This window comes from Kocuria sp. PD6, assembly GCF_031844145.1.
Classification (GTDB): Bacteria; Actinomycetota; Actinomycetes; order Actinomycetales; family Micrococcaceae; genus Kocuria; species Kocuria marina.
Window position 1 is genome coordinate 1 of sequence record NZ_JAUZUS010000010.1, and the last position, 57,087, is coordinate 57,087.

Here is a 57,087-nt window from a genome sequence, read left to right on the forward strand (position 1 = left end):
GGCAAAGGTGCCCGTCGGCAGCAATGATCGGCTGGCTGAGCTCTACGGCACCACGCTGAAGGGCAACGACATCAATTTCCGCATTTTCAGCCCGAATGCCCAGAAAGAACTCAACGCCGTGATGCCTCCCCAGCTCAATGGCGCATGGGGCGCATTGTGTTCACATGCCGCCACCCAGGAACAGCTCATGGAGACTGGCGTCAACGCGAACGGCCACAATTGGCGGCCCTTCCAGTACGCGGTGACTGAGAGCGGTGCGCCCCCACTCAGCGGCGATGCGAAGTCCAAAGAATATGAGGCGGCCTCGCTGGCGGAACTTTCTCACGGGGGATCCTGCGCCGTCATCCAGTCACCGGACACATCTGCTGCCACCAAAACCAGCGTCGCCTCCGTGGGCCACTACCTGGGCAACTCGACTCTGGAAGCCACGGTGTACGTGAGGTAGCCTCCCGGCTCCGGATCGGACGCCCCCTGGGGAACTGTGGGGGGGGTAGAGCCCGCCTTCGGGCTGACTGCGGCTCAGTCGATGCCGTGCGTTTGACGGATACCCCAGCCGTGCGCGCCGGACACACGAACGGGCGGCCACCAGAACCCCGGTGACCACCCGCCGTCGTACGCGGTAAAGCTCAGGAATCGCGGATCAGGCGCCGACCTCCTCGATGGCCTTGGCGAAGATCCGTAGGCCCTCGCGCAGCAGGTCGAAGTCGATCACGAGCGGCGGCAGCAGACGCACGTTGTTGCCGAACGTGCCACACGTGAGGATGACGACGCCCTGCTCGAGGCACTTGGCCGCGATCTGCTTGGCGGCGTCCGCGTTGGGTTCCTTGGAGCCGGGCTTCACGAACTCGAGCGCCATCATGGCGCCGCGCCCACGCAGCTCGCCCACGATGGGGGAGGACTCTGCCCGGGAGCCGAGCTCATCCTTGATGATCTTCTCGATCTCGAGGGCACGGTCCGCGAGGTTCCAGTCCTCGATGGTCTCGATCGCGCCGAGAGCGGCCGCGCACGCGACGGGGTTACCGCCGTAGGTGCCGCCCAGGCCGCCACCGTGCACCACGTTCACGAGCTCCGCGCGGCCCACCACGCCGGACAGCGGCATACCGCCGGCGATGCCCTTGGCGAAGGTCACGAGGTCCGGCTCGACACCCTCGTACTCGGAGGAGAACCACTTGCCCGTGCGGGCCACGCCGGCCTGGACCTCGTCTGCGACGAAGACCGCGCCGTTGTCCTTGCACCACTGCGACAGGGCGGGCAGGAAGCCCGGGGCCGGGACGATGAACCCGCCCTCACCCTGGATGGGCTCGATCACGATCGCGGCCACGTTCTCCGCACCCACCTGCTTCTCCACGAGGGACAGGGCGTGCTTGGCGGCGTCCTCGCCCGTCATGCCCTCCGGATCGCGGAAGGGGTAGGACATGGGAACGCGGTACACCTCGTTGGCGAACGGCCCGAATCCCTGCTTGTACGGCATGACCTTGGAGGTCATGGCCAGGGTCAGGTTGGTGCGGCCGTGGTAGGCGTGGTCGAAGACCACGACCGCGTTGCGCTTGGTGTGCATGCGCGCGATCTTCACGGCGTTCTCCACGGCCTCCGAACCGGAGTTGAACAGCGCGGCGCGCTTGTCGAAGGCCCCAGGGGTCAGGGACGCGATCTTCTCGGCGACCTCCACGTACCCCTCGTAGGGGGTCACCATGAAGCACGTATGGGTGAACTTGCCCACGGCCTCGCGCACCTTCTCCACAACCTTGGGCGCGGTGGCGCCAACGGAGGTCACGGCGATGCCGGAGCCCAGGTCGATGAGCTGGTTGCCGTCCGCGTCCTTGATGATGCCGCCGTCGAGCTCGTCCGCGTAGACGGGCACGGAGGAGGCGACGCCGGCCGCGACCGCCTTCTCCCGCCGCGCCGCGAGTTCCTGCGACTTGGGGCCCGGGAGGGCGGTCTTCAGATCGCGCTTCTGCTCGAGCCGGTATTCGATGTCAGCCATGTTCGGTTGCCCTTTCACTACAGCGGCACGGGGACGCGAAAACTCGATAATCGGATCTGCCCCGGAAAGCCCCGGTGATCCGGGGCTCCAGCCGGGGCGGGTCCGTGTGCGGCCGGTGCCGGGAGTTCGGACCCTCGTGGGGCCCTCCTCCCGTCAGACGGGCGCGGGCGTGCTCAGGCCCAGGGCGAGGGCATGCCCATGTACTGCACGGTGGTGTACTCCTCGATGCCCTCGGCGCCGCCCTCGCGGCCCAGGCCCGATTCCTTGACGCCGCCGAACGGCGCCGCGGCGTTGGAGATCACTCCCACGTTCATGCCCAGTAGGCCGTACTCGATGCGGTCGCCGATGCGCAGGGCACGCGAGATGTCCTCGGTGAACACGTAGGACGCCAGGCCGTACTCGGTGGCGTTGGCCAGGCGGACGGCGTCGTCCTCGTCCTTGAACGTGATCACGGGGGCCACGGGGCCGAAGATCTCCTCCTTGAACACGCGGCACTGCTCGGTCACACCGGTCAGCAGGGTGGGCTCGAAGAAGTACCCCGGCCCGTCCACGGCCTTGCCGCCCACGACGGCCTCGGCGCCGTTGTCGAGCGCGTCCTGGACGAATTCGGCGACGCTGTCGCGGGCCTTCTTCTCGACCAGGGGACCCACGGTGGTGTCCTCCTCGAGACCGTTGCCGGGCTTGAGGGCGTCGAGCTTCTCCGCGAACTTCTTGGAGAACTCGTCCGCGACGGACTCGTGCACCAGGAAGCGGTTGGCTGCGGTGCACGCCTCACCCATGTTGCGCATCTTGGCGGCCATGGCGCCATCCACGGCCTTGTCCAGGTCCGCGTCCTCGAACACGATGAACGGGCCGTTGCCGCCCAGTTCCATGGAGGTACGCAGCACGCGGTCTGCAGCGGTCTTCATGAGCTGCTTGCCCACCGGGGTGGAGCCCGTGAAGGAGATCTTGCGCAGCCGGGGATCCTCCATGATGGGCCCGGAGACGTTGGACGCGGACGCGGAGGACACCACGTTGAGCACACCCGCGGGGATGCCGGCCTCGATCATGAGCTTCGCGAAGAACTGTGAGGTCAGCGGGGTCAGGCGCGCGGGCTTGAGGATCATGGTGCACCCGGCGGCCACCGCGGGGGCCACCTTGCGGGTGGCCATGGCCAGCGGAAAGTTCCACGGGGTGATCAGCAGACACGGGCCCACGGGCTTGTGGGACACGATCATCTTGAGGTTGCCCTCGGGGGTGTCCACGTAGCGGCCGTAGTGACGCACGGCTTCCTCGGAGAACCAACGCAGGAACTCGCCGCCGTAGACGACCTCACCCTGGGACTCCTTGAACGGCTTGCCCATCTCCAGGGTCATCAGCAGTGCGAGATCGTCCTTGTGCTCCTGGACGAGGTCGAACGTCCTGCGTAGGATCTCGGAACGCTCGCGAGCGCTCGTGCGGGCCCAGGACTCCTGGGCGTTCGCGGCGGCGTCCATGGCCGCGCGCGAGTCCTCCTCGGTCGCGGAGGCCAGCGTGGCCAGCACCTCGCCGGTCGCGGGATTCTCGACGTCGAACGTCCCGCCGTCGGAGGCATCTCGCCACTCGCCGTTGATCAGGAGGCCCTTGGGTGTGGCCTCGAGGACTTCTGAAACCCGGTCTTTGATGCTCATCTGGTTCCTTTCTGGGAACTCCACTCGGCGTGGTCCGGTGCAGTCTCGAACTCGTGGGACATAGCTCCCTTCCTCCATGGTATGCCCGGCCGCAACGGTGCGATCAGCGGCTGCGGGTTCGTGACTCGCTCACTGCCACGAGCCGCTCCTCGGCGTCCGCGCCGGGGGCGATCCCGCGCGGGATGCGCAGCATGAAGATCAGCCCCAGGACCCACCACAGCGCGAAGATCACGTAGGGGGCGGTGCCCAACCCCGCGGGCATCCCGGGCAGGTACAGCACAGCGAGTCCCAGGCAAAGCACTACGGACAGCACACCGATCACCACACCGCCGTGGTGCTTCCCGCCGATCCGGTAGGGCCGCTCCATCTCCGGTTCGCGGCGTCGCAGGATCACGAACACGATCGACACCAGCAGGTACGCCACCACGATCGAGGGCGAGCCGGAGTCCACGAGCCAGCCGAGCATCTCGGTGCCGAAGAACGGGGCGATGAAGGACAGCGCCCCCACGAACAGCAGGGCATTGGAGGGGGTCCCGTACTTGGGGTGCAGCTTGGCGAACCAGCGGGGCAGCATCCGGGAGTTGCCCAGGGCCCAGAGCAGACGTGAGGCACCCATGAGCAGGGAGTTCCAGGACGTGAGGATCCCGGCCAGGCCACCGGCAAGCAGCACGTTGGCCATGGCGCCCGAGGTGAAGAGGTTGCCGAACGCGTCCGCCACGGCGATGTCCGCGTTCGCGAGGTCATGTGCGGACATCGCCGAGGACGTGGTGAGGATGACCATCACGTACCACGCGGTCGCTATCAGCACGGAGATGACGATCGTGCCGCCCAGTTTCTTGGGCGGCAGGTGCATCTCCTCGGAGACCTGCGGGATCACGTCGAAGCCCACGAACAGGAACGGGACCACCACGAGCACCAGGGAGAACCCGGAGACACCGTTGTGGAAGAAGGGCTCCATGTTCTGTTCCGAGCCGCGCGTGAACGCGCCGAAGACCATCATGAGTCCCACGATCGCCAGGAAGATGATCACGAAGACCTGCACCGTGGACGCCTGCTTCACACCGCGTAGGTTGATCCACGTGATCACCACGGCGCTGAGCGCACCCACGAGCGCCCACGTGAGGTTCACCTCGAATCCGGCGATCGTCCACAGCGGGACGTGGCTGAGGTTCGGGAAGATGTACTCCACGGTGCGAGGTACGGCCACGGCCTCGAACGCCACGATCGTGATGTACCCGACCGTGATCGCCCACGAGCCGATGAATGCCCACCTGGCACCCATGCCCCGCAGCAGGTAGTTGTGCTCACCGCCCGCGGCGGGCATCGCGGCCACGAGTTCGCCGTACACCAGGCCCACCACGGCCATGATCGCCCCGCCGGCCACCATAGCGAGCACCGCGCCCATGGTCCCGGCGTCGTTCAGCCAGCCTCCCGTGAGGACCACCCAGCCGAAGCCGATCATGGCCCCCACGCCCAGGGCGATGGCGTCCAGCCGCCCCAGGACCTTCTTGAACCCTGCGCCGTGCTCCGGGAGATGGCGTTCGTGTGTCATGCATGCCGTCCTGGGATGTCGAGGATGTAGAGGTTGTTGCGCTCCATTGTCCGCGCGGACGGCGCCCCCGGGGCTTGTGTGCGAGTTCGTGTCATCGACAGCGGGCGGAGGACGACGGCGCTGGGCCCCCTTGGCCGCGGAAGCAGCGGCGTCGTGGGCATCAGGTCCCGGCAGAGAGGGGAATGACGGCGCGGGGTGGGGGGTAGGTGTCATGAAGTCTCGCCCTCGGTGAACGCTATGTCGTGAGAGTGTGGCGGGGCATACGCTCACAGCATGGCTTACGCAACAATCAACCCTGCAACGGGTGAGACCCTCAAGAAGTTCGACACCGCCACGGATCAGGAGATCAAGGACGCCGTCCAGCGTTCCGCCAAGGAGTACTCCTCCTGGCGCAATGTCCCGGTGGCCGAGCGCGCTCAGCTGATGCACAAGATGGCGGAGCTGTACCGCGAGCGTCAGGACGAGCTCGCCGCGATCCTCACGGAGGAGATGGGCAAGCCGGCCGCGCAGGCCGCGGGCGAGGTCCAGATCGTCGCCGCGATCTACGACTACTACGCGGACAACGCGGAGGAGTTCATGAAGGGCCGCAGCCTGACACCCTCCACCGGGGGAGAGGCCCGTGTGGTCCTGGACTCCACGGGTGTCCTGCTGGGCATCATGCCGTGGAACTTCCCGTACTACCAGGTGGCCCGTTTCGCGGCCCCCAACGTGATGCTGGGCAACACCATCCTGCTCAAGCACGCCGGTAACGTCCCGCAGTCCGCGCTGGTGCAGGAAGAGCTGTTCCACGAGGCGGGCTTCCCCGAGGACGTCTACATCAACGTGTTCGCGTCCAGCGACCAGATCGCGGAGATCATCATCCCGGACCCCGCCGTCCAGGGTGTGTCCCTCACGGGCTCCGAGCGTGCGGGTGCCTCCGTGGCCGCGACCGCCGGCAAGAACCTCAAGAAGGTTGTGCTGGAGTTGGGCGGTTCGGACCCCTTCATCGTGCTCGACGATAAGAACGTGGAACGCACCGTTAAGCAGGCCGTGAATGGGCGCATGAACAACAACGGCCAGGCGTGCACCAACGCCAAGCGGTTCATCGTGCTCGAGGACGCGTACGAGACCTTCGTGGAGAACTTCGCGCAGGCCGTGCAGGGGATCACCCCGAGCGATCCCACGGACGAGAAGACCTTCCTGGGCCCGCTGTGCACCGTGTCCGCGCGTGACGAGATCATGGAGCAGGTCCAGGACGCCGTGGACAAGGGTGCCACGGTGCTGGCCGGCGGCAAGAAGCTGGACAAGCCCGGTGCTTGGATGGAGGCCACGCTGCTCGCGGACGTGACCCCCGAGATGCGCGCCTACGCCGAGGAGATCTTCGGCCCGGTAGCTGTGGTCTACAAGGTCAAGGACGTGGACGAGGCCATCGAGCTGGCCAACTCCTCCTCGTTCGGTCTGGGCGGTTCCGTGTTCGGCGCCGACGAGGCCGAGGCCCTGGAGGTCGCCAAGCGTGTGGACTCCGGCATGGTGTTCGTCAACGAGGTCACCGGCACCGCTCCGGACCTGCCCTTCGGCGGCGTCAAGCGCTCCGGTGTGGGCCGTGAGCTCGGCCCGTTCGGCATCGAGGAGTTCGCCAACAAGAAGCTGCTGCATACCCCCAAGAAGTAATTCCCGCACGGCCGGGTTCCACATCCGGGACCCGGCCCTGTACGACGACGCCGCCCCCGCACCGAGAAGGTGCGGGGGCGACGTCGTACCGGGAGAAGGCGGACCCTAGTGCCGCAGGTCCTTGGCCTTGGTCTCGGGCAGGATGGAGGCGACCACGGTGGAGACCACCAGCAGCAGGCACACGTGCAGCGAGAACATGCCCGCCGAGTACTGCGTGCTGATCCAGTTCTGAAGGTACGGGGCGGGGCCGCCGAAGATGGCCACGGCTACCGCGTACGGGAAGGCCACGCCCACGGTGCGTACGCTCGTGGCGGGCAGGAACAGGGAGAGGAACATCTGGCCCACCATGGCGTTGAGCGGGAAGAACAGCAGCAGCGGCACCAGATTGCCGATGATCAGCGACGGACGCCGGCCCCAGATGTCGGAGAGCTTGCCCCACAACGGCAGGGAATGATCAGGACCACGTTGGCCAACAGGCTCGCCTGCAGGGCGGTGGCCTGGGGGTTGAAGATCTCACGCGCGCAGTAGATGGAGAACGTTGCGTAGATGCTTCAGTCGTACCACTCGAGTGCGTTGCCGATACCGGTGTGGATGAGTGTTTTCCTGGAGGAGACCGCCGGGCCGCCGAGGTTGGTCTCGGTGGCTATCTCAGAGGAAGCAGCGGGAGTAGACATGTCGTGCATCCTGAGAGGTGAGGGCGGGTCAGATCAGCCCTGTCAAGTCGTCACCGCGGGTAACAGCCATGCAGCGTGCTAGCCGCTCTGCATGATGTGATACAAATAGCCAACTGTATGACATAAATTTCTACAATTTTGGGTCGCTTGAATCGATCTTATTTCAACTCGGGTGTCCGAACGTCTCGGTTACGACTTGGCACCGGACGGTCCTCGCACTCATCATGGGGCGTTGGGAGCCGCGGTCGGGCCCGGGAGTACGTCCGTCCCACGGGTCGCATGCCGCCATCCTGGGACGGCTGAGCGGCACCGCCCGCGCCGCCACCCCGGCGCCACCCGTGCCACGAGCCCAGGAAACAGAGGACCCATGCTGAGCAACGGCCACATCAAGAGCGAGCTCTCCCCCCAGGATCAGGAACTGATCAGTTTGCTGCAGTGGGCGCCGCGCATCACGTGGGGGGAGGCGGCCGAGATCCTGGGCGCGCACGCCACCACGCTCGCCGGCCGGTGGGAGAAGCTGGAACGTTCGGGCATCGCGTGGATCACGGCGCAGGTCAACCTCTCGGACACCCGCAACCAGCTCAGCTTCATCGAGATCTCGTGCGATCCGGGAGGCTGGGCTCACGTGGTGGACACCTTCACCGCGATGCCCGAGGTAATCTCCGTGGAGGCGTTCGCGCCGTCCCCGGACCTGGGGTTGACCGTGCTCAGTCACGACCTGGAATCGCTGTCCCGTTTCGTGGAGGAACAGATCTCGCAGGTGCCGGGCGTGGCCAAGGTGCAGCTCATGCTCTCGTCACGCCTGCACCGAGCGGGCGACAAGTGGCGACTGGACCAGCTCAGCGACGAGCAGCGCGCCGCGGCCCAGGCGTGGACCTCCGCCGAACAGGCCGCCCTGCCCACCTCAACCACCGCGCTCGGGGAGGACCAGCGCCCGGTGATCGAGGCCCTCATGCGTGACGGCCGCGCGAGCGCCGCGGAGATCGCCCGCAGCACGGGGCTGCACCCGGCTACGGCCCGGCGCTACCTGCAGAAGGTCCTGGCCTCCGGGCTGTTGAGTATTCGCTGCGACCTGGTGCAGGGGCTCTCGTCCTCCCCCGTGACCGCGCAGTGGTTCATGCGTTTGAATGCTTATCGGCACGAGGACGCGGCCGAGGCACTCGCGAAGGACCCACGCACCCGCGTGGTCTCCTCCATCACGGGGCGCTCCAACATGATGGTGGTCATGTGGCTCTCCTCCGTGGGGGAGATCATCGAGGCCGAGCAGGCCATCCAGAGTCTCGTCTCGGACGTGGAGATCCAGGAATCGGTGATCTCCCTGCGCCCGCTCAAGCGCATGGGCTGGGTCCTGGGGAACGAACGTAACGCCACCAGGACCTTCGTGGCCCCGCACCTGCACTTGAGCTGAGCGCGCGGTCGGTCTGCGCGGTCGCGGGGTACGACGCCGCAGGGTCACCCGCCCGGACGACGTCGCCCGGAGACGCACGCGGGCGACGTCGCCCGTGGGACGTGCGTGAGCGTCGTCGTTGTGCCCCGCGCTGTCAGTTCGCGCGCTGGTAGCGGATCTGGGCGCCCACCACGGTGGCCTCGACCACGGTGTCCTTCACGCCCTCGGCGTCCTCGGAGAAGATGTCGCGGTCCACGCTCACGAAGTCCGCGAGCATCCCCGGGGCCAGGCAGCCCTTGAGGTTCTCCTCGTAGGACGCGCGGGCCACCGCGTGGGTGTAGTAGTACACGGTCTCCGCGCGCGGGAGCCGCTCGTGGGGCTGCCACCCGCCCTCGGGCGCGCCGTCCCGTGTGCGGGTGATGGCCGCGTGGATGCCCTGGAACGGGTTGGGGTCCTCTACGGGGCCGTCGGAACCGAACACGAGCTCGGCGCCGGCCTCGCGCAGACTGTTCCACCCGTAGGCTACGAGGTCGCGCTCGGACAGGAAGTCGTTCATGGGGATGTCCGCCGTGCAGTGCATGGGCTGCATGGACGCGGTGACTCCCAGCTTACGGAACCGGGGGACGTCCGAGCGCTTCATGTACTGGGCGTGCTCCACGCGCTGGCGCAGGCCGAAGACCCGGGCGATCGACTGACTCTTGGCGAACGCGTCCAGCACCTCCGTGGTGGCCTGGTCACCGATCGCGTGGACGGCCGTGGCGATCCCGGCGGACGCCGCCAGACCGATCCAGTGCTCGAGCTCGTGCGGGGACGTGACCGTCATGCCGTGGTTCTCGGTGCCCGGCCACGCCTCGGACATGTGGCACGTGTGCGAGCCCAGGGCGCCGTCCGCGAAGAGCTTGAGCGGGCCGATCGAGATCCACTCGTCCCCGGAGGCCGTGCGGATCCCGCGCCGGATGGCGTCGTGGACCTGTTCCTGGTGCAGCACCTTGTGGATGCGGATGTCCAGCTCGCCGCGTTCGCGCAGCTTCTGGTACGCGTACAGGCAGTCCGCGCCGTCGATGTCGTGGATGGATGTGATGCCCCGCTTGAGCAGCTCACGCTGACCCAGGGGCAGGTAGTCGTCGATGTTGCCGGAGACGTCCGACTGCATGAGCCCGTCCCGGATGGGGATGGCCGCGGCCTCCCGGATCACGCCGGTGAGCTCACCGTGCTCGTCCCGCACGAACTCGCCGCCGTCAGGGTCCTTGACGTTCCGGTCCAGGCCCAGCTCCCGCAGCGCCTTGGAGTTCAACCACAGGGTGTGCCAGTCCAGGGACCCCAGGGCCACGGGGATGTCCGGGGCCACGGTGTCCAGCGCGTGGCGGTCCGGCAGCTCGGGGACGTCCCACGCGTTGACGTTCCACTGCCCGCCGAAGATCCACGTGATGGACTCGTCCGCCATGCCTCGCTCCACGAACGGGCGTAGCACCTCGAGCGCGGACTCCAGGGACGTGCAGTGGCGCATGTCCGGCTCGATGAGGGAGCGGAAGTACATGGCCGAGTGGATGTGGCCGTCGCCCATGCCCGGGAGCACGTAGGTGCCGCCGAGATCGGTACGTTCGGTGCCGAGCGGCGCGAGGTCCTTGAGCCGCTGGTAGTCGCCCACGGCCACGATGCGGTCGTCGGAGGTCAGGATGGCGTCCGGATGGGGCATGTCGTGGGAGTGCCACTGGGCCTGGGGAGTCCATCCGGTGGCCGGATTCATGGCGTGCACCGTGGCGTTGTGGAAGAGGCGGAACATGGAACGGGCTCCTAACGGCCGGCCCCGGCGCCGACACAGTTGTGTGATGGTGCGCCGACCCCCGCGACGGCGCCCCCACGAAGCGGAGTGCAAGGATCGGGCAACCGCAGTCCTCGATCCATCAGTCTAGGTCGCAGCGGATACGGCCCGGCAGAACGACGGCGCCGGGCCTCAGAATTGTTGACACCGGCGCCGTGGCGTTCGGGCGAACCGATCAGGCGTTCATGGCCTTCTTCAGGGTGGTGGTGAAGATCTCCACACCCTTGCGGATCTCGCCATCGGCGGGGTGGCAGAAGGACATGCGCACCTCGTACTCACCGCGGCAGTCCGTGGAGAACGCGGTGCCCGGGACGAACACCACGCCCTTGTCGATGCCCTCCATGCACAGGTCGGAGGAGTCCACGTCCTGCGGCAGGGTGATCCACGAGTAGAAGCCGCCCTCGGGGCGGGTCCAGGTCACACCGTCGGGCATGTGCTAGTCGAACGCGTCCATCAGGGTCTGGGCCCATTTGCCGTACAGCACGCGGTACTCGTCCAGCACGGAACGCCAGTCGTACTTCTCGAGGCACCCGGCGACCACTTCCTGAGCGAAGGCCGAGGGACTGAGCACAGGGGCCTCGCTCTGCAGACACAGGATCGTGGCGAGCGAATCGGGGGCCACGGTCCAGCCCACGCGCAGACCCGGCGTGAACATCTTGGACGCCGAGCCCAGGTAGACCACGTTCTCGTCGTCCGCGCGCATGGCACGGGCAGTCTGACCCTCGAAGCCCAGCAGGCGATAGGGGTTGTCCTCCGCGATCAGCACGGGGTGCGCGGCGCGGACCTCACAGATCCGGTCGCGGCGCTGCTGCGGCATCATGGTCCCGCCCGCGTTCTGGAAACTCGGGATGGTGTACAGGAACTTGATGCCCCGGTCCTGGGACTCGAGCTCCTCGATGGTCTCCTCGAGTTCGTCCGGGGTCAGCCCCTCGTGGTCGATCGCCACGTGGACGACCTCCGCCTGGGCGCCCGCGAACACGGCCATGGCGCCCGAGTAGGAAGGCGCTTCCGCGAGGATGACGTACCCCCGGATCGATCATCACGCGGGCGAGGGTGTCCAGACCGTTCTGGGAACCGGTGGTCACGAGCGCGTTCTCACGCGTGAACGCCACGCTGTACGCGTGCGCCCGCTCGCTGCGCAACCTCGCGGCCCACGGTCAGGCGCGCGGCGTGTCCTTCAAGCTGCCCGACGTTCCCGTGACCAACTACGTGTGCCTCGCGTTCCTGATCCTGCTGAGCCTGTACATCATGTTCGACATGACCAACCCGCACTGGTACTACAGCCTCATCGCGGGCATCGTGATCCTCGTGGGCACCGACATCGGCTACGAGATCTCCACGCGTCACGTGGCCAAGCACGGCCTGTCCGAGCTGGGGCGCTCGCACCCGTCCGAGCACGACAGGACCGGCACCGACGTGCGCTGAGCGACGTCGCCCGCGGCACCCCGCGCCGTCGGCGCTGAACACCGCGCCCTGCCGCTATGGTGGGGGTCCGAGTGAACTGAGCAGTCGAACGACGAGGGACGCCATGGACAACGTGAACAACTTGCCGTCCGCCACCGTGGACGAGATCCCGGCGGGCGCACCCATCCTGGACGTGCGCGAACAGAACGAGTGGGATGCCGGGCACATCGACGGTGCCCAGCACCTGCCGCTGTCGCAGCTCGCGGAGCGCACGGACGAGGTCCCGCTGGATCAGGACGTCTACGTGATCTGCCGTTCCGGCGGCCGCTCGCTGCGCGCCACCGCGTACCTCGCGCAGTACGGGTACGACCCCGTCAACGTGGTGGGCGGCATGGGCGCGTGGGCGGACGCGGAGAAGCCCATCGTGTCCGAGACCGGGGAAACGGCGCGCGTTCTGTGAACGCAGCACTGTCCGGCGTGGCCTCGGGTCCTGTGGACCCGGGGCCATGCGCTCGTGAGTACGCCTTCCTGGGCCCCGAGGGCACGTTCACCGAGGCGGCACTGAGGCAGGTCCCGGGGGTCGACGACGCCGCGTGCACCCCCATGAGCTCCGTCCCGGCCGCGCTCGCGGCCGTTCGAGAGGAACGTGTGGACGCCGCCGTGGTGCCTATCGAGAACTCGGTGGAGGGCGGCGTGACCGCCACGCTCGACGACGTCTCCTTCGGTGCCGAACTGCGGATCCTGCGCGAGATCCTGGTGCCCATCCAGTTCGTCCTCGTGGCCCCGCCGGGCGTGCGCCTGTCCGACGTCCACGCCGTGGCGACCCACAGTCACGCCTGGGCGCAGATCCGCGGCTGGGTCGAACAGAACCTCCCAGGCGTGAGCTACGTCCCCGCGTCCTCCACGGCGGCCTCGGCCATGGACATGTTGGACGGCACGGGCGGGGTGAGCACCGAGGGCCTGGGCTACGACGCCGGCGTGTGTTCCCCCGTGGTCGTGCAGCGCCACCCCGAGCTGAACGTGCTGGCCGAGGACATCGGGGACAACGAGCACGCGGTCACGCGTTTCGTGCTCGTGGCCCGCCCAGATGCACCCATGCCCGAGCCCACCGGGGCGGACAAGACGTCCCTGGTGATCCCGCTGTGGGAGGACCGTCCCGGGGCGCTGCTGGAGATCCTCGAGCAGTTCGCCACGCGCGGGGTCAACCTGACCCGCATCGAGTCCCGCCCCACGGGCACCCACCTGGGCGACTACTTCTTCTCGGTGGACATCGACGGCCACATCCGGGAGGACCGGGTCTCCGAAGCCCTCATGGGTGTGCGCCGGATCTGCCCCCGCACCCGATTCCTCGGGTCCTACCCCCGCGCCGACGGGCGCGCGGTCCACGTGGCCAAGCACTACAGCGACGCCGCCTTCATCCAGGCCCGTTCATGGGTCAACAACCTGAAAGGACATTGACGTCCATGGAGATCGAGGGTTGGAGTCAGACACTGACAGCCGGGCCGTTGCTGCTGATCGCCGCGGCGGCCATCGCGGTGTTGTTGGTGCTGATCATCACATTCCGCGTGCACGCCTTCCTCGCGCTGATCATCATCTCGGCGCTCACGGCGTTCGCCACGGGCATCCCCACCTCCCAGGTGGTGCCCGTCCTGCTCTACGGCTTCGGTAACACGCTCGCCAGCGTGGCGCTGCTCGTGGGGCTGGGAGCCATGCTGGGCCGCTTGCTCGAGACCTCGGGCGGCGCCCAGGTGCTCGCGGACCGGCTCATCCGCGCGTTCGGGGAGAAGCGCGCGCCGCTGGCCCTGGGTGTGGCCTCCCTACTGTTCGGCTTCCCCATCTTCTTCGACGCCGGTCTGGTGGTCATGCTGCCCGTGGTCTTCTCGGTCGCACGCCGACTGGGCGGCAGCGTGCTCACGTACGCGCTGCCCGCCGTGGGCGCGTTCTCCGTGATGCACGTGTTCCTGCCGCCCCACCCGGGTCCGGTCACCGCCGCCACGTTCTTCGAGGCGAACGTGGGCTACATCATCCTGGTGGGCCTGATCTGCGCGATCCCCACGTGGTACGTCTCCTCCTACCTGTTCGGCAAGTTCTCGGGGCGCCGGATCAAGCTCCCGGTCCCCGCGATCCTGGGCCAGGCCGAGGACGTCCGCAACCCCCCTGCGGTGGGCATCGTGGTGGCCATGCTGCTGCTGCCCATGCTGCTGATCTTCCTCAACACCGGCCTGGGCACGCTCGCCAAGTCCGGAGCGGTCTCCGAGGAGACCTCGTCCCAGGCGTGGTTCGAGCTGCTGCGCGCGATCGGTGAGACGCCCATCGCCCTGACGCTCACGCTCATCATCGCCGCGCTGACCATCGGCAAGGCCCGCGGGGTGAGCGGTTCCGCGATCGAGAAGACGTTCGAGTCCGCCCTGGGCCCCGTGTGCTCGGTCATCCTGATCACCGGCGCCGGCGGCATGTTCGGCGGTGTGCTGCGCACCTCCGGGATCGGCAACGCCCTCGAGGACGTGCTCGCGGACCTGGGCATCCCCCTGATCATCGCGGGCTTCCTGATCGCCGCGGTCATGCGCGTGGCGCAGGGTTCCGCCACGGTCGCGCTGACCACGGCCGCGGGTCTGATCGCCCCGGCGGTGCTGGCCGCCGACTACAACGTGGTGCAGCTCGCGGCCATGGTCGTGGCCGTGGCCGCCGGTTCCGTGGTGCTCTCCCACGTCAACGACTCCGGGTTCTGGCTCGTGGGCCGGTTCCTGGAGATGGATGTGCGCACCACGTTCAAGACCTGGACGGTGCTCGAGACCATCATTGGTGTGCTGGGCTTCGCGATCGCCGCGGCGATCTTCGGACTCGCAGGCGCGGTCTGAGCCGGCGCGGTGCGTGGCGCCTGTGCGGCGCGTGGCGCCCGTGCGGCACATGATGCCCGCGCGGCGTCGTCGGCCCTGAGGCCCGCATGAACGAACGGCCCGGTCCCTCCGAGAGGAGGGACCGGGCCGTTCGCGTGCGGATCAGTCGGCCTGGGTCGGTGGCACGCGGACCTGCAGGGACTTGTGGTGCATGGTGGTCTCGAACGCCTTGATCCGCCCCAGGGGATCGCCGTCCACCTGGTACTCGATGGGTTCGTGGAACTCCACCCGGACCTTCTTGCCGCTGCGGTAGTCGATCACGGGCAGCTCGTGGCGGTGGCGGAACGCGACCTTGGCAACCATGCCCAGCCAGCCCACGAGCGAGCGCGGGGTCATCACCACGAGGTCCAGCACGCCGTCGTCGATCTTGGCCTCCGGCACCAGGATCAACCCGGCGGTGAGTTCGCCGCAGTTGCACACCATCACGGAGCGTACGAGCTTGGACTCCCAGGGGCCGTCGTCGATGCTGTAGCGCGCCCAGCGGGGCCGGTTGAACAGGTGCCGGAAGCCGGCTTCGCCGTAGGCGGCCCACCCCACGAGGTCCTTGAGGTCGTCCTTGGTGTCGGCCATGATCTGGGCGTCGAAACCCGCGCCGCCCATGACCAGGAAGCGGTGGTCCTCGGTGCGGTCGTCGTCCGTCTCGAGGTGCACGGCCACGGTGTCGATGGCCTTCTGGGACCCGAACAGCGCCACGTCCACGGAGTGGTGCGGGTCCGCGAGGTCCGCCTTGAGGTTGCGCGCCAGCAGGTTGCCGGTGCCCAGCGGCACGAGCCCCAGCGGGATGCCCCCGCCGGCCAGCGACTCGCCCACGGCACGGATGGTGCCGTCACCGCCCGCGGCGAGCACGACGTCCGCGCCCTCCTCGACGGCGCCGCGGGCCATGGAGAACCCGGGATCGTCCACTTCTGTCTCGTAGAAGACGGGATCCGCCCAACCACCCTTGCGGCACGCGATGATCACCGCGTCCCGTGCTGCGTCTGCCTGGGCCTTGATGGGGTTGATCACCACGGCCACTCGCTGGGGTTCCACTGTGTGCTGCGGCACCGGAGTCCCCTTCCTGGATCGTTCGAAAGGCGGCTGTCGGACGCGGCCAGTCTACTGGCGCGCGGGCCGGGCGCCGCCTCCACGTCGGATCGCGCACCCGTGCGTTTCGTTGGATACCCTGGACGGGTGATCGACATCAACGACCTGCGCGCCGACCCTGAGACCTACCGTGCTTCCCAGACCGCCCGGGGGGCGGACGCGGGACTGGTGGACCGCATCCTGGAGGCGGACTCCCGGCGGCGCGGGGCGATCACCGACTTCGAGTCCCTGCGCGCGGAGCAGAACGCGTTCGGCAAGAAGGTGGCCAAGGCCCAGGGTGAGGAGAAGCAACAGTTGCTCGCCCAGGTCAAGCAGCTCGCCGCAGACGTCAAGGCCGCCCAGGCAGAAGCAGACGCCGCCCAGCTCACCCAGCAGGAGCTCGTGGCCCAGTTCCCCAACCTGATCGTGGAGGGCATCCCATCCGGCGGCGAGGACGACTTCGTCCTGTTGCGCACCGAGGGCACCCCGCGCGACTTCGAGGCCGAGGGCTTCGAACCCCGGGACCACCTGGAGCTGGGGGAGTCGCTGGACGGGATCGACATGGAACGCGGGGCCAAGGTCTCCGGCTCGCGCTTCTACTTTCTCAAACGGGACGTCGCCCGCCTCGAGACGGCCCTGTTGCTCGCGGCCCAAGACCTCGCCCTGGACAACGGGTTCATCCCCATGTCCACGCCCAACCTGGTGCGCCCGGCCATCATGAACGGCACGGGATTCGACGTGGAGCACGACGACGAGATCTACCGCGTGGGCAAGGACGACCTCTACCTCGTGGGCACGTCCGAGGTCGCGCTCGCGGGCTACCACGCGGACGAGATCCTGGACCTCAGCGACGGGCCGCTGCGCTACGCCGGCTGGTCCTCGTGCTACCGCCGCGAGGCCGGTTCCGCGGGCAAGGACACCCGCGGGATCATCCGCGTGCACCAGTTCAACAAACTCGAGATGTTCGTCTACTGCCACCCCGAGGACGCCGCCGCCGAGCATGAGCGGTTGCTCGCGTGGGAGGAGCAGATGTTGCGGGCGTGTGGGCTGAGCTACCGCGTGATCGACACCGCGGCCGGGGACCTCGGGACCTCCGCGGCCCGCAAGTTCGACTGCGAGGCGTGGATCCCCACCCAGGGCAAGTACCGTGAGCTGACCTCCACATCCAACTGCACCACGTACCAGGCGCGCCGGCTCAACATCCGGGAACGCCTGCCTGAGACCACGGACGCCCAGGGCAGGACCAAGAAGGGCGGGACCCGCGCGGTGGCCACGCTCAACGGGACGCTCGCCACGACCCGCTGGCTCGTGGCGATCCTCGAGACTCATCAGCAACAGGACGGCTCCGTGGTCGTCCCCGAGATCTTGCGCCCGTACCTGCGCGGCCAGGAGGTCCTGCGCCCAGTCGGGTGACGCACATCGCCCGGGAACTTCACGCTCCCGTCACCGGGCGGTCCATCGCAAGACATGCATCGATGGTGATGTGACACCATGACTGTCATGACTGATATCCAGGCCGGCATCGATGACCGGCACACCGAGGAGAAGGCACAGAGTGCTGCAGCGGCGTTCGCGCCCATGAAAATGCAGACCCCCCGTTCGAGTTCCTGGACCAGGGAAGAGGGCGTCCGGTACCTCGTGGCGCTGGACGTGGACGGGACCCTCGTGGACCACGACGGCCACATGTCCCGCGGCGTGAAGGACACCCTGCGCGCCGTCGTGGGCGCCGGCCACCACGTGGTGATCGCCACGGGCCGCTCCAAAGGCGCCACGCTGCCCGTGATCCGCCAGGGCCACATCCACTCCGGGTTCGCGGTGTGCTCCAACGGGGGCGTGACCCTGCGATTGGACCCGCAGCTCGAGCAGCGCTACGAGATCACCGACCGCGTGAGCTTCGACCCCTCCAACGCGCTGCGGGCGCTGTCCAGCAAGTTGCCCACCGCCAAGTTCGCCCTCGAGGGCGTGGATGGGCAGTTCTACTCGACCGAACGCTTCCAGGACTCGTCCTTCGGGATCGAGGCCGTGGGCGTGGACCTTCAGGAGCTCTCCGAGATGCCCGCGGTGCGGCTCGTGGTCTACAGCGCCACGGACGCCCCCGGGGACTTCGCTCAGGCCATCGAGCAGGCCGGTCTGCACGGCGTCGCCTACTCCGTGGGCTGGTCCTCGTGGCTCGACGTCGCCGCGAACGGCGTCTCCAAGGCCAGCGCTTTGGAGCAGATCCGCAAGCAGCTGGACGTGGACCCCGCGCACACCGTGGCCATGGGGGACGGGCGTAACGACATCGAGATGCTGCAATGGGCCGCGCGCGGTGTGGCCATGGGTCAGGCCCCGGACGAGGTCGAGCAGGTCGCCCGCGAGGTCACCGGCAGCGTGTACGACGACGGCGCCGCGGCCATCCTGCACACGCTGCTCTGAGCGGGACGTCCGGTTCGGGAAATGCGCGGCGTCGTGGCCGGGTTGCCCGGTGCGGAACTGCGATACTGGAACCGTGTTCGTCCTGACCCTGACCCAGCGTGTGGCGGACGCGTCCCGCCCCGACCCCGCCATGGACCACGAACTGTGTCGGCGCCTGCGTGACGTGCCCGCGCGCGCCCCGTTCCAGCCCATGGCGCCGGGTGAGGTGCGCGGTCTGACCGAGGACGCCCACGCCGCGGTCGCGGCGGCCATGATCGCCGTGCGCGAGGACCGCTATGCGGTGGGCATCGGCGTGGGGGACGTGTTCCTCACGCGCGTGGACCACGAGGACGGCCGCGTGGCCGTGACCGCCGAGGGGCCGGGCATGAACCACGGTCACCTCGCTGCGCAACCGGGCCGTGACACCGAGCGGGCGGCCGTGCGGGTCAGCGCGGTGGACGCGACGGCCGCGGAGCAGGCCCAGGCGGTGCTCAAGCTCGTGGGCCGGATCGTGAGCGAGCGCAGCGAGGCCGAGTGGCGCGTGGTGGACCTGCTGGTCCCCGGAGCCAGAGGTCAGCAGAAGACCGTGGCCCAGCAGCTCGGGATCACACCCCAAGCGGTGTCCAAGGCCGTGGTGCGCTCCCTGTGGAACGAGGAGTGGCAGGCCCGTCCGGCGGCCGCGACGCTGTTGCGCCTGTGCGAGTGAGCCCTGGGCCAATGGGTACCCGCGCTATGGGCGTCCGAGGCGGTGCCCGGTCGGGGAACGGCGGCCGGGTCAACGGTCGAACACGTCAATGCCCGCTCGCGTGAGCGGGTGGCTGCGGCGTCACCACCACGTGTCCACGGCATAACCCGCGCTCGCGAGGTCCGCTTCCAGGATGGGCAGGCACGGGGACGGCAGCCGCAGTGACCCGGCGATGTCCCGGGCGTCGAAGTACCCGGTGAGCCACGTGAAGGCGGGGTGGTCGGTGACAAGCGCTTCGCAGCGCGCCATGATGTCCGCGACGTCCGCCGCGGGGGCGAAGACCCAGAAGGACTCGAGGTCCGTGAGCTGGAACAGCCCCACGCCGGTGCCTCCGGGCTCCGGGCGGGCGGGATCACCGGGCCGGTCAGAGGGGTCGCGGGGGACCGCGGGCTCCCCGGAACCCCACGCCCGCGCGGGACTGCGTACCCACCCGCCCGACGCCGCGGGGCCGAGTGCCGGAGCCAGGGGATCGAGTTCCCATCGCGGGGCGCGCACGAGCCAGTCCGGTGCGCTGGGCGGGAACAACGGTCCCCCCGGGGGATCGGGCCAGCGGTCCTGCCACGTGGCCCAACTGCCCTTGTCCACCCGGTCCCAGAAGGCGTCCGCCCCGAGGTCCACGGAGACTTCCGTGACCGTGCTACGCACGTGCATCCAGTGTTCGGGTGCCGGGTCACCGGGATCCTGATGGGATTCCGAGGTGTAGGGGCGCGGGACGATGTCCGGGTGCAGGGACGGCTCGGGCGCCGGATCGGTTCCGGCCGCCGACAGCAGCGTGCGCACATGACCCATGAGGTGCTCGGGGCCCAGGACCTGCGTGGACTCGGTGCCGTGGAAGACGTAGACGTGCCCGTGTTCACGTGCGTGCGGATCGAACACGGGTACCACCTTTCCGAAGCGCAGGGGACCACCGGGTTCTCGCGGCCGCGTCCCGCAGGATCATCCCACCACGGCCCGCCGACAGGCATAAGCGCCCGCGGTTCCGAGGGGCGCGGGATGCGGAGTCACCGGGCGTGACCGTCACCGAGCCGGTGTGCACGGGTGAGGTCCCCGTGCTCGGTGCGCACACCGACCACGGGGACCCCGGGTGGAGGGGGCGGACTCAGTCGTCCTGCTCGGCCTCCGCGGCGCTGTCGTAGTGGGACTGCTCGAAGCGCTGCTGGGCCTCCACGATGAGCCGCTCCGCGGCCTCCTTGCCGTCCCAGCCCTCGCCCTTGACCCACTTGTTGGGCTCCAGGTCCTTGTAGCGCTCGAAGAAGTGCTGGATCTCCTTCTGCTTGAACTCGTTGACGTCCTCGAGACCCTGGATCTCGTCGTAGCGCTTGTCCGTGGACACGCACAGGATCTTGGCGTCCCCGCCGGCCTCGTCCGTCATGTTGAACACGGCGATGGGCCGGGCCTCCACGATCACACCGGGGACCACGTCCACGTCCAGGATGACCATGGCGTCCAGCGGGTCGCCGTCCTCGCCCAGGGTGTTCTCGAAGTAGCCGTAGTGCGTGGGGTACTGCATGGAGGTGAAGAGTACGCGGTCCAGGCGGAGTCGACCGGTCTCGTGGTCGATCTCGTACTTCACGCGGGAATACCGCGGGATCTCGATGGTGACGTCAAGCTCCATGGTGAAACTCCTCGGGTCGTAGTGCTGTGTGCCGGGCGGTTCGCGCACCCGGGTACCGCGCGGGACAGCGCCGAGCCGCCGCGCGTTCGATCGGATGCTCCCACGATACCGGCCGTGGCCGCGCCGTAGGGCAGCGCCCGCCCGTAGCGGTCCGGTGTTCGGCGTACGACGGCGCTCGGTGCGTTGTCCGTGTCGGGCGGGTACGGGAGAATGAGGGCCATGCCCGCACCCCCACCGAGTACCTCCGCGCGTCGCCGCTCCTGGCCCCTCGCGTGTGCACTGCTCGCGCTCGCGGTGCTCGTCGCGGCAACATTCGCCGTGCCCGCGGTCGTCGCGGAGCTACGGCCGGCATGGCAGCACGCGCAGGACGCGGACGACGCCGCGGCGTCGTCCGATCCCGCTGTGGCCGGTCTGGCGGCAGCGTCCGGGACGGTGGATGCCGAGGGCGTGGCGGAGGCCCTGGACACGGGTCTGACCGGGGCCCCGGGAACCGTGGCAGCCGCCGTGGTGGTGGCGGGGGAGGACACCGTGGTCGCGGGGCGGTCGCCGGAGCGGCCCATGGTGCCGGCGTCGAACCAGAAGGTGCTGACCGCCCTGGCGCTGGCCGCGACCGTGGACCCGTACGAACGACTGGAGACCACCGTGGTCCGGGGGGATCAGCCGCGGAAACTCGTCCTGGTGGCCGGTGGCGACACCCTGCTCGCTCCGGGCGAGGGGCGGGCGGATGCGGTCAACGGTCATGCGGGACTGGGGACGCTCGCGGAACGCACCGCGCAGGCCCTGCGACAGGACGATCCCGATGCCGCGGCCTCCGGGCAGTGGACCGTGGAACTGGACACGGACCTGTTCGCCGGACCGGAGCTGAACCCCGCGTGGGAGGGGGAGGACATCGCCGCCGGGGAGATCACCCGTGTGGCGCCCGTGGCCCTGTATTCCCACCGGGTGCCCACCGCGGACGGCGCGGACCCGGGCTCCCGCGGCGAACGGCCCCAGGACCCCGCGGCCGCGGTCGCGCGAGAATTCGCGCGCCAGCTCGAACAGCGCCTGGGCGCCGGGGCGAGCGTCACAGTGGGAGGTGCCGCGAGTGCCCCGGAGGACGCCGTGGGGCTCGCGCGCGTGGCATCCGCGCCCGTGTCCGAACAGAGTGCCTATATGCTCGCGCACTCGGACAATTCCCTCGCCGAGAGCCTCGCGCGGGTCGCCGCGGTGGCCTCCGGACGTGAGGGCAGCGTGACGGGTGTGCAGGAGCTGATCCCGGCCGCCCTGGCCGAGCACGGGATCGACACCGAGGGCCTGCGGGCCGCGGACGCGAGCGGGATGGCGCAGCAGGACAGGGTCAGCGCCACCACACTCGCCCGCGCGGTGGACACCCTGGTCACGGATCCCCGCTACGGTCCGTACGGCCGGGGGCTGCCACTGGCGGGAGCCCAGGGAACGCTCTCGGAGCGCTTCGACGACCCGGCGGAGGCCGCGGCGCGCGGTGTCACCCGGGCCAAGACCGGGACCCTGCTGGACGTCGTGGCGCTGTCCGGGTACGTGCAACGCGCCGACGGCAGCGTGCTCGTGTACTCCCTGGTGCTCAACGGGGTCAGCGGGGACACCACCCGGGCCAAGGACACCGTGGATCGCACGGTGGCCGCGCTCGCGAGATCTGCGTGAGCCGACCACTCGCGGAACGCGCCGTGCCCCGGGAGTTTCCAGCCTCCGCCCATTCGCGTGACCGCCCGGGTGTGATTGAGTGAGCGCATGAGCCAAGAACTGACACGTCGTTCGCTCGTGGACTGGGACGCAGCCGCCCAGATCGCTGCCAAACTGACCCCGCCGGGCCCCACGCCCGGGCCGCGTGAGATGTCCCGCGCCGTGGAGTCCCTGCGCTACTTCGCACATGAATCGGTGCACCACGTCCACGCGATCACGCGTCTGAACGCCGCGGAGAACCTGCGGGACTCCACCGTGCTCGTGGTGGATCGCGCGGGCTGGGCCAAGGCCAACACGCAGACGTTCTCCGTGCTCGTCCAGCCCGTCTTCGACCGGTTGCACGCCAAGGACCCCGGCACGTTCGACGCCGCCCTGCGGGGCGTGGCGCCCACGGCCATCGCCGCGGAGATGGGGGCCCTGGTGGGTTTCCTGTCCGCCAAGGTCCTGGGGCAGTACGACCCCTACGCCGGGCTCGTCTCCGAACAGGCGGCCCGTTCCCACCCCGGGGGCCGGCTCATGTTCGTGGCACCCAACGTGTTGTGGACCGAGCACGAACTCAACGTGGCCCCCGAGGACTTCCGGTTGTGGGTGTGCCTGCACGAACAGACCCACCGTGTGCAGTTCGCGGCGGCCCCGTGGCTGCGCGATCACATGCTCGAGCAGATCTCCCGCCTGGGTTCGCTGGACGCGTCCGCGTGGGATCGCCTGCGCGCCGCCGCGGCGTCGATCACGGGCCGCTCCGCCGGCCGCCCGGACGCGGGTCTGGGTCCCATGACCCATCTGCTCACGGACGCCGAACGTGACACGGTCTCCCACGTGACGGCGGTGATGTCCCTGCTCGAGGGTCACGCCAACGCCGTCATGGACGCCGTGGACTCTTCCATCGTGCCCTCCGTGAAGACCATCCGCCGCCGCTTCGACGACCGCTCCGCGACCCACGGCGCCCTGGACCGGTTCATTCGTTCCCTGCTGGGCATGGACGCCAAGATGCGCCAGTACAGCAACGGCCAGAAGTTCGTGGAGTACATCGTGGAGCGTGCGGGCATGGAGCGCTTCAACACGGTGTGGACCTCACCCGAGACCCTGCCCACCGAGGTGGAGATCCACGACCCGCAGGCCTGGATGGATCGCGTCCTGGGCTGAGTCCGGGACGTGCTCTCGGGTTTTCCCCCGGTTGTCTGTGCCAAGATGACCGTGTGAGCTCTGAAAACATCAATCAACAGATCCGGCTGTACGGTCAGCCGCTATCAGAGCGTTTTGGCGCCGTGGTGGGGGTCTACGGTATTACGCAGCGCAGGCTGGCCCAGGTCCTGGGCCTGTCCGCGCCCATGCTCTCCCAACTCATCAGCGGCAGACGCATCAAGATCGGTAACCCTGCGGTCTACGAACGCTTGGTCATGCTCGAGGACAGCGCAGGGTCCTCGGACCAGGAGGCCGTCCTGAACAGGGTGGAGGCATCCCAACCGGTGCTGTCCACGTCACAGATCCGCACGCGGATCACCACGGACACGGATGCCGTGTCCGCGCTCGCCTCGGTGGTTCCGGTGGGGGAACTGGAACGCGCCCTGGTCATGCTCGGTGACACCACCCCTGTGCTGAGCAAGGTCCTGGGGATGGCCGAGGAAACGGCGCAGCGCGCCAGGTCCGCCCAGGACTGACGGGGTGCAGCACGGACGGGCCGGTCGCCTCCATCCCGTGGTCGCCCGCGCCCGGCGTGCGGTGGCCCGCGCCGTCGACCACCTACCCCGTGAGACGTCGGCCGGGGGAGCGGACGCACGTGATCCGATGCGTCCGGACCCCTCGACGACCCCGCGGGAAACAACTACCGAGCACGCGGGGGCGGGCACTGATCCCCGCCCGCCCCTCGTGCTCGTGGCATGCAGCGGTGGCGCCGATTCCCTCGCGCTCGCCGCAGCGACTGCGCACCTCGCGCGGCGCGGCCGCCTGCGGGTGGGCGCCGTCGTGGTGGACCACGGACTTCAGGAGGGCTCGGCCGAGGTGGCCCGTGACGCGGCGCGCACCGTGCGGGAGCTCGGCCTCGAGCCCGTCGCGGTCGAGCGGGTCACGGTGGTGCGCGAGCACCACGGCCCCGAGATGGCCGCGCGCCTCGCCCGCTACGGCGCCCTCAGCGACGTCGCGCGCCGAACCGGCGCTGCCGCCGTCCTGCTCGGACACACACGGGACGACCAGGCGGAGACCGTGTTGCTGGGCCTCGCCCGGGGCTCGGGAACGCGCTCGCTGTCCGGGATGCCCGAGCGGCATCATGTCGACGACGTGCTGTACCTGCGTCCGTTCCTCAACGTCACGCGCGCCGAGACCGAGACGGTGTGCGCGGCCGAGGGGCTGTCGCCATGGCGCGATCCCACCAACGCGGACACTGCACTGACCCGCGCACGCGTGCGCCACGAGGTCCTGCCCTATCTCGAGTCCCAGCTGGGGCCGGGGGTGGGCAGGGCATTGGCCCGCACGGCGTCGGTACTCGGCGCCGATGCCGACTACCTGGACGAACAGGCGTCCCTGGCGTTCGACGCCGCCCTGGTGCCCGCGGCGTCGTCCGGCTCGTCGGTCGTGCTGGACGGTGCCGTCCTCCAGGGGACCCCGGCGGCACTGCGCCGACGCATGCTCGCGAAGGCATGTGTCCTCGCGGGCGGGGAGACGCCGACGTTCGAACGGTTGAGCGCGCTCGAGCAGTTCGCGCTCGGGTACGGGGCGGCCGGGCCGGTGCAGATGGCGGGTAAGGTGGCAGCGTGGCGGCACCGCTCGGACGCGACCCATGCGCGAGGGTGCCTCGAGCTGCGCGGTGAGCGCGGACCTCGCCCGCTGGAGACAAGTCCACCCACGAACGACCCCGGGAGTGCACAGTGAAGGCCGAACACGTCCACGACGACCTGAGCAACGTCCTGTTCACCAAGGAACAGATCGCGCAGAAGGTCCATGAACTCGCCCAGCAGATCGACCGCGACTACGACGGGCGGGACGTGCTGCTCGTGGGGGTGCTCAAGGGTGCGGTGATGGTCATGGCGGACCTCATGCGCGAGCTCGAGGGGCAGTACCCCATGGACTGGATGGCGGTGTCCTCCTACGGTTCGGGCACCAAGTCCTCGGGCGTGGTGCGCATCCTCAAGGACCTGGACACGGACCTGCACGGCAAGGACGTGCTGATCGTGGAGGACGTCATCGACTCGGGCCTCACGCTGTCCTGGCTGCGCACCAACCTGGAGTCGCGCGGACCCGCCTCGGTGGAGATCTGCACGCTGCTGCGCAAGCCCGACGCCGCCAAGACGGACATCGACGTGCGCTATGTGGGCTGGGACATCCCCAACGAGTTCGTGGTGGGGTACGGGTTGGACTTCGCGGAGCAGTACCGCAACCTGGACTGCATCGCCACGCTCGCACCGCACGTTTACGAGTGAGTCGCGCACGGACCCTCACGCCCAGCCAATGTCGGGCAGAGGCGTGTACCGTGGCCCAATCGTGTGCGCTGTGAAAGAACGGACCGCACGCACGGCGTCGCAGCGCCATTCGAAGCGATAGATTGTGCCATACACGTCACGGCCACCGTTCCCCACCCCTCCGCCCCATGGAGACAGGTGCACGAGCGGGCCGTGACGCAACGTGTCACGTCCATGGGAGGATCAACGGCTTGGCCACGGCAAAAAAACCCACGAGTTTCTTCAAGGGTCCACTCTTCTGGATCCTACTGGCCATTGTGGTCCTGGTTCCCGTGGGCGCCAGCGTGTTCAGCCCCACCTCGTCCCGCGTGGACACCAACGTGGGTCTGGAACTGCTCAGGGACCACAAGGTCGACGAGGCCAAGATCTACGACGGCGAGCAGAAGGTGGAGCTCAGCCTCAGGGACGATCTGAACCGGGACGGCCAGAACCTCGGTAAGGACGTGGAGTTCTTCTACGTCCAGCCCCGCGCGGAAGACGTCGTGCGGACCATGAACGACGCCCAGTTGAGCGGCTTCACGGACCAACCCGTGGAGAACAACTGGTTCCTGTCGCTCGTACGCTTCCTGCTCCCGTTCCTGATCATCCTGGGTATCTTCTGGTTCATCTTCGCCCGCATGCAGACCGGCGGGCAGGCCATGAAGTTCGGCCGGTCCAAGGCCAAGATGTTCAACAAGGAGAACTCCGAGGTCACGTTCGCGAATGTGGCCGGCGCGGACGAGGCCGTCCAGGAGCTCGACGAGATCAAGCAGTTCCTGGTGGAGCACGACCGCTTCACCGCCGTGGGTGCCAAGGTTCCCAAGGGTGTGCTGCTCTACGGCCCTCCGGGTACCGGCAAGACCCTGCTGGCCAAGGCCGTGGCGGGTGAGGCCGGTGTTCCGTTCTACTCAATCTCCGGTTCCGACTTCGTGGAGATGTTCGTGGGCGTGGGTGCGTCCCGCGTGCGCGACCTGTTCCAGCAGGCCAAGGAGAACGCCCCGGCCATCGTGTTCGTGGACGAGATCGACGCCGTGGGCCGCCAGCGCGGTGCCGGTATGGGCGGCGGCAACGACGAACGCGAGCAGACCCTGAACCAGTTGCTCGTGGAGATGGACGGCTTCGACGCCAACACGAACGTGATCCTGATCGCCGCGACCAACCGCCCGGACGTCCTGGACCCCGCGCTGTTGCGCCCGGGCCGTTTCGACCGCCAGATCGGCGTGGATGCCCCCGACATGAAGGGCCGCGAGCAGATCCTGCGCGTGCACTCCCAGAACAAGCCGCTCGCGAACAACGTGGACCTGGCCTCCGTGGCCAAGCGCACGCCAGGGTTCACGGGTGCGGAACTCGCGAACGTGATGAACGAGGCCGCGCTGTTGACCGCCCGCTCCCACGCGCAGCTGATCGACGACCGCGCGGTGGACGAGGCGATCGACCGCGTGATCGCCGGCCCGCAGAAGCGTTCCCGCGTGATGAAGGAACTCGAGCGCAAGGTCACCGCGTACCACGAGGGCGGCCACGCGCTCGTCGCCGCGGCACTGCGTAACACGGACCCCGTCACCAAGATCACGATCTTGCCGCGCGGCCGCGCGCTGGGCTACACCATGGTGATGCCCTCGGACGACAAGTACTCCACGACCCGCAACGAGCTGTTGGACCAGATGGCCTACGCCATGGGCGGTCGCGCGGCGGAGGAGATCGTGTTCCACGACCCCTCCACGGGTGCGTCCAACGACATCCAGAAGGCCACGGACACCGCGCGCAAGATGGTCACCCAGTACGGGATGAGCTCGCGGATCGGCTCGGTCAAGATCGGCGGGGACAACTCGGACCCGTTCGTGGGCCGCGAGATGGGCTCGGGTTCCAAGGAGTACTCGGACCACACGCTGGCCGTCGTGGACGACGAGGTGCGGGCACTGCTCGACCAGGCCCACACCGAGGCACACCAGATCCTGCTCGAGAACCGTCCCGTCCTGGACCGCCTGGCCCTGGAGCTGCTCGAAAAGGAAACCCTCAACGAGGCCCAGATCCAGGAGATCTTCCGGGACGTCACCAAGCGGGACCTGCGCCCGGTGTGGCTTTCCGGGGAGGAGCGCGAGGTCTCCGACATCCCGCCGGTGGTCACGTCCGCCGAACGGGAGGAGGCCCGCCGCAAGAACCTCCAGGACCCCAGCACCATGGCACCGCAGGACCAGGCCGTGGCCGCCAAGCCGGAACACCCGCTCGAGGTGCCCGAGCACCAGGACCCACAGCCGGGGGCCGACGCCTCCGGCGCGGGCCCGGACGGGCCGTCCGGACAGGAACCGGGCGGTGTGCGGCGGGAGAACCCCTGATGCACGGCACCCACGAGGACGATCCGCACGAGCCGGTGTCGGGGTCCTACGCGGACTACGCCGATGCCCCCCAGCTCGATCCGACGATCGACCAACCTCGGATCGCGGCCGCGGTGCGCGAGATCCTGTTGGCCGTGGGGGAGGACCCGGACCGCGATGGTCTGCGGGACACCCCGGCCCGGGTGGCACGCGCGTACGCCGAGGTCTTCGCGGGTCTGCACCAGGACCCCGCGGACCTGTTGGCCACGTCTTTCGACATCGGCCACTCCGAGATGGTGCTCGTGCGGGACATCCCGTTCTACTCCACGTGCGAGCACCACCTGGTGCCGTTCCACGGGCTCGCTCACGTGGGGTACATCCCGGGTCCGGAAGGCAAGGTCACGGGCCTGTCCAAGCTCGCGCGGCTCGTGGACCTCTACGCCAAGCGTCCCCAGGTCCAGGAGCGGCTCACCACGCAGGTTGTTGAGGCCCTGAGCGAGCACCTGCACCCGGCCGGGGCGATCGTGGTGATCGAGTGCGAGCACCTGTGCATGTCCATGCGGGGGGTTCGCAAACCCGGTGCCATGACCGTGACGTCGGCCGTGCGCGGTCAACTGCGTAACCCGGCAACCCGCGCCGAGGCCATGAACCTGATCCAGGCGGGGCACGCGCAATGAGCGCGCCGCACGACGCCGCGAGCTCGCCCGACGGCGTTCGGACCCACCATGCCGGGCTCGCTCGGCACGCGCTTGGCTGGGGTTCGTTCGACGCCCTGCCCACCGGACGCACACTCGTGATGGGCATCCTCAACGTGACCCCAGATTCGTTCAGTGACGGCGGTCGCCACGACACCGAGGCCGCGGCGGTGGCGCACGGGCTGCTGCTTGCCGAACAGGGCGCGGACATCGTGGACGTGGGCGGGGAGTCCACCCGGCCCGACTCCGAACGGGTGGATCCGCGGGAGGAACAGCGGCGCGTGCTGGCCGTGATCCGCGAACTGAGCGACCGCGGCGTCGTCGTGAGCGTGGACACCCTGCACCCGGACACGGCCGAGGCCGCCCTGGACGCCGGGGCGCACATCATCAACGACGTCTCCGGGACGAACCTGGACCCCCGCATGATCGAGCTGGCCGGGGACCGGGGCGTGCCGTACGTGCTCATGCATTCGCGCGGGACCCCCCAGACCATGACGTCCCTCGCGGACTACGACGACACCGTGACCGAGGTGCTCGCCGAGCTCGAGCAGCTGCGGGAGCGCTGCCTCGCCGCGGGGATCCGCCCGGAGCACCTGATTGTGGACCCGGGGCTCGGCTTCGCCAAGGTGGGGGAGCAGAACTGGGAACTGCTGCGCGCCCTGCCCCGGCTGACCGGTCTCGGCAAGGTCCTGATCGCCGCGTCCCGTAAACGCTTCGTGGGCGCCCTGCTGGCCACGCAGGACGGGCCGCGTCCCGTGGATGAGCGGGACACGGCCACGGCAGCCATCAGCGCACTGTCCGCGTTCGGGGGAGCCTGGGCCGTGCGCGTTCACGACGTCCCGACCACGGTGGACGCGGTGGCCGCGGCTCACGCGTGGCGCGGCGTCACCCCGCCCGTACTGCACCCCCGGGATATGGGAAACTGAGCCCGCCATGAACACACCCACCCCTGACAAGAACCATCGCGATCGGATCACCCTCACCGGGCTGGGCGCGGTGGGCTACCACGGCGTGTTCGAGAAGGAACGCCGCAGCGGCCAGCCGTTCTTCGTGGACCTCGTGCTCTACATGGACCTGCGACCGGCCGGGACCAGCGACGACCTCACCCGCACCGTGCACTACGGGGAAGTCGCAGAAATGGTGCGGGAGATCATCATCGGGACCCGGTTCCAGTTGATCGAGGCACTCGCGGAGGAGATCGCGCGGGCGCTCGTGGAGAATTTCCCCGCGGTGGCCGAGCTCGAGGTCACGGTCCACAAACCCAAGGCGCCGATCGACGTGACGTTCTCGGACGTGGCCGTGAGCATCCACCGCCGCCGAGGACACTACGAGGCGAGCGCGGACGGATGACGGCCCGGTGTGTTGTGGCCCTGGGGGCGAACCTGGGGGAGCGGTTGACGGTGCTGCGGCAGGCCGTGCGGACGCTGGACGCGACACCCGGGATCAGTGTCACGGCGAGCTCACCGGTCGTGGAGACCCGCGCGGTGGGTGGACCGCAGGACTCCCCGGACTACCTCAACGCGGTCGTGGAACTGCGTACCCGGCTCACGCCGTTCGAGGTGCTCGCGGTGTGCCAGAGCATCGAGGCCGAGCACGGTCGCACGCGTGACGTGCGCTGGGGGCCGCGCACCCTGGACCTGGATGTCGTGTGGTTCGAGGACGTCCACAGCGACGATCCGCGTTTGCAGTTGCCGCACCCGCGGGCCCACGAACGCGCGTTCGTGCTCGAACCGTGGGCCCTCATGGATCCGCGGGCCCACCTCGACGGCCGACCCGTCCGCGAGCTGGCCCGTGAGGCCTCGGACTTCGCGGATCTGACCGTGACCGAGCACCGCGTGCGACCGGAGGTGGGGTCCCCGTGCGATACCTGAACGTGTTGTCCCTCGTGGCGGCCGCCGCGGTCGCGGCGGCCGTGGGGTGGAGCCTCAATCACGTGGTGAGCGGGCAACACCAGAGCCTGCTCATCCTGCCGTGGCTCAGTCTGCTCGCCGAACTCGCGGCCGCGCTCGTGGTGGGGTACCTGGGGCTGCGGTTGCGCGCCTACCGGGACCCCGAACGCGGTGCCGGGCGACGTCGCGACCCGGCTCGGCGCAAACCGTACGATCCCGTGTGGGCCGTGGGTACGGCAGCGGCGGCGCAGGCAATCGCGTACTACGGAGCGCTGACCGCCGGGTGGCACGCCGGGATCGGCGTGGACCAGCTCACCCTGCTCGGGGTGCGTTCCACGCAGGAACCGTTGTGGCTGTGCATCGCCCAAGGCGTGGCGGGGATCGTGCTGGCGGTCGTGGGCTGGATCGTGGAGAAATCGTGTCGGCTCCCACCCGATGACCCCGACGCGGAGGAGGAAACCCCCTACGGTGGACGGCGGGACCCGTACGCCCCAGGAGAGGGAGGATATGCCCGCCACCGATGAACTGTCACCTCCGGGACTGACCTGGCACCAGGTGGCGCCCCAGTACGTTTCCGTACGCCTGATCAGCTCCGCCATCTCCACCATCGTGTGGACCGCGATCTTCTCGATCCCCTTGATCCTGGGTCTGCTCGGGACCTGGGGCGACCGCCCGCAGTGGTGGATGTGGATGCTGTCCGGGATCGTGCTCGGGCTGGGTCTCGTGAACCTGTCCCTGATCCCGCGCCGGGTCCGGGCCATCGGCTACGCGGAGGCACCCACCGAACTGTGGCTGCGCAAGGGCCTGTTCTTCCGCAGCGTGACCGTGGTGCCGTACGGGCGGATGCAGTACGTGGACATCAAGACCGGGCCGGTGCTCAACGCGTTCGGGCTGGCCACGCTCACGCTCCACACCGCGTCCGCGGCCACGGACGCCGTGCTGCCCGGGTTACCCCGCGCGGAGGCGGGCCGGTTGCGTGAGCAGCTCACGGAGCGCGGGGAAGAGCACATGGTGGGGTTGTGATGAGCCCGGACCCGTCCCACCGCTACGCGCAGCCGGGGTCGCCGGCAGACCCGGGCTCCGGTCCGCTCCCCGGGCCCGCCCAGCGCACTGGCACGGGTCCACGCCCCGGGGCGGACGCCGACGGCGCGTGGCACCGGGTGCACCCGCTCACGCCTTTCGTGCGCAGCTGGCTACTCGTGGTGGCCCTCGCGTGGGGCTTCGGCAACGTGTTCCTGGATGACCTCGTCACGGCGGTGCTCAACGGGGACCCCATCGAGATGGACGTGGGCGGGGCGGTGCAGCTCGCGGGCGCGGGTCTTGCGATCGCGATCCTGTGCGGTGTGCTCGGCCTGCTCATCGGTCTGGGTCTACTTTCGTGGTGGTTCATCCGCTACCAGATCACGGACGAACACGTGCGCCTGCGCACGGGGTGGCTGTTTCGCACGCACCGCCAGGCCCGCCTGGACCGGGTCCAGGGCATCGACATCGAGCGCAAGTTCGTCCCCCGGATCCTGGGTCTCGCGTCCTTGAAGTTCGACGTCGCAGACGGTGGGTCCAGCGTCCTCGAGCTGTCCTACCTTCGCCGCGACCACGCCCGCCAGCTGCGGCAACAACTGCTCGTGGCCGCGCACCACGCGTCGGACGCGCCGATCCCGCACCCCGCCCCGGACGCCCACGAGGCGTCGGCTGCTCATGACGGCCAAGCAACGGGGGAGGCGGCTGCCGACCGGTACCGGGATCCGCAGGTCACCCGCCCCGGGCGCGTGGCGCCGTGGGACCGTTCGGCGGCGAGCGCCGTCGTCCCCACCGTGGACTCCGGCGCGACCGACCGCTACCCCGCGTACCCGGGGGACCCCGCGGCCGGTACGGGCGAGCGCGGCAGGCGCGACACCGTGGACGTGCGGGCCGCCCGGAAGTACGGCCTGTTGGGCGAACAGGACGAGTTGCGGCGCGTGTTCACGGTGCCCACGAGCCGGGTGCTGCTGAGCCTCGTATGTTCCCCGCCTGCCGTGATCCTGCTGCTCATGGCGGTGGCGGCGGTGATCGCCGCGTTCTGGAACGCCCAGGTGATGCGGGTCATGATCCCCAGTTTCGTCCCCCTGCTGCTCGGCGTGGTCTCTACGGTGTACTCGCGGCTCGAGAAGAGCTGGGGGTTCACGCTCAGCGTGGTCCCCTCCGGGGTGCGCACCCGATCCGGGTTGTTCAATGAGCGCTCCTCCACGATTCCCACGGGGAGGGTGCAGGCCCTGGAGGTCGGTAAACCCCTGATGTGGCGCGGTTTCGACGGCCACCACGTCCGGGTGATCACCGCGGGTAAAGGCGGCTCCGAGGGCAGCGAGGGGCTCGGTTCCACGGTGTTGCCCGTGGGCACACTCGAGAACGTGCACGAGATCCTCGACCTCGTGCTGCCGCTCGAACACGCGCCCACCGAGCTGGTGGACCAGGGACTCACGGGGATCGACGACTCGGAGAACTTCACCACGAGCCCCCGGAGGGCCCGCTGGTTGGATCCGCTCACGTGGCGTCGCACGGGCTTCGCCTTGAACACGTCCGCGCTCGTGCTGCGGTGGGGCAGACTCGCACGGCACGCGAGCGTGATCCCGCACCACAAGACGCAGTCCGTGGCCGTGACCCAGGGTCCCGTGGACCGGCGGTTGCGGCTGAGTGGTTTCGCGGTGCACGTGACCCCCGGGTCGGTGACCACGTCCGTGCACCACCTGGACACCGCACAGGTCCGCGAGCTGCAGGCACGCCACACGGACCTTGCCCGCGCGGCGCGCGACCGCGTCAACGGTCGGGGCCGCGAACAGCACGCCACTGCGCTGGCAGGCACGCCCGACCCGCGGGGGAGCTGAGGCGCGTGCGCTACTCTGTGCGTGCCGTCGTCCCCGTCGAGGAGAATTTCCGTGAGACAACCCAGTGACCGCCCGGGCCGGTTGGGCGTGGGCGTGATCAGTGCCGGCAAGGTGGGCGCGGTGCTGGGCGCCGCGCTGCGGGCTGCGGGACACGCCGTCGTGGGTGTGCACGCGTCCTCCGAACAGAGCCGGGAGCGCGCGGGCGCCCTGTTGCCGGACGTACCCGTGTTGGACGTCCCCATGATCGTGGAACGCAGTGAACTCGTGCTGCTCGCGGTCCCGGACGACCAACTACCAGGCCTGGTGAGCGGGCTCGGTGCCACGGGCGCCTGGCAACCCGGTCAGCTCGTGGTGCACACCGCGGGGCGCTACGGCACGGATGTGCTCGAACCCGTGCGCCGCGCCGGGGGGATTGGCCTGGCCGTGCACCCCGCCATGACTTTCACGGGGCTCAGTCTGGACCTGCACCGGCTCGCGGACTGCAGCTTCGGCGTCACCGCCGCGGCACCCGTCCTGCCCATCGCGCAAGCCCTCGTGGTGGAGATGGGCGCCGAGCCCGTGGTGATCGCGGAAGCGGATCGCCCCCTGTACCACGCGGCGCTCGCCCACGGTTCCAATCACGTGATGACCCTGCTCGGGGAGTCCATGCAAGTGCTCGGGCAGATCGGGGTCACCCACCCGGAACGCGTCCTGGGCCCCCTCGCGCGAGCCACGGTGGACAACGCCCTGGCCTCCGGGGAGGATGCCCTGACCGGTCCCGTGGCCCGCGGGGACGTCGCCACGGTGGCCGCCCACGTCGCCGCCCTACGGGAGCTGTCCCAAGATGGGGTCTCCGCCGCCGACGCCGCCCGCTCGCCCGAGCGCGTCACGGCACCCGACGCCTCCGTGCGGGGAGCGCGCCAGGCGGACGCCGGGGAACAGTTGTTGGCGGGGTACCGCGCACTGGCGCGGCAGACCGCGGCCCGCGCGGCGTCGTCGGGCCGGATCGACGAGACGACCTATCGCGCGGTGCTTGCCGCGCTCGACGGAGAGGAATACCCGTGACGGGACCCGTGGTGTGCACCACCGTGGCGCAGTTGCGCGAGGAGATCGGGGCGCGCGTGACCCGCGGCGCCCGCACTGTGGGGTTGTTCCCCACCATGGGTGCCCTGCACGACGGGCACGCGCGGATCGCGCAGCGCACGCGTGCGGAGAACGACCTCGCGGTGGTGTCCGTGTTCGTCAACCCGCTGCAGTTCGGTCCCGGCGAGGACTTCGAGAGCTACCCGCGGGACCTGGACGGGGACGTTGCGCGGCTCGCCGAGGTGGGTGTGGACCTCGTCTTCGCGCCGTCGGTCGAGCAGATGTACCCGGACGGGACGCCCGTGGTGTCCGTGACCTCCGGGCGAGCAGGGTCGATCCTGGAGGGGGCGACGCGCCCCGGGCACTTCGACGGCGCCCTGACCGTGGTCAACAAGCTGTTCACGATCGCGGCACCGGGCCCCGCCGCGGAACTGCGGGCCTATTTCGGGGAGAAGGACGCGCAGCAACTGCTGCTCATGCAGCGGATGGTGCGTGATTTCGATCACCCGGTGGAGATCCGTGCGGTGCCCATCGTGCGCTCGGAGCAGGGGCTCGCCCTGTCCTCGCGCAACCAGTACCTCTCCGCCGAGCAGGCGGGCCACGCGCTCGTGCTGCATCGGACGTTGCGCGCGCTCGCGGCAGGGGAGCTCACGCTCGAGCGGGCGCGCAGCGCCATCGACGCCGAGCCGGAGGTGCGCCTGGACTACTTCGTGACCGTGGACCCGGGAGATCTTTCCCTCGTGGAACCCGGCCCCGGGACCCTCGCGCTCGTGGCGGCGTGGGTGGGCCCCACCCGCCTGATCGACAACATGCGAATCTGAGCGCGGGCGGTATCCTGGTCCATTGTGACCGAGCAGCCCGAATCCACCGTTCCCGCAGACACCGCCAGCACCGATCCGGAGCTGAGCGCCCACGAGCTCAACGATCAGATGGCCGTGCGCGCCGCCAAGCGCCAGGCAGCGCAGGTCGCCGGGATGGCGCCCTATCCCGTGGACGTGCACCGCACCACGACCCTTGCCGCGGTCCGTGAGCAGTTCGGTCAGCTCGAAGCCGGGGAGGAGACCGAGCACGTCGTGACCGTGGCCGGTCGTGTGGTCCACGTGCGCAACACCGGCAAGCTGTGCTTCGCGACCCTCCAGGAGGGGGACGGTACCCGGCTGCAGGCCATGCTCTCCAAGGTCAACGTGGGGGACGAACCCCTCGCGCAGTGGAAGGCCCTCGTGGACCTCGGCGACTTCGTGGCCATCACCGGTCGCGTGATCAGCTCGCGGCGCGGGGAGCTGTCCGTGATGGCGGACTCGTGGACCATGGCCTCCAAGGCCCTGCGCCCCCTGCCCACCATGCATAAGGAACTCAACGAGGAAACCCGGGTGCGCCAGCGCTACCTGGACCTGATCGTGCGCCAGGAGGCCCGCGACGTCGTCCTCACGCGCTCCACGATCACGCGCACCGTACGCCGTGTCATGGAGGAACAGGGGTACGTGGAGATCGAGACCCCCATGCTCCAGCTCGTGCACGGCGGGGCCGCGGCGCGCCCATTCGGTACGCACCTCAACGCGTTCGACCAGGACATGACGCTGCGTATCGCCACCGAGCTGTATCTCAAGCGTGCGGTCGTGGGCGGTATCGACAGGGTTTTCGAGATCGGCCGGGTCTTCCGTAACGAGGGTGTGGATTCCTCCCACAGCCCGGAATTCACCACGCTCGAGGCGTATGAGGCCTATGCCGATCAATTCGTGATGGCGCAGCGGATCCAGGAGATCATCCAGGAATGTGCCCGCGCGCTCGATGTGGACGGGGTGGACACCGAGGACGGCCGCATTGATTTGTTCGGGGAGTGGGCATGGGTTTCCGTGTATCCGGGACTGTCCGAGGCCGTGGGACGGGAGGTCACCCCGGACACGGATGTCACGGAGCTGCGAAAGATCGCCGCTCAGCGCGATATTCAGGTGAATCCTGCATGGGACGCACAGAAACTCGTCATGGAACTCTTCGAGGAAATCGTGGAGCCCACCCTGATCCAACCCACGTTCGTGTACGACTACCCGCCGGCCGCACAACCGCTCGCCCGGCCCCACCGCGAGAAGCCGGGGTTGATCGAGGCGTGGGACCTGATCATCGGAGGGATGGAGCGTGGCACCGCGTTCTCCGAGCTCGTGGACCCGGTGGTGCAGCGCGACCGGCTCACGGAGCAGTCCCGGCTCGCCGCGGCGGGGGACGACGAGGCCATGCAGTTGGACGAGGACTTCCTGCGGGCCCTCGAATACGGCGCGCCGCCCATGGGCGGGCTCGGCCTGGGGCTGGACCGGCTCATCATGCTGTTCACCAACCTGGGCATCCGGGACACCATCCTCTTCCCACTCATGAAGCCCGAGTGAACCGGCCCGGCGCAGTACCGCGTCCAGCCGCCGTCCAGTCCTGGAGAGGATGATCACCGTCATGGATTACCTGGCCGTCTTCGTACCCTCACTCGGTGTGGGTGTGGTCTTCTACCTCGTGATGCGCTGGTTGCTGCGCGGGGACAGGACCGAGCGCAGTGCGCAGGCACAGGCCCGCGACGACGCCGAGCAGTGGTACCGCTCGGTACGCGAACGCGAGGGGGACAAAGTCCCGTTCGGATATCAGGAGGATAAGCCCCGGCAACAACGGGGTCTGGGCTTACGCAACAGCATTCCTATTCGTGAATCCCCGGAAGATCCCAATAGCCCGTGATGACAATTATTCGAATATCTGCCATGATAGGACCGTGAATCCGCGGTCCCTGCATTTCATTCCGGGGACGTTCCCATGGGTGAATCCGAACAGTTTCCATGAGGAATGGAGATCGGAATCACACGGGGGGCAAATTCCTGTGTTTCACCCCACAGCATGAATTTGCTAGCGCGAATAATTGATCGACGAGCCCGTAGGGCGTTTGGAGGAGCTGGAGCATGGCTCAGACCGTGAAAATCATTCTTGAAGACGATATCGACGGTGGCGAGGCCAATGAGACCGTGCGTTTCGGTCTGGACGGCGGCCAGTACGAGATCGACCTGAGCTCGGCCAACGCCACCAAGCTGCGCGACGCCCTGCGTCCCTACGTCGCGGCCGGTCGCCGCGCGTCCGCCAAGAGCGGGCGCAGCCAGAACACCACCACGCGCCCGAACCGCTCGGGCAACCCCGAGACCCCCAAGATCCGCGCGTGGGCCAAAGAGCAGGGCCTGCAGGTCTCGGACCGCGGCCGTATCCACCAGGACATCCAGGACAAGTACTACGCCGCTCACAACGACTGAGTTCGTAGCACACCCCGGCATCACGGCCGGAACACGCCGCAACAGGCGTGTTCCGGCCGTTGTCGTCGGTACCGGGGAGCACGGGACGGGGAGTTGCGAAAGGCCCCCCGGGGGGAATTTTGCTGAGGGCTGGATACCGTGCGCCAGTGGCGAACAGTGCCGGAAACGCCGCGCGGGATGCCTAGCATCGTTGACAAAGATCAATGAAGGAGTATCCATGTTCGAACGCTTCACCGACCGCGCCCGCAGGGTCGTCGTGCTGGCCCAGGAAGAGGCCAGGATGCTCAACCACAACTACATCGGGACCGAGCACCTGCTGCTCGGCCTGATCCACGAGGGTGAGGGCGTCGCCGCCAAGGCCCTCGAGTCCATGGGCATCACCCTGAGCGCCGCCCGCGAGCAGGTCCAGGACATCATCGGCCCGGGCCAGCAAGCGCCCTCGGGTCACATCCCGTTCACGCCCCGCGCCAAGAAGGTGCTTGAGCACTCGCTGCGCGAGGCCCTGCAGTTGGGGCACAACTACATCGGGACCGAGCACATCCTGCTCGGGATCATCCGCGCCGGCGAGGGCGTGGCCTCCCAGGTGCTCGTCAAGCTCGGCGCCGATCCCGGCAAGGTCCGCGCCACGGTGCTGGAACTGATCTCCGGTTACCAGTCCGGCAACGCCGGCGGGGAGAAGGAAGCCGCCGGCGTCGGCACCGGTGGCCGCGCCGAGGGCGCTCCCGCGGGTTCGGCCGTGCTGGACCAGTTCGGTCGCAACCTCACCGCCGCCGCGCGCGAGTCCACGCTGGACCCCGTGATCGGGCGCTACCGCGAGATGGAGCGCGTGATGCAGGTGCTCTCCAGGCGCACCAAGAACAACCCGGTGCTGATCGGTGAACCCGGTGTCGGTAAGACCGCGGTCGTGGAGGGCCTGGCCCAGGCGATCGTGCGCGGGGACGTCCCCGAGACGCTTAAGGACAAGCAGCTCTACACGCTGGACCTGGGATCGCTCGTGGCCGGTTCCCGCTACCGCGGTGACTTCGAGGAACGCCTCAAGAAGGTGCTCAAGGAGATCCGTACGCGCGGGGACATCATCCTGTTCATCGACGAGATCCACACGCTCGTGGGTGCGGGTGCCGCGGAAGGCGCGATCGACGCCGCGTCGATCCTCAAGCCCATGCTGGCGCGCGGCGAGCTGCAGACCATCGGTGCCACCACGCTGGACGAGTACCGCAAGCACATCGAGAAGGACGCCGCCCTCGAACGGCGCTTCCAGCCCATCCAGGTGGACGAGCCCTCCGAGGCCCACGCCGTGGAGATCCTCAAGGGCCTGCGCGACAAGTACGAGGCGCACCACCGCGTGTCCATCTCGGACGACGCGCTGGAGGCCGCGGTGCACATGTCCGCGCGCTACGTCTCGGACCGGTTCCTGCCCGACAAGGCCATCGACCTGATCGACGAGGCCGGTGCACGTCTGCGCATCAAGCGCATGACCGCGCCGCCGGAGATCAAGGCCCTGGATCAGAAGATCGCGGACACCAAGCGTGCCAAGGAAGCCGCGATCGAGGGCCAGGACTACGAGAAGGCCGCGTCCCTGCGCGACACCGAGCAGAAGCTCATCGCCGAGCGTGATGAGAAGGACACCGCGTGGCGCGAGGGCGACGACCAGATCTCGGAGGTGACCCCGGAGGTCATCTCGGACGTCCTGTCCGCCTCCACGGGTGTGCCTGTGTACAAGCTCTCCGAGGAGGAGTCCGGACGGCTGCTGCACATGGAGGACGAGTTGCACAAGCGCGTCATCGGGCAGAACGAGGCCATCAAGGCCCTGTCCCGCTCCATCCGCCGTACCCGAGCTGGTCTGAAGGACCCGCGCCGCCCGGGTGGCTCGTTCATCTTCGCCGGGCCCACTGGCGTGGGTAAGACCGAGCTGGCCAAGGCGCTCGCGGAGTTCCTGTTCGGTGATGAGGACGCCCTGATCACGCTGGACATGTCCGAGTACCAGGAGAAGCACACCGTCTCCCGGCTCTTCGGTGCCCCTCCGGGCTACGTGGGGTACGAGGAGGGCGGTCAGTTGACCGAGAAGGTCCGCCGCAAGCCGTTCTCCGTGGTGCTGTTCGACGAGGTCGAGAAGGCCCACCAGGACCTCTTCAACTCGCTGCTGCAGATCCTCGAGGACGGTCGCCTGACCGACTCGCAGGGCCGTGTGGTGGACTTCAAGAACACCGTGATCATCATGACCACGAACCTCGGTACCCGGGACATCTCCCGCACGGTTCCCGTGGGCTTCCAGGCCAGCGGGGACGCGGCCACGTCCTACGACCGCATGCAGGCCAAGGTGCAGGAGGAGCTCAAGGAGCACTTCCGTCCCGAGTTCCTCAACCGCGTGGACGAGATCATCGTGTTCCCGCAGCTGAGCGAGAGTGAGATCGTGCAGATCGTGGACCTGTTCGTCGCGCGCCTGCAGCGGCGGTTGCGTGAGCAGGACATGTCCATCTCGCTGTCCGACGCCGCCAAGCAGTTGCTCGCCAAGAAGGGCTACGACCCCGCGATGGGTGCCCGGCCGCTGCGCCGGACCATGCAGCGCGAGATCGAGGACCAGCTCTCCGAGCGGATCCTGTTCGGCGAGATCGCCTCGGGCGAGAAGATCTCGGTGGACGTCGAGGGTGAGGGCGACGACGCCACTTTCACCTTCTCCTCCACGCCCATGTCCGAGCTCTCCGACGACGAGATCCGGGAGATCGAGAACACCCCGGCGTTCTCGGACGACGCCGACAGCCAGTCCGGCAAAGACGTGCCGCGCTCGCCCCACTCGGGGCCCGACAGCGGCGGGGGAGCGGCCCAGGCGCAGGCCTGAGCCACCCCGCGCGGTGCCCGGCACCGCGGCGCCTCCGCGAGCGGGCGGCGTCGTTGACCACAACGGTCGGCGACGCCGCCCGCTCGCGTTCGAACGGACGCGTACAGTCGTGGGCATGGTAGAGATCCGCATCCGCCCCGCCCGGACCTCGGACGTCCATGGCATCAAGGAGCTCGTGGCGCCCATGGCGGCCGAGCGCATCCTGATCACCAAGGACACGGTGACGTACTTCGAGAGTATCCAGGAGTTCGTGGTTGCGGAGGACGACGCCGGGAACCTCGTGGGCTGCGGGGCCTTGCACGTGATGTGGGAGGACCTCGCGGAGGTGCGCACCCTGGCCACGTCCCCCGCGGCGCGCGGTCACGGCGTGGGCGGGCGGATGATCGAGGAACTGCTGGCCCGTGCGGCTCGGCTCGGGGTCGGCCGGGTTTTCTGCCTGACCTTCGAGGTGGCGTTCTTCGCGCGGCACGGATTCGCCGTGATGGAGAACCAGGAGACCATCGAGCCCGAGGTCTTCGCAGAGCTGTTGCGTTCCCACGACGAGGGCGTCGCGGAGTTCCTGGACCTGGCCCGGGTCAAACCCAATACGCTGGGCAACACGCGGATGATCCGCGCGATCACCCCGGAAGGCTGACCGCACCGACGTCCGAGGTGGCCAGACCGTCCGCGAGCAGTCCGTTCAACGCACGCTCCCGTTGTTCGGCGGGCGCGGGCAGCCGCCACAGGGCCCCGAGCCGTTCGATCACCACAGCGGGCGGGGCCGCGTGCTCCCCGGCGATCTGTTCCGAGCCCGCGAGGTCCGTGAGCAGCAACTGCGCGGGCACGGGCTCGTCCGCGGCGCGCAGCACCGCCATCATGGCCCCGCGGACCTGGCGGTCCGTGCCGTGCCACAACTGGCCCCTGGGCGTCTCCTGCGCGGGAGGGCTGCCAGCCGCGACCCACGCGCAGTCCCGCCGCACGGGGCACTTGTCGCAGCGCGGCGAACGCGCGGTGCAAATCAGTGCGCCCAGCTCCATCACGGCCTGGTTCCACGCGACCGATTCCGCGACGTCCTGGGGCAGGACGTCCTGCGCCAACCGGGTCTCCGCCGCGGTGAGGGAACGGGACGGCAGGGCCCGCCCGGAGAACACCCGGGCCTCGACCCGGCGGATGTTCGTGTCCACGACCGTGTGGCGCTGACCGAACGCGAACACGGCCACTGCCGCCGCGGTGTACGCGCCGATCCCGGGCAATGCCAACAGCTGTGCGTGGTCCTCGGGCACCCGCCCGTCGTGCTCCGCGGCGATGTTCTGGGCAGCCGCGTGCAGCCGCAGCGCGCGGCGCGGGTAGCCGAGCCTGTCCCACGCGCGCAGGACCTCCGCCGGCGACGCCGCCGCGAGATCGCCCGGTTCCGGCCACTGTTCGAGCCACCGGCGCCACACCGGCAGGACGCGCCCCACCGGGGTCTGCTGCAGCATGATCTCGCTCACGAGCACCTGCCACGGTGTGCGTTCGGGCGCGCGCCACGGCAGGTCGCGGGACGCCCGCCGGTACCACTCGATCACGGCTGCGTGAATGCCGTGAAGTCGCTCGTCGCGGGCTGGTGTGCGGCTCGAGTTCATAACTGTCCACGGTAGCCTGGAGACCATGGCTTCCGGTTCCGAACAGCACGATCCCCCCACGTCCCCCGCGGAATCCGCGGACACCGGGGGCAGGCTCCCGGAGCACGTCTACCGGCGACGCCGCATGGTCGCTCTCGCCGTGATCGTCGCCCTGGCCCTGGCCCTGCTGTGGGCAGTGGTCTCGGGCGTGCGCGCACTCACGGCACCGGACGCCGACGACGCGAATGCCACGCAGCAGCCCGACGCCGCGGCGCAGCCGAGCACGGATCCCCAGAACAAGTTCGCGGACTTCACTGCCCGGCCCACACCGTCCGGAACTGGTGCACCCGGCGCGTCCGGCAGCCCGAGTGCGAGCAGTACGGCGGCGCCGGAATGCGGCGCGGATCTGGCGGTGAGTGCCGCGACCGACAAACAGAGTTACGCGGCGGGCCAGAACCCGGTGCTCGAACTGACCCTCGAGAACAAGGGCCAGCATCCGTGCCGCGTGGACGCCGGTAGCAGTCACATGGCCTTCGTGGTGACCTCCGGTGCGGACACCGTCTTTGATTCACGGCACTGCGCGGCAGCCGGTGAGGACCGTCAGATCACCCTGGACACGGGGCAGAAGGAGACCGCACGGCTCACGTGGAACCGGGTGCGCACCGCGGAGGGCTGCCCGGCCGGCCAGTCCGAGGCGCTCGCCGGGTACTACAACCTCACGACGTCGCTCGGGGACGTCGCGAGCCAGCAGGCCGTTTTCAGCCTGCAGTGAGTGGGCGACGGGCGGCTCACGGCTCGCGCAGATCCACCGGCGACGGCGGTCCCGGGGTTCGCGCGGCCGGCTGGCGGCCCTCGAGGTGACCATCGGTGGGCGATGCCCGGGCGGTGCACGGGCCGCGTCCGCGACCGGGCCACCCGGACTGCTAAATGAACCGCTCCAGCAGGCTCGTCTCGGCCATACGGGACAAGGACTCGCGTACGGTGCGGGCACGCTGCTCGCCGATGCCCTCCACGGACATCAGGTCCTCGAGGTTCGCGGCCATGAGCGACTGCAGGCCGTCGAACTGGGCCACGAGCCGTTTCGCCACCGCACGCGGCATGGACTTGATGCCCTCGAGCAGCCGGTAACCGTGGGGGTGCAGGTCCACCTCCAAGTTGCCCTGCGGCCCGGTGAGACCCGCGGCCACCGCGACCCGCTGCAGATCGATCAGTTCGGTGGACGACAACCGGGCGAGCCGGTCCAGGGACTCCGCGATCACCTCGGGCGTCGTGGCCTCGGGCAGGTAGTCCCGCAGGACCACGCCGGGCCCCGGTCCCGTCCCGGCCGTGAGCTCCTCGAGCTGCAGGGAGATCAGACGCCCGTCCGAGCCGAGTTCCAGGACGTACCACCCGATCTCGTCCGAGATCCTGCGCACCATCTCCATCCGCTGCAGCGTCAGGGCCACGTCGCGGGCGGTCACGGCGGCTTCGATCTCGAGCGCCGAGAGGCTGCCCAGGACCTGCTCGAGGCGGTTGCTGTAGTGCTCCAGGGTCTGCAGGGCCTGGTTCGCGCGGGCCATGATGGCCTGGGAACCGTCGATCGCGTAGCGGTAATCGGCCACGTAGATCGTGATGACGCTCATGGACTGGCTGACCGAGATCACGGGAACACCGGTCTGCTTGGCGGTGCGCTCGGCGGAGCGGTGACGCGTGCCGGACTCCTGGGTGCGGATGGACGCGTCCGGCATGAGCTGGACCCCGGCCTTGAGGATGCGGGTGGCTTCCTTGTCGCACACGATCGCCCCGTCCATCTTGGCGAGTTCGCGCAACTTGGTGGGGGTGAATTCGGTGTCGATGTCGAACCCGCCCGAACACAGCGACTCCACGGAGCGGTCGAATCCGAGCACGATGAGCGCGCCCGTGCGGCCCCGGAGGATGCGCTCCAGCCCCGTCCTCAGTTCAGTACCGGGGGAGACCCTGGCCAGGGTCCGTCTCAGGGCAGTCTCGTGCGATTTCACCACGGCCTCATTCTATGTGCGCTCGCCCCGCCCGAAGGCCAACATGCCTCGCGTGGCATGTGTGTTCAGACTCGGCCCTGCCGCGGTGGACTCGGCCGTACGGCGTCGGGCTCAGCCCTGCCGCGGCGGGAAGAGCAGCTCCATGGCCTGTGAGACGGTGGTGACCTCACGCACGGAGAAGCCCGGAGGGATCTTGCCGGGTCCGTTGGGGGATGCCGGGACCACGGCGTGGGTGAAGCCCAGCCGGGCGACCTCCTGGATCCTGCGGTTGATCTCCGGTACGGGGCGGACCTCACCGGCCAGTCCGATCTCCCCGAAGCACACGAGCCGCTGGGGCAGCGGTCGATCCTGGGCGGCGGACGCGAGCGCCATGCACACCGCGAGGTCCATGGCGGGTTCGGTGAGCCGCACACCGCCCACGGTGGACACGTAGCAGTCCATGGTCGCGAGGGCCACGCCCGCCCGGCGCTGCAACACCGCGAGCAGCATGGCCACCCGGGAACCGTCCAGGCCGGAGGTGGCCCGTCGGGGTTGCGCGGTGCTGGACTTGTCCAGCAGGGCCTGGACCTCCGCGAGCAGCGGCCTGCGCCCCTCCACGGTGACGCTCAGACATGTTCCCGCGACCGGGACGGGGGTGCGGGAGACGAACAGGCCGGACGGGTCCGAGACCGAGCGGATACCGTTCTCCTCGAGATCGAAGCACCCGACCTCGTCCGTGGGGCCGAACCGGTTCTTCACGGCCCGCAAGAGGCGGATGCGCGAGTGTTTGTCCCCCTCGAACTGACACACGACGTCCACGAGGTGTTCGAGCAACCGGGGACCGGCGATCGAACCTTCCTTGGTCACGTGGCCCACGAGCAGGGTGGTCATGTTCCGGGTCTTGGCGGCGTGGATGAGGCTCGCCGCGACCTCCCGCACCTGGCTCACCCCGCCCGCCGAACCCTCGATCTCCGGGCTCGCGAGGGTCTGCACCGAGTCCACGATCAACAGTTCCGGTTTTAAGTCCTTGACCTGCGCGAGCGCCGCGGAGAGGTCGGTCTCCGCGGTGAGGTACAGCTTTTCCGAGAGGGCATCGATGCGCTCGGCCCGCAGTTTGACCTGCGCCGCGGACTCCTCCCCGGTCACGTACAACACGGTGCGGGGATCGGGCCCGCCCGCCACCTTGGCGGCTGCGTCCAGGAGCAGCGTGGACTTACCCACGCCGGGTTCCCCCGCGATCAGGATGACCGCACCGGGCACGAGTCCGCCGCCCAGGACGCGGTCGAACTCGGTGACGCGCGTGGGGGTGAAGCGGGCCACCGAGGAATCCACCTGGCCGATGGGTTGAGCGGGCACCGCCACGCTGGCCGCGGCCCGGGTGCGCCCGTGTTCCAGGTTCGTGGAGATCTCCTGCACGGTGCCCCAGGACTGGCACTCACCGCACCGGCCCACCCATTTGGCCGTGGTCCAGCCGCATTCCGTGCACCGGTAGGAGACGGACGGCTTTCTGGTCTTCGCGCTCATGCTGTCACCGTAGGGGGCGGATCTGACGCGCATAAGCGGCACGGATCCGTGGCTCGGTCACCGACCGCCCAGCGTGGGCAGGTACCGGATCGCCTCCTCGTGGGTGAGACCGGTGGACTCCAACAGGTCCACGACCAACGGACGGATCAGCAGCACGAGTGCCTCGCCCTCCATGGTCCGCACCCCCATGAGCCCGGGTTCCAGGCGACCGGCCACGGAGATCAGTTCATTGCGCGTCTGGCGCAGGTAGCTTTCACGGGTCTGGGGGTGACTCGCGGAGAACGTGTGATCCAGGCTCAGGATGGCGTCGGAGAGATCGGCGAGGGCCTCGGAGAGGGAGGCCACGGCGTCGTCGGACAGGGAGACGCGGTTGAGGACGGACGCGAGGCGGCGTGCGAAGACGCGCGAGTTGCGCACGGCGAGGTCCACGTACCGGATGCTCTCGCTCAGTTCGTCGATCTCGCGGCGGTGTCGGCGGTGCAGAGGGGATGCGTGGGCGATCTCCCGGGAGGCCGTGAGCCCCGAGCGTACCGAGTCCACGAGCGGCTGCGTCTGACGAGCCCGCACGAGGGCGTGCCACGCGAGGCGCGAATCGGTGTCCGAGACCGCACGGGAGCAGTCCGTGAGCACCTGGGTGAACTCCACGATGAGCTTGCTGAGGTCCTGGCGCGGTTCGCGGCGCGGGTCTTGGGGAATCACGTACGCGAGGAGCAGCGCGCACAGGCACCCCACCACGGCGTCGAAGGACCGCGCGAACACGCCGTCCTGCGACGGCGGGAGGAGCACCACCAGCACGGACTGCAGCCCCATCTGCGTGGTGAAGATCGCGCCGTTGTCAAGGAACCGGGCGAGCAAGAGGGACAGGAGCAACACGAGGGCCGCTTGCCACTCACCATGGCCCAGGACCTGGATGAGCAGATCGCCCATCACGATCCCCAGGGTGCACCCGATCGAGACCTCCAGCACCCGGCGGTAGCGCAGCCCGCCCTTGGCGTACCCCAGGGACACGAGCGCGGCGGTCGCGGCGAAGATGGGGCCTTGATGGCCCAGCAGCCGTTCCGCGATCACGTACGCGCCAACGGCCGCCACGGTCATCTGCACGGCCTGGAAGAAACCGGACGTCATGCGTGCCCAGCCGGAGCGCCCGCGCTTGCCCACGACCTCGGGAACACGACGGAATCGGGAGCGGTACTGAGCTGCTTCCGAGGACGTCATGGCTCCCATCCTAGGCGGGCGCCTCGGACGGACGCGTACCGCGCGGGACGCGTGACCGGGCGGCGCCGTGGCCAGGGGTGGCGCCGGTCACAGGGGTTGTTAACCGCCAGTTCACCTTCCCGGCCGCATCTGTCAATATCGCCTGCCTACGGTAATTCCCGGGCGCGCTGCGGACGCAGCGGCGTTGGACTCCAAGATCCGGTTGTCCGCACCCACCGGGCTCCCCGGTTCACGCTTTCGAAGGGAAATACAGTGAAGGTTTCGCATGTCGGCCGTTCGGCCGCAGTCCTGGCCATTGGTGCCCTCGCTCTGACCGCTTGCGGTTCCGACAACGCCACCGGCAACACCAACAGCGGCGGGGGCTCGGGCGAGAGCAGCGGCGTGTCCGGAACGCTGACCGGCATCGGGGCGTCCTCCCAGCAGGCCGCCATGACCGCGTGGCAGAACGGCTTCCAGTCCGCTAACAGCGGCTCCACCGTGCAGTACTCCCCGGACGGCTCCGGCGCCGGGCGCAAGGCTTTCCTGGCGGGCGGCGCGAACTTCGCCGGCTCGGACGCCTACCTCTCCGACGACGAGGTCGAGCAGGCCAAGCAGCAGTGCGGCCCCGACGGCGCCATGGACCTCCCGGTCTACATCTCCCCGATCTCCGTGGCGTTCAACCTGCCCGGTATCGAGTCCCTGAACCTGGATGCCCCCACCATCGCCAAGATCTTCAAGGGTGAGATCAAGCGCTGGAACGCGGAGCAGATCAAGCAGCAGAACCCGGACGCCGAACTTCCGGACACCCCGATCACGGTGGTGCACCGCAGCGATGACTCCGGGACCACCGAGAACTTCACCGACTACCTGCACAAGGCCGCTCCGCAGGAGTGGACCAAGGACCCGGCACAGGCATGGCCCTCCGAGTACGCGGCGGAGAACAACAAGGGCACCTCCGGCGTGGTCTCCACGACCTCCGGCACCGAGGGCGCCGTGACCTACGCGGACTCCTCCGCCGTGGGCGATCTCGGCACCGCCGCGATCAAGGTGGGCGACCAGTACGTGACCCACTCGCCCGAGGCCGCCGCCAAGGCCGTCGAGGTCTCCGACCAGGCCGAGGGCCGCGGCGAGCACGACCTCGCGATCAACATCGGGCGCGACACCAAGGAATCCGGTGCGTACCCGCTCGTGCTGATCTCCTACCACATCGTGTGCTCCCAGTACGACTCCCAGGAGACCGCGGACCTGGTCAAGGCCTTCGAGAACTACGTGATCTCCGAGGACGGGCAGAAGGCCGCTGCGGACTCTGCCGGTTCCGCCCCGCTGAGCCAGACCCTGCGCGACCAGGCCAAGGCGGCCGTGGACTCCATCACCGCGAAGGGCTGATCCGCCCCGACGACGTGTGAGTGCGGCGCCGGCGTGTCATCGCGCGTCGGCGCCGCGGCCACGCACGCGGCCATCTCGGACCGCCACGTCCTACGCTGTCCGAATTCACCGCTCAGCTCGTTCCACACCTTGATCGAAGGGACTGGTTTATGTCCACCACCATCAGCGCCCGGAAACCGGGGACCCGGCAGTCCTCGGCCGGACGTGCCGGTGACTCCGTCTTCTCCGGACTCAGCCTGGCCGCCGGCATCCTGATCTTCGCGGTGCTCGCGGCCGTCGCGCTATTCCTGTTGCTGCAGGCGCTGCCCACGTTCGCCGCCCCCGCCGAGGAGATCACCGGTGGGCAGGGCTTCTTCCACTACATTTGGCCGCTCATCGTGGGCACGCTCATCGCCGCGGTGATCGCCCTGCTGATCGCCACACCCGTGGGCATCCTGGTGGCGCTCTACATCTCCCACTACGCACCGGCCAAGATCTCCAAGCCGGTGGGCTACGTGATCGACCTGCTCGCGGCCATTCCCTCCGTGATCTACGGCGCGTGGGGTGCCACGGTGCTCGCGCCGGCGCTCGTACCGTTGTACAACTGGCTCACCGAGCACCTGGGCTTCATCTCCATCTTCGACGGGCCCGCGTCCCAGACGGGTAAGACCATGCTCACCGCAGGCATCGTGCTGGCCATCATGATCCTGCCGATCATCACGTCCATGTCCCGCGAGATCTTCACGCAGACGCCCAAGCTCCACGAGGAGGCCGCGCTGGCACTGGGGGCCACGCGGTGGGAGATGATCCGGATGGCTGTGCTGCCGTTCGCGCGCCCCGGGATCATCTCCTCGATCATGCTGGCCCTGGGCCGCGCCCTCGGCGAGACCATGGCGGTGGCCCTGGTGCTGTCCTCCGGGCCCATGATCGCGTCCCTGATCAAGTCCGGTAACCAGACGATCGCCGCGGAGATCGCGCTGAACTTCCCCGAGGCCTACGGCCTGCGGTTGTCCGAACTGATCGCGGCCGGTCTCGTGCTGTTCCTGATCACCCTCGTGGTCAACATGATCGCCCGCGCCATCATCGCTCGCTACAAGGAATTCTCGGGGGCCAACTGATGACCACGTCCACCCAACCCGGAACCTCACCCGTCCGCCAGTCAAGGCTCACCCGCGGTCAGCGCCCCAAGTGGCTCGTCCCCGTCATCGGCGTGGCCGCGATCGTGGCGGGGGCCGCGCTTGCCGCTCTGGTGGGGTTCAGTATCGCGCTGTGGGCCCTGTTCGCCACCGTGATCTTCCTGGTGGTCGGCCCGCTGGCCGTGGGCATGATCGAGGGTTCCCGCGCCGGGGCCGATTCGCTCATGACCTTCCTGGTCTATGCCGCCTTCATCCTCGCGGTGATCCCGCTGATCTCCGTGATCTGGACGGTGCTCGCCAATGGCATCCCCGGTCTGACCTCCAACATGTTGTTCACCTCCATGAACGGGGTCACGGGCTTCCACGACAACCAGGCCGATGCGCCCAGTCAGGTGATGGGCGGCGCCTACCACGCGATCATCGGTACGGTGTCCATCACGTTCTGGGCCACGCTCATGTCCGTGCCCGTGGGGTTGCTCACCGCGATCTACCTCGTGGAGTACTCCCGGGGCGGCTGGCTCGGCAAGGCCATCACGTTCTTCGTGGACGTCATGACCGGTATCCCGTCCATCGTGGCTGGTCTGTTCGCGGCCGCTCTGTTCGGCATGATCTTCGGCCCCTCGACCCGTACCGGGTTCGTGGCGGCGGTCGCGCTGACCGTGCTGATGATCCCCACGGTGGTCAAGAACACCGAGGAGATGCTGCGGATCGTGCCCAACGAACTGCGCGAGGCGTCCTACGCGCTGGGTGTGCGCAAGTGGCGGACCATCCTCAAGGTGGTCATCCCCACGGCCATCTCGGGTATCGCCTCGGGTGTGACCCTCGCGATCGCCCGTGTGATCGGTGAGACGGCGCCGCTGCTCGTGACCGCGGGCTTCGCCACGGCCATCAACTGGAACTCGTTCTCCGGCTGGATGACCACGCTGCCCACGTTCATCTACTACCAGATCATGACACCCACCTCGCCCACGAACCCCGATCCGTCCCTGCAGCGGGCCTGGGCCGCGGCGCTGATCCTGATCGTGATCGTGATGCTGCTCAACCTCGTGGCACGCTTGATCGCCAGGGCCTTCGCTCCCAAGACCGCCGGCCGCTGAGTGCTGGCCGACCATTCGATCTAAGGAAACACACCCATGTCGAAACGAATCGACGTCGAAAACCTCAACGTCTACTACGGCGATTTCCTGGCGGTCCAGGACGTCAGCATGAACATCGAACCCCGCTCGGTCACAGCGTTCATCGGTCCCTCCGGTTGCGGCAAGTCCACGTTCCTGCGCACCCTCAACCGCATGCACGAGGTGATCCCGGGTGCTTACGCCCAGGGCAAGGTGCTGCTGGACGGGGACGATCTCTACGGCAAGGGCGTGGACCCCGTGACTGTGCGCTCCATGGTGGGCATGGTGTTCCAGCGCCCCAACCCGTTCCCCACGATGTCCATCCGCGACAACGTGCTCGCGGGCGTGAAGCTCAACAACAAGCGCATCTCGAGCAAGGACGCGGACGAGCTCGTGGAGAGCTCGCTGCGCGGCGCGAACCTCTGGAACGAGGTCAAGGACCGTTTGGACAAGCCCGGTTCCGGTCTTTCCGGTGGTCAACAGCAGCGGCTGTGCATCGCCCGCGCAATCGCGGTCAAGCCGGACGTGATCCTCATGGACGAGCCGTGCTCCGCGCTGGACCCCATCTCCACGCTCGCGATTGAGGACCTGATCAACGAGATCAAGACCGATTACACCGTGGTGATCGTGACCCACAACATGCAGCAGGCGTCCCGTGTGTCGGACAAGACCGCGTTCTTCAACATCGAGGGCACGGGCAAGCCCGGCCGTCTGATCGAGTACGCGCCCACCACGGACATCTTCAACAACCCGCAGAAGAAGGACACCGAGGACTACGTGTCCGGCCGCTTCGGCTGATCCGCGTCCTCGCGCACGCGAACGGTGCCCTCCGTCTCGGAGGGCACCGTTCGCTGTGCACGCCCGGGGGGTACGACGGCGCTCCGGCCGGACCCGGGGGTACGACGACGCACGCACCGGGAGCGCGCAGCGACCCGCACCGTGCGACGTCGTCAGCCTCCGCGTGCCCCGATCGTGACGCGTGCCCCGAGCGAACCGCGGGTACGGATCAGGCCGCGGGGACCTGGATCAGCGGGGAGGCCGCCAGGAACAGGATGGCGGAGACCACGCCGCACACGGGGACCGTGGCGACCCACGAGGCGATGACCCGCAGCACGGTGGCGTGATACACGGTACGGAACTTCTGGGCGGAACCCGCGCCCAGGATCGCCGCGGTGGTGGTTTGGGACGTAGAGAGCGGAATGGGGGAGAGGAACCCCCCCACGAACAGCAGGGCGCCGGACACCGTTTGCGCCGCCGCTCCGCGCAGGGGATCCAGCGTCACGATGCGTGCGGAGAGGGTGTAGGAGATCCGCCAGCCGCCCAGCAGGGTACCGAACGCGAGACACGCCCCCACGAGCACCGTGAGCCACACGGGGATGCTGTCCCGGGAGAGGTTGGGGTTCACGATCAGTAGGAGGACCAACAGGATCCACAACGTGCGCCGGGCGTGCTGGATCCCGTGTCCGAAGTGGATGGCCGCGGCACCCGTGGCCTGCACGACCCCGGCGCGGAAGTTCACGCGTCCCGGGGTCTCGTGGCGTACCAGGTACACGATGGGCACGACCAGCAGGAACGCGAGCCCGAACGCGATCACGGGGGAGATCAGCAGGGGGAGCAGCACGTTCCAGGAGAAGTAGGAGCCCATGGCCAGGTGTTCGTCGTAGAGCCCCACGGCGCGTGCTCCGAGCAGAGCACCCACCACGGCGCCGCCGATCGCGGCGGTGGAGGACGTGGGCATGCGCCACCACCACGTGAGGAGGTCCCACCCGATGGCCGTGAGTAGGGCGCACAACAGGGCCACCACGCCCGCGTCGTTGAGGGGGATGGGGATCTCGAACGAGATCAGCCGGTCCAGGACCAGCCCCACCAGGAGGGCGCCCATGAGGTTGAACACCGCTCCGGTCCACAGGGCCACACGGGGTGTCAGGGCGTTGAACCGTACGGGCAGGGCCACGGCGTTGGAGGCGTCGTGGAAACCGTTGACGACCGTTAAGACCAGGGTCAGGAGGATGCCTACGCCGGCCAGTAACTCTGTCACGGCGCGTTAGGACTCTGCCACGAGGATCCGGCCCACCTCTGCGGAGACCTGGCCCAGGGCGCGTGCGGCATCGAAGAGCTGGCGGGCGGCGTCCATGCGGCGGATGGCCTGGGCCGTCTTGAACTGCTCCAGCAAGCTCGCGCGGTACACCCGGTGGGTCCGTTCGGCCTGGCGCGTGAGACGGATCATCTCGAACCAGTAGTCGTCCAGCTCGTTCAAGCTGGTCAGCCGGCCCATGGCCTTGGTGGTCATGAGCGACATGTGCTGGATCACCGCGAGCTGCTCGGTCGCGTGCGAGGTGGGCCGCTCCAGCTTGTACAGCTGGTGGGTCTCGGCACTCGCCACGAGGCACTGGACGGCTCGCAACAGCCACTGCCCCAGGATGTAGACGTCCTGGCGCGGGATGGGCACCACGTACGAGGAGCGCGTGGTGGTCATCAGGGAGAAGTAAAGGTTGGTGCAGCGGTCCTCGGTGTCCAGGAGGTCCGTGATGGGGCGCTGCCAGGTCTTGTCGATCTGCCCGATGTGTTCGGCGAGCTGATCCACCGCGGTGCCCACGCACTGGGACATCTGGACCAGGAGCTCGGTCACCCGCTCGTCCTCCGGGAAGATCCGAAAGGCCATCCGTTCGTCCTCCCGTCGAACCGTTCACTTTTCGGCCGTCACTGTACCGAACGAAAGTTAACCAGGGGGACATGTGGATCTTGTTGAGGGGGCGGTGCCGGACCGGGAGCGCCTCTCGGCGGAAGGCCGCTCGTAGCGGCTAAATGATGGAGCCCGGGGCTGCCACGGCCCGACACCTGCCTCCATAATAATCCCCGACCCCGGGGGCGCCGCAAAGCGGTCCGTCCGGACGAGGACGCCCCGCGGGGGCAGTCCCTTACTCGAGCGCACCCCTGCGCCACGCGGCGGCCGCGGACTCGAGTTCCTCCGCGGTGCGGATCAGGCGGGGGATGCGGCGCCACGGATCGCGCACGCCGAGGCTCGAGATGTCCAGCGTGCGTTCCTGGCCCGTGGCGATCACGCGGCAGAACGCGGCGGAGCGTTCGAGAGCGACGTCGAACTCGCCGTCGAACGCGCCGGAGAGGATGGCGTCCGCGACCTCGCAGATCTCCTCCGCGCCGGGCGGGTCCGCGACGCCCGCGACCACGTTGGACACCTGCGCGGTCTGCTTGCCCGCGGCGAACCAGCGGCCCATGCGGTAGGGGTCCTTGCGGGCGGCGGCGCGCAGCGCGTAGAGCCGCCACAGCGCACCCGGGAGGGACACCGCGGGGGCCTGCGCCCACATCTCCGCGATCCCCTCGAGACCCTGCTCGTCCGTGAGCCGAACGAGGCGATCGTGGACCACCGGATCCGCGGATTCCCGGCCCCGCGACACGAGCGCCTGCGCGGCCAGGTGGGCCGCCTCCGATACTCGGGCGGGGTCCGTGCCGCCCTCGTGGGCGTCGAACTTCTCGGGGGAGAACTTCACGGGCGAATGATGCGTGCGGTGTTCGGACATGCGCCCGAGTGTACGCCGCGCACCTTTCACGGGGCTCGGCGGATCAGTCGACCGTGTGCGTCTCCCCGGCCTGCTGACGCCAGCGTTCCTCGATGCGCAGCAGGGCCTGCTGGGACACCGCGCGCCACCACCGCAGGGCCAGCCGGGGGTCCTCCTCCTCGATCTCCTGGATCGCCTCCGGGGAGAGCCTGCGCGCGGAGACGTCCGTGAGCGCGGTGAAGCTCACCAGATGGCGCATATTGGTACCCAGGGCGATCTCACCGAAGCTCATCCCCGGGCCGATCACCTCCAGTTCCACGCGGTCACCCTGCGGTGAGCGCCGGGAGACCTCCACGTTGCCGGACGTGACCATGTACACGCCATTGAACTTCTGGCCCGTGCGCAACACCGTGGTCCCGGCCTTCCAGTCCACGGACTCGGTGCGTGAGCGGATGCGCTCCACGTCCTCCTCGCCGAGCGTGCTCAGCAGTTCGGAACGGGTGGAGTGCACCTTGTCCGGGGTGCACCCGGGGCCGCCGAAGCGCTCCAGGATCTGGTCCTCGGCCCACGTGAGGGCCTCGGCGCGCGTGGCGAAGACCGTGAGCGGGTGTTCGAGGTTCCGCGTGTTCTCACCGCTCTTCTCCGCGACGAGCACCATGTGGTGGCCCGTCTTCTCGATCTGTTCGGCGGTGCGGCTGAGCATGGGCAGGACGAAGCGGGCCATATCGTCCACCTGCCGGATGTCCACGAGCACGTAACTGGACCTGCGGGCGGCGTCGCGCACCGTGCGCACCGCGGTCTCGGCCCCGGCGAAGCGCAGATCGCCCTGCAGCTCGATGATCCGAGCGTCCTCGCCGTGGGCGTCGAGCACCTCGGTGGCGGCCTCGTTGCGCCGCACCAACGACGGCGCTTCCGCCAGGGCGTACTCGGAGCGCACCGTGGAGTGCCCGTTGCGTTCCGTGCGGGCGAAGTGCAGGTCCAGGTCCTTGGTGAGCCGTTCGCATGCGGCCACGCCGCGCACGGAGTTGCCGTGGCGGTCCAGGGGCGGGGAGAACACCGCGACCGCGAGCTGCCCCGGGAGCACGGCCACCACGCCACCGCTGACCCCGGACTTGGCGGGCAGGCCCACGCGGATGGCCCAGCGCCCGGCGTCGTCGTACATCCCGCACGTGCTCATCACGGACAGCACGTCCGAGACGACCTCGGGGTCCAGGACGCGCTCGCCGGTCACGGGGTTGCGCCCGCCGGCCGCGAGCGTGGCACCCATGCGGGCCAGGTCCACGCAGTTGAGCATGATCGAGCACTGGCCGAAGTAGTCCTCGAGCGCGCCGGTGGGATCCCCCTCGATGATCCCCCGGGACGCGAGCAGCCAGCCCAGCGCGCGGTTGCGGTCCCCGGCCTTGTGCTCCTGCGACTGGATGTTCTTGTTGATCCGCAGCTGCCGGCCCGCGCATCGGGAATGCAACCGCAGGATCCGTTCCATGCGCGTGCCGTGGGACGTGTTGCGCACGAGGGACGTCGCCGCGATCGCGCCCGCGTTGATCATGGGGTTCGCGGGGCGTCCCGTCTCCGGCTGCAGTGAGATCTCGTTGAAGGCGTCACCGCTCGGTTCCACGTCGATCTTCTCGAACACACCCTCAGGGCCGCGGTCCGTGAGCGCCTGGGCATACGTGAAGGCCTTGGAGATGGACTGGATGCAGAATTCGAGCTTGGTGTCCCCGGCCTGGTAGAGCGCGCCGTCCACGGTGGCCACGGCGATCCCCACGATGTTCTCGTCCGCGGCCGCGAGCTCCGGGACGGAATTGTTCACCGTGCCGTCCGTCAGCGGGCGCAGGTCCTCCACCACGCGGCGCAGGTACTCGGTGACGGGGGAGGGGCCCAGCTTGGACATCGCGACGGTGCTCATGGGTCATTCCTCGAAGGCTCGGCGGGAACCCCGCGGCGGGCTGCGCACGCCCCGGGTGTCGTCTCCTCCCAGGGTCCCATATTGCGGACGGGCCCGGTCGACGACGACGCCGCGCGCTCGCCCACGGCGCGATGGCTCGTCGCGCCGCGCGGTGCGGCCCGCTGGGCCCGCCCGTGGTTGCCGTCGGTGCCGCGCGGGAGGCCGCTTCCCGAACTGGAAATGCGCCCGCGCTGCGGTAGAGTAGCCGTGCTCGGTGGCGGGAACTCGCGGCTGGGCACGCGCCTTTAGCTCAGTTGGTAGAGCAGTGGACTTTTAATCCATGGGTCGTGGGTTCGAGCCCCACAGGGCGCACCACCTCCCGGAACCGGAGACCATGTGCCCCGTGGCGATCACGATCGCGCGGGGCATTTCCGTGTCCGCTCGCATTCGGGGCCCGGGGCGAGCGGCCTTCGGCGCCCCGGACCTGCCCGCGTGCAGCGACTCTGGCAGAGTCGCGCTCAGTGCGCCGGGCCGACCCGTACGAGGCGCGCGAGCGCCCAGCCCATGAGCGGGCGGTAGGCCAGCAGGACGGGGGCGGGGCCCTGGATCCTGACGTCCGCGCGGGAACCGCCGCTCGGGGTGGGAGCGACATCGTGCGTGAGCTCCAGCGTCACGGGACCCACGCGCACGCGCCAGGACCACGAATGCAGGTTGGCGCGGACGCTCATCACACGGAACGCCGCGGGCACCACGCCCAGGGCCGTGACCACGCCCGAGGTGCCGGGGGCCAGGGTGGTGGAATCGGCGCGGACGTTCGTGAGGTGGGGAGCCCACACGGTCCACAGATCGAGGCGCTCGTAGTGCTGCCACACGTCCGCCGGGCGAGCGGGGCCGGTGCGGGTCACG

The 57,087-nt window shown here is 68.9% G+C and carries 55 protein-coding genes and 1 tRNA gene (1 of these 56 only partly in view); 36 read left to right on the top strand and 20 right to left on the bottom strand.

From position 1 onward, the window contains the following. On the top strand, positions 1-445 hold a 445-nt coding region (locus Q9R22_RS10160), incomplete at its 5' end, for a hypothetical protein (protein ID WP_311254188.1). Positions 446-640: 195 nt separating this feature from the next. Here Q9R22_RS10160 and gabT read toward each other — a convergent pair. The 3 genes from gabT to Q9R22_RS10175 form a co-directional block, all read right to left on the bottom strand. Next, the gene (gene gabT / locus Q9R22_RS10165; protein ID WP_131333435.1) at positions 641-1,984 is read right to left on the bottom strand and encodes a 4-aminobutyrate--2-oxoglutarate transaminase; all 1,344 of its coding nucleotides are present in this window, start codon (positions 1,982-1,984) and stop codon (positions 641-643) included. 173 nt (positions 1,985-2,157) lie between these two features. Next, positions 2,158-3,633: an NAD-dependent succinate-semialdehyde dehydrogenase gene (locus Q9R22_RS10170; protein ID WP_131333434.1), complete on the bottom strand. Its 1,476-nt coding sequence runs from the start codon at positions 3,631-3,633 to the stop codon at positions 2,158-2,160. A 103-nt stretch (positions 3,634-3,736) separates the two neighbouring features. After that, a complete protein-coding gene (locus tag Q9R22_RS10175; protein WP_131333433.1) occupies positions 3,737-5,185 on the bottom strand; it encodes an APC family permease in 1,449 nt (482 codons plus the stop codon). Positions 5,186-5,458: 273 nt separating this feature from the next. Here Q9R22_RS10175 and Q9R22_RS10180 point away from each other — a divergent pair, with 273 nt between their 5' ends. Then, positions 5,459-6,835 carry an NAD-dependent succinate-semialdehyde dehydrogenase gene (locus tag Q9R22_RS10180; protein ID WP_131333432.1) on the top strand — a complete coding sequence of 459 codons (1,377 nt, stop codon included), beginning with the start codon at positions 5,459-5,461 and terminating at the stop codon, positions 6,833-6,835. 105 nt (positions 6,836-6,940) lie between these two features. Here the strand turns inward: Q9R22_RS10180 and Q9R22_RS10185 are convergent, their stop codons facing one another. Together Q9R22_RS10185 and Q9R22_RS10190 are read right to left on the bottom strand one after the other, a co-directional pair. Beyond that, positions 6,941-7,276, bottom strand: a complete 336-nt coding sequence (locus Q9R22_RS10185) for a hypothetical protein (RefSeq protein WP_131333431.1) — start codon at positions 7,274-7,276, stop codon at positions 6,941-6,943. A gap of 110 nt (positions 7,277-7,386) precedes the next feature. After that, complete coding sequence (locus tag Q9R22_RS10190) at positions 7,387-7,509, bottom strand: hypothetical protein (protein ID WP_276401447.1); 123 nt, start codon at positions 7,507-7,509, stop codon at positions 7,387-7,389. Between the two features lie 367 nt (positions 7,510-7,876). Here Q9R22_RS10190 and Q9R22_RS10195 point away from each other — a divergent pair, with 367 nt between their 5' ends. After that, positions 7,877-8,917 carry an Lrp/AsnC family transcriptional regulator gene (locus Q9R22_RS10195; RefSeq protein ID WP_131333430.1) on the top strand — a complete coding sequence of 347 codons (1,041 nt, stop codon included), beginning with the start codon at positions 7,877-7,879 and terminating at the stop codon, positions 8,915-8,917. A 133-nt stretch (positions 8,918-9,050) separates the two neighbouring features. Here the strand turns inward: Q9R22_RS10195 and Q9R22_RS10200 are convergent, their stop codons facing one another. The 3 genes from Q9R22_RS10200 to Q9R22_RS10210 all read right to left on the bottom strand — a co-directional run bounded on the left by Q9R22_RS10200 (position 9,051) and on the right by Q9R22_RS10210 (position 11,703). Then, positions 9,051-10,679: an amidohydrolase gene (locus Q9R22_RS10200; protein WP_131333429.1), complete on the bottom strand. Its 1,629-nt coding sequence runs from the start codon at positions 10,677-10,679 to the stop codon at positions 9,051-9,053. Positions 10,680-10,893: 214 nt separating this feature from the next. Beyond that, entirely contained in the window at positions 10,894-11,139 is a 246-nt protein-coding gene (locus Q9R22_RS10205; RefSeq protein WP_131333428.1) for a hypothetical protein, read from the bottom strand. 15 nt (positions 11,140-11,154) lie between these two features. Next, a complete protein-coding gene (locus Q9R22_RS10210; protein WP_131333427.1) occupies positions 11,155-11,703 on the bottom strand; it encodes an aminotransferase class I/II-fold pyridoxal phosphate-dependent enzyme in 549 nt (182 codons plus the stop codon). A 68-nt stretch (positions 11,704-11,771) separates the two neighbouring features. On the opposite strand from Q9R22_RS10210, the gene Q9R22_RS10215 reads away from it, so the two are divergent. From Q9R22_RS10215 to Q9R22_RS10230, 4 genes are all read left to right on the top strand, one after another. Next, positions 11,772-12,143, top strand: coding sequence for a hypothetical protein (locus Q9R22_RS10215; RefSeq protein ID WP_242670482.1), 372 nt, complete (start codon positions 11,772-11,774; stop codon positions 12,141-12,143). Between the two features lie 103 nt (positions 12,144-12,246). After that, the gene (locus Q9R22_RS10220; protein WP_098054231.1) at positions 12,247-12,582 is read left to right on the top strand and encodes a rhodanese-like domain-containing protein; all 336 of its coding nucleotides are present in this window, start codon (positions 12,247-12,249) and stop codon (positions 12,580-12,582) included. Continuing rightward, a complete protein-coding gene (pheA, locus tag Q9R22_RS10225) occupies positions 12,579-13,580 on the top strand; it encodes a prephenate dehydratase (RefSeq protein WP_131333426.1) in 1,002 nt (333 codons plus the stop codon). Before Q9R22_RS10220 ends, pheA begins: the two co-directional genes overlap by 4 nt. A gap of 5 nt (positions 13,581-13,585) precedes the next feature. Next, on the top strand, positions 13,586-14,980 hold the full coding sequence (locus Q9R22_RS10230; protein WP_311254189.1) for a GntP family permease: 1,395 nt from the start codon (positions 13,586-13,588) through the stop codon (positions 14,978-14,980). 141 nt (positions 14,981-15,121) lie between these two features. Here Q9R22_RS10230 and Q9R22_RS10235 read toward each other — a convergent pair whose 3' ends face one another. After that, positions 15,122-16,063, bottom strand: a complete 942-nt coding sequence (locus tag Q9R22_RS10235) for a diacylglycerol kinase family protein (protein ID WP_064847365.1) — start codon at positions 16,061-16,063, stop codon at positions 15,122-15,124. 126 nt (positions 16,064-16,189) lie between these two features. On the opposite strand from Q9R22_RS10235, the gene serS reads away from it, so the two are divergent. The 3 genes from serS to Q9R22_RS10250 all read left to right on the top strand — a co-directional run bounded on the left by serS (position 16,190) and on the right by Q9R22_RS10250 (position 19,181). Further along, complete coding sequence (gene serS, locus Q9R22_RS10240) at positions 16,190-17,494, top strand: serine--tRNA ligase (protein WP_131333424.1); 1,305 nt, start codon at positions 16,190-16,192, stop codon at positions 17,492-17,494. A gap of 87 nt (positions 17,495-17,581) precedes the next feature. Next, positions 17,582-18,496: an HAD family hydrolase gene (locus Q9R22_RS10245; RefSeq protein ID WP_131333423.1), complete on the top strand. Its 915-nt coding sequence runs from the start codon at positions 17,582-17,584 to the stop codon at positions 18,494-18,496. A 73-nt stretch (positions 18,497-18,569) separates the two neighbouring features. Next, entirely contained in the window at positions 18,570-19,181 is a 612-nt protein-coding gene (locus Q9R22_RS10250) for a hypothetical protein (RefSeq protein ID WP_064847367.1), read from the top strand. A gap of 120 nt (positions 19,182-19,301) precedes the next feature. Here the strand turns inward: Q9R22_RS10250 and Q9R22_RS10255 are convergent, their stop codons facing one another. Together Q9R22_RS10255 and Q9R22_RS10260 are read right to left on the bottom strand one after the other, a co-directional pair. Further along, a complete protein-coding gene (locus Q9R22_RS10255; protein WP_311254190.1) occupies positions 19,302-20,096 on the bottom strand; it encodes a hypothetical protein in 795 nt (264 codons plus the stop codon). A gap of 223 nt (positions 20,097-20,319) precedes the next feature. Next, the gene (locus Q9R22_RS10260; protein WP_035959224.1) at positions 20,320-20,835 is read right to left on the bottom strand and encodes an inorganic diphosphatase; all 516 of its coding nucleotides are present in this window, start codon (positions 20,833-20,835) and stop codon (positions 20,320-20,322) included. 219 nt (positions 20,836-21,054) lie between these two features. On the opposite strand from Q9R22_RS10260, the gene dacB reads away from it, so the two are divergent. The 20 genes from dacB (at position 21,055) to Q9R22_RS10360 (ending at position 41,522) form a co-directional block, all read left to right on the top strand. Continuing rightward, entirely contained in the window at positions 21,055-22,494 is a 1,440-nt protein-coding gene (gene dacB / locus Q9R22_RS10265; protein WP_131333422.1) for a D-alanyl-D-alanine carboxypeptidase/D-alanyl-D-alanine-endopeptidase, read from the top strand. Between the two features lie 87 nt (positions 22,495-22,581). Continuing rightward, complete coding sequence (locus Q9R22_RS10270) at positions 22,582-23,676, top strand: zinc-dependent metalloprotease (RefSeq protein ID WP_131333421.1); 1,095 nt, start codon at positions 22,582-22,584, stop codon at positions 23,674-23,676. A gap of 53 nt (positions 23,677-23,729) precedes the next feature. Continuing rightward, the gene (locus Q9R22_RS10275; RefSeq protein ID WP_064847371.1) at positions 23,730-24,191 is read left to right on the top strand and encodes a hypothetical protein; all 462 of its coding nucleotides are present in this window, start codon (positions 23,730-23,732) and stop codon (positions 24,189-24,191) included. Between the two features lie 4 nt (positions 24,192-24,195). Next, positions 24,196-25,398, top strand: a complete 1,203-nt coding sequence (gene tilS / locus Q9R22_RS10280) for a tRNA lysidine(34) synthetase TilS (protein WP_242670480.1) — start codon at positions 24,196-24,198, stop codon at positions 25,396-25,398. Then, positions 25,395-25,946, top strand: a complete 552-nt coding sequence (hpt, locus tag Q9R22_RS10285; RefSeq protein WP_131333420.1) for a hypoxanthine phosphoribosyltransferase — start codon at positions 25,395-25,397, stop codon at positions 25,944-25,946. Before tilS ends, hpt begins: the two co-directional genes overlap by 4 nt. A 230-nt stretch (positions 25,947-26,176) precedes the next feature. Beyond that, positions 26,177-28,297, top strand: coding sequence for an ATP-dependent zinc metalloprotease FtsH (ftsH, locus tag Q9R22_RS10290; RefSeq protein WP_064847374.1), 2,121 nt, complete (start codon positions 26,177-26,179; stop codon positions 28,295-28,297). Continuing rightward, complete coding sequence (gene folE / locus Q9R22_RS10295; protein WP_131333418.1) at positions 28,297-28,953, top strand: GTP cyclohydrolase I FolE; 657 nt, start codon at positions 28,297-28,299, stop codon at positions 28,951-28,953. Before ftsH ends, folE begins: the two co-directional genes overlap by 1 nt. Then, a complete protein-coding gene (gene folP / locus Q9R22_RS10300) occupies positions 28,950-29,897 on the top strand; it encodes a dihydropteroate synthase (RefSeq protein WP_311254191.1) in 948 nt (315 codons plus the stop codon). Before folE ends, folP begins: the two co-directional genes overlap by 4 nt. A gap of 7 nt (positions 29,898-29,904) precedes the next feature. Then, positions 29,905-30,321 carry a dihydroneopterin aldolase gene (gene folB / locus Q9R22_RS10305; RefSeq protein WP_206399690.1) on the top strand — a complete coding sequence of 139 codons (417 nt, stop codon included), beginning with the start codon at positions 29,905-29,907 and terminating at the stop codon, positions 30,319-30,321. Then, complete coding sequence (gene folK, locus Q9R22_RS10310) at positions 30,318-30,842, top strand: 2-amino-4-hydroxy-6-hydroxymethyldihydropteridine diphosphokinase (RefSeq protein ID WP_098054258.1); 525 nt, start codon at positions 30,318-30,320, stop codon at positions 30,840-30,842. Before folB ends, folK begins: the two co-directional genes overlap by 4 nt. Next, a complete protein-coding gene (locus Q9R22_RS10315) occupies positions 30,830-31,384 on the top strand; it encodes a DUF3180 domain-containing protein (RefSeq protein WP_131333415.1) in 555 nt (184 codons plus the stop codon). Before folK ends, Q9R22_RS10315 begins: the two co-directional genes overlap by 13 nt. Next, positions 31,368-31,883 (top strand): PH domain-containing protein, encoded by a 516-nt coding sequence (locus Q9R22_RS10320; protein WP_131333414.1) that lies wholly within the window; start codon positions 31,368-31,370, stop codon positions 31,881-31,883. The genes Q9R22_RS10315 and Q9R22_RS10320 overlap by 17 nt, the downstream gene beginning before the upstream one ends. Next, positions 31,883-33,718 carry a PH domain-containing protein gene (locus Q9R22_RS10325; protein WP_131333413.1) on the top strand — a complete coding sequence of 612 codons (1,836 nt, stop codon included), beginning with the start codon at positions 31,883-31,885 and terminating at the stop codon, positions 33,716-33,718. The genes Q9R22_RS10320 and Q9R22_RS10325 overlap by 1 nt, the downstream gene beginning before the upstream one ends. A gap of 51 nt (positions 33,719-33,769) precedes the next feature. Then, complete coding sequence (locus Q9R22_RS10330) at positions 33,770-34,762, top strand: Rossmann-like and DUF2520 domain-containing protein (RefSeq protein ID WP_131333412.1); 993 nt, start codon at positions 33,770-33,772, stop codon at positions 34,760-34,762. Continuing rightward, a complete protein-coding gene (gene panC, locus Q9R22_RS10335; protein WP_131333411.1) occupies positions 34,759-35,601 on the top strand; it encodes a pantoate--beta-alanine ligase in 843 nt (280 codons plus the stop codon). The genes Q9R22_RS10330 and panC overlap by 4 nt, the downstream gene beginning before the upstream one ends. 108 nt (positions 35,602-35,709) lie before the next feature. Continuing rightward, positions 35,710-37,158: a lysine--tRNA ligase gene (gene lysS / locus Q9R22_RS10340; protein ID WP_396415671.1), complete on the top strand. Its 1,449-nt coding sequence runs from the start codon at positions 35,710-35,712 to the stop codon at positions 37,156-37,158. Between the two features lie 49 nt (positions 37,159-37,207). Then, positions 37,208-37,492 (top strand): hypothetical protein, encoded by a 285-nt coding sequence (locus Q9R22_RS10345; protein ID WP_131333409.1) that lies wholly within the window; start codon positions 37,208-37,210, stop codon positions 37,490-37,492. Between the two features lie 218 nt (positions 37,493-37,710). Next, positions 37,711-38,052: an Lsr2 family protein gene (locus tag Q9R22_RS10350; RefSeq protein WP_131333408.1), complete on the top strand. Its 342-nt coding sequence runs from the start codon at positions 37,711-37,713 to the stop codon at positions 38,050-38,052. A gap of 217 nt (positions 38,053-38,269) precedes the next feature. Beyond that, on the top strand, positions 38,270-40,888 hold the full coding sequence (locus tag Q9R22_RS10355; protein WP_131333407.1) for an ATP-dependent Clp protease ATP-binding subunit: 2,619 nt from the start codon (positions 38,270-38,272) through the stop codon (positions 40,886-40,888). 115 nt (positions 40,889-41,003) lie between these two features. Further along, positions 41,004-41,522, top strand: coding sequence for an amino-acid N-acetyltransferase (locus Q9R22_RS10360; protein ID WP_179861259.1), 519 nt, complete (start codon positions 41,004-41,006; stop codon positions 41,520-41,522). On the opposite strand, the gene Q9R22_RS10365 is transcribed toward Q9R22_RS10360, so the two are convergent. Further along, positions 41,506-42,516 carry an A/G-specific adenine glycosylase gene (locus Q9R22_RS10365; protein WP_131333406.1) on the bottom strand — a complete coding sequence of 337 codons (1,011 nt, stop codon included), beginning with the start codon at positions 42,514-42,516 and terminating at the stop codon, positions 41,506-41,508. The two genes, Q9R22_RS10360 and Q9R22_RS10365, sit on opposite strands and share 17 nt — an antisense overlap. Between Q9R22_RS10365 and Q9R22_RS10370 the strand changes: the two genes are divergently transcribed. After that, positions 42,515-43,240: a hypothetical protein gene (locus Q9R22_RS10370; protein WP_131333405.1), complete on the top strand. Its 726-nt coding sequence runs from the start codon at positions 42,515-42,517 to the stop codon at positions 43,238-43,240. The genes Q9R22_RS10365 and Q9R22_RS10370 overlap by 2 nt on opposite strands. Before the next feature lie 151 nt (positions 43,241-43,391). Here the strand turns inward: Q9R22_RS10370 and disA are convergent, their stop codons facing one another. From disA to Q9R22_RS10385, 3 genes are all read right to left on the bottom strand, one after another. Further along, positions 43,392-44,468 carry a DNA integrity scanning diadenylate cyclase DisA gene (gene disA / locus Q9R22_RS10375; protein WP_131333404.1) on the bottom strand — a complete coding sequence of 359 codons (1,077 nt, stop codon included), beginning with the start codon at positions 44,466-44,468 and terminating at the stop codon, positions 43,392-43,394. Positions 44,469-44,576: 108 nt separating this feature from the next. Next, on the bottom strand, positions 44,577-45,968 hold the full coding sequence (radA, locus tag Q9R22_RS10380) for a DNA repair protein RadA (RefSeq protein ID WP_131333403.1): 1,392 nt from the start codon (positions 45,966-45,968) through the stop codon (positions 44,577-44,579). Between the two features lie 57 nt (positions 45,969-46,025). Beyond that, complete coding sequence (locus Q9R22_RS10385; RefSeq protein WP_131333402.1) at positions 46,026-47,183, bottom strand: aromatic acid exporter family protein; 1,158 nt, start codon at positions 47,181-47,183, stop codon at positions 46,026-46,028. Positions 47,184-47,435: 252 nt separating this feature from the next. Between Q9R22_RS10385 and pstS the strand changes: the two genes are divergently transcribed. From pstS to pstB, 4 genes are all read left to right on the top strand, one after another. Further along, a complete protein-coding gene (pstS, locus tag Q9R22_RS10390; protein WP_131333401.1) occupies positions 47,436-48,548 on the top strand; it encodes a phosphate ABC transporter substrate-binding protein PstS in 1,113 nt (370 codons plus the stop codon). Positions 48,549-48,697: 149 nt separating this feature from the next. After that, a complete protein-coding gene (gene pstC, locus Q9R22_RS10395; RefSeq protein ID WP_131333400.1) occupies positions 48,698-49,645 on the top strand; it encodes a phosphate ABC transporter permease subunit PstC in 948 nt (315 codons plus the stop codon). Beyond that, positions 49,645-50,760 (top strand): phosphate ABC transporter permease PstA, encoded by a 1,116-nt coding sequence (pstA, locus tag Q9R22_RS10400; RefSeq protein WP_085108135.1) that lies wholly within the window; start codon positions 49,645-49,647, stop codon positions 50,758-50,760. Before pstC ends, pstA begins: the two co-directional genes overlap by 1 nt. A 36-nt stretch (positions 50,761-50,796) precedes the next feature. Continuing rightward, on the top strand, positions 50,797-51,576 hold the full coding sequence (gene pstB / locus Q9R22_RS10405) for a phosphate ABC transporter ATP-binding protein PstB (protein WP_064846305.1): 780 nt from the start codon (positions 50,797-50,799) through the stop codon (positions 51,574-51,576). A 208-nt stretch (positions 51,577-51,784) separates the two neighbouring features. On the opposite strand, the gene Q9R22_RS10410 is transcribed toward pstB, so the two are convergent. From Q9R22_RS10410 to glsA, 4 genes are all read right to left on the bottom strand, one after another. After that, positions 51,785-52,816, bottom strand: a complete 1,032-nt coding sequence (locus Q9R22_RS10410) for an inorganic phosphate transporter (RefSeq protein ID WP_131333399.1) — start codon at positions 52,814-52,816, stop codon at positions 51,785-51,787. 6 nt (positions 52,817-52,822) lie between these two features. Next, positions 52,823-53,440, bottom strand: coding sequence for a hypothetical protein (locus tag Q9R22_RS10415; protein WP_131333398.1), 618 nt, complete (start codon positions 53,438-53,440; stop codon positions 52,823-52,825). A 256-nt stretch (positions 53,441-53,696) separates the two neighbouring features. Beyond that, positions 53,697-54,317: a hypothetical protein gene (locus tag Q9R22_RS10420; RefSeq protein WP_131333397.1), complete on the bottom strand. Its 621-nt coding sequence runs from the start codon at positions 54,315-54,317 to the stop codon at positions 53,697-53,699. Between the two features lie 43 nt (positions 54,318-54,360). Then, positions 54,361-56,202, bottom strand: a complete 1,842-nt coding sequence (gene glsA, locus Q9R22_RS10425) for a glutaminase A (protein ID WP_131333396.1) — start codon at positions 56,200-56,202, stop codon at positions 54,361-54,363. Positions 56,203-56,480: 278 nt separating this feature from the next. Between glsA and Q9R22_RS10430 the strand changes: the two genes are divergently transcribed. Beyond that, positions 56,481-56,556, top strand: a tRNA-Lys gene (locus Q9R22_RS10430). Between the two features lie 143 nt (positions 56,557-56,699). Here the strand turns inward: Q9R22_RS10430 and Q9R22_RS10435 are convergent. Then, positions 56,700-57,087 carry the 3' portion of an SRPBCC family protein gene (locus tag Q9R22_RS10435; RefSeq protein WP_131333395.1) on the bottom strand. 11 nt of this gene lie beyond the right edge of the window, so the window shows 388 of its 399 coding nt (coding positions 12-399); the start codon falls outside the window, past its right edge — the gene reads right to left on this strand; the stop codon is at positions 56,700-56,702.

Bases quoted from the DNA above. Each gene is read 5' to 3' on its own strand.
- Q9R22_RS10210 (WP_131333427.1), bottom strand. From the start codon at position 11,703: ATGGCCGTGTTCGCGGGCGCCCAGGCGGAGGTCGTCCACGTGGCGATC.
- folP (WP_311254191.1), top strand. From the start codon at position 28,950: ATGAGCGCGCCGCACGACGCCGCGAGCTCGCCCGACGGCGTTCGGACC.
- Q9R22_RS10345 (WP_131333409.1), top strand. From the start codon at position 37,208: ATGATCACCGTCATGGATTACCTGGCCGTCTTCGTACCCTCACTCGGT.
- Q9R22_RS10415 (WP_131333398.1), bottom strand. From the start codon at position 53,440: ATGGCCTTTCGGATCTTCCCGGAGGACGAGCGGGTGACCGAGCTCCTG.
- Q9R22_RS10180 (WP_131333432.1), top strand. From the start codon at position 5,459: ATGGCTTACGCAACAATCAACCCTGCAACGGGTGAGACCCTCAAGAAG.
- Q9R22_RS10270 (WP_131333421.1), top strand. From the start codon at position 22,582: ATGAGCCAAGAACTGACACGTCGTTCGCTCGTGGACTGGGACGCAGCC.
- lysS (WP_396415671.1), top strand. From the start codon at position 35,710: ATGGCCGTGCGCGCCGCCAAGCGCCAGGCAGCGCAGGTCGCCGGGATG.
- pstC (WP_131333400.1), top strand. From the start codon at position 48,698: ATGTCCACCACCATCAGCGCCCGGAAACCGGGGACCCGGCAGTCCTCG.
- Q9R22_RS10320 (WP_131333414.1), top strand. From the start codon at position 31,368: ATGCCCGCCACCGATGAACTGTCACCTCCGGGACTGACCTGGCACCAG.
- Q9R22_RS10230 (WP_311254189.1), top strand. From the start codon at position 13,586: ATGGAGATCGAGGGTTGGAGTCAGACACTGACAGCCGGGCCGTTGCTG.
- Q9R22_RS10260 (WP_035959224.1), bottom strand. From the start codon at position 20,835: ATGGAGCTTGACGTCACCATCGAGATCCCGCGGTATTCCCGCGTGAAG.
- radA (WP_131333403.1), bottom strand. From the start codon at position 45,968: ATGAGCGCGAAGACCAGAAAGCCGTCCGTCTCCTACCGGTGCACGGAA.
- Q9R22_RS10365 (WP_131333406.1), bottom strand. From the start codon at position 42,516: ATGGTCTCCAGGCTACCGTGGACAGTTATGAACTCGAGCCGCACACCA.
- Q9R22_RS10325 (WP_131333413.1), top strand. From the start codon at position 31,883: ATGAGCCCGGACCCGTCCCACCGCTACGCGCAGCCGGGGTCGCCGGCA.
- Q9R22_RS10195 (WP_131333430.1), top strand. From the start codon at position 7,877: ATGCTGAGCAACGGCCACATCAAGAGCGAGCTCTCCCCCCAGGATCAG.
- pstA (WP_085108135.1), top strand. From the start codon at position 49,645: ATGACCACGTCCACCCAACCCGGAACCTCACCCGTCCGCCAGTCAAGG.
- Q9R22_RS10350 (WP_131333408.1), top strand. From the start codon at position 37,711: ATGGCTCAGACCGTGAAAATCATTCTTGAAGACGATATCGACGGTGGC.
- folK (WP_098054258.1), top strand. From the start codon at position 30,318: ATGACGGCCCGGTGTGTTGTGGCCCTGGGGGCGAACCTGGGGGAGCGG.
- folB (WP_206399690.1), top strand. From the start codon at position 29,905: ATGAACACACCCACCCCTGACAAGAACCATCGCGATCGGATCACCCTC.
- pstB (WP_064846305.1), top strand. From the start codon at position 50,797: ATGTCGAAACGAATCGACGTCGAAAACCTCAACGTCTACTACGGCGAT.
- Q9R22_RS10370 (WP_131333405.1), top strand. From the start codon at position 42,515: ATGGCTTCCGGTTCCGAACAGCACGATCCCCCCACGTCCCCCGCGGAA.
- Q9R22_RS10170 (WP_131333434.1), bottom strand. From the start codon at position 3,633: ATGAGCATCAAAGACCGGGTTTCAGAAGTCCTCGAGGCCACACCCAAG.
- Q9R22_RS10385 (WP_131333402.1), bottom strand. From the start codon at position 47,183: ATGACGTCCTCGGAAGCAGCTCAGTACCGCTCCCGATTCCGTCGTGTT.
- Q9R22_RS10200 (WP_131333429.1), bottom strand. From the start codon at position 10,679: ATGTTCCGCCTCTTCCACAACGCCACGGTGCACGCCATGAATCCGGCC.
- Q9R22_RS10245 (WP_131333423.1), top strand. From the start codon at position 17,582: ATGACTGATATCCAGGCCGGCATCGATGACCGGCACACCGAGGAGAAG.
- Q9R22_RS10355 (WP_131333407.1), top strand. From the start codon at position 38,270: ATGTTCGAACGCTTCACCGACCGCGCCCGCAGGGTCGTCGTGCTGGCC.
- Q9R22_RS10220 (WP_098054231.1), top strand. From the start codon at position 12,247: ATGGACAACGTGAACAACTTGCCGTCCGCCACCGTGGACGAGATCCCG.
- Q9R22_RS10190 (WP_276401447.1), bottom strand. From the start codon at position 7,509: ATGTCTACTCCCGCTGCTTCCTCTGAGATAGCCACCGAGACCAACCTC.
- Q9R22_RS10420 (WP_131333397.1), bottom strand. From the start codon at position 54,317: ATGTCCGAACACCGCACGCATCATTCGCCCGTGAAGTTCTCCCCCGAG.
- dacB (WP_131333422.1), top strand. From the start codon at position 21,055: ATGCCCGCACCCCCACCGAGTACCTCCGCGCGTCGCCGCTCCTGGCCC.
- Q9R22_RS10360 (WP_179861259.1), top strand. From the start codon at position 41,004: ATGGTAGAGATCCGCATCCGCCCCGCCCGGACCTCGGACGTCCATGGC.
- gabT (WP_131333435.1), bottom strand. From the start codon at position 1,984: ATGGCTGACATCGAATACCGGCTCGAGCAGAAGCGCGATCTGAAGACC.
- Q9R22_RS10175 (WP_131333433.1), bottom strand. From the start codon at position 5,185: ATGACACACGAACGCCATCTCCCGGAGCACGGCGCAGGGTTCAAGAAG.
- folE (WP_131333418.1), top strand. From the start codon at position 28,297: ATGCACGGCACCCACGAGGACGATCCGCACGAGCCGGTGTCGGGGTCC.
- glsA (WP_131333396.1), bottom strand. From the start codon at position 56,202: ATGAGCACCGTCGCGATGTCCAAGCTGGGCCCCTCCCCCGTCACCGAG.